The sequence below is a fragment of the Aeromonas enteropelogenes genome, assembly GCF_000819845.1.
Lineage (GTDB): Bacteria > Pseudomonadota > Gammaproteobacteria > Enterobacterales > Aeromonadaceae > Aeromonas > Aeromonas enteropelogenes.
The window spans coordinates 564,060-621,543 of sequence record NZ_CDCG01000037.1 but is presented as its reverse complement, the minus strand read 5'-3'; the positions used below and the strand labels follow the sequence as shown (position 1 = coordinate 621,543).

Sequence of the window (57,484 nt, the reverse complement as noted above, 5' to 3'; positions counted from 1 at the left end):
GCCCCACTTCACCTAACGCGCAAACGATTTTCAGGAGAGAAACGGATGTTGAAACGTGACATGACCATCGCCAATTATGATCCGCAATTGTGGCAGGCCATCACAGACGAGACCCGTCGTCAGGAAGAGCATATCGAGCTGATTGCGTCTGAGAACTACACCAGCCCCCGCGTCATGGAAGCCCAGGGCTCCCAGCTGACCAACAAGTACGCCGAAGGCTACCCGGCCAAGCGCTACTACGGTGGTTGCGAGTATGTGGATGTGGTCGAAACCCTGGCCATCGAGCGCGCCAAAGAGCTGTTCGGTGCCACCTACGCCAACGTGCAGCCGCACTCCGGCTCCCAGGCCAACAGCGCCGTCTACATGGCCCTGCTGCAGCCGGGCGATACAGTGCTGGGCATGAACCTGGCCCACGGCGGTCACCTGACCCACGGCTCCCCGGTCAACTTCTCCGGCAAGCTGTACAACATCATTCCCTACGGCATCGACGAGTCCGGCAAGATCGATTACGACGAGATGGAGCGTCTGGCCGTTGAGCACAAGCCGAAGATGATGATCGGTGGCTTTTCCGCTTACTCCGGCATCGTCGACTGGGCCCGCATGCGCGAGATCGCCGACAAGATCGGTGCCTACCTGTTCGTCGACATGGCTCACGTGGCCGGTCTGATTGCCGCCGGCGTTTACCCGAACCCGGTGCCCCATGCTCACGTGGTCACCTCCACCACCCACAAGACCCTGGCCGGTCCCCGCGGTGGTCTGATCCTCTCCGCCGCTGACGACGAAGATCTGTACAAGAAGCTCAACTCCGCCGTCTTCCCGGGTGGTCAGGGTGGCCCGCTGATGCACGTCATCGCCGGCAAGGCTGTTGCCTTCAAAGAGGCGCTGGAGCCCGAGTTCAAGACCTATCAGGCCCAGGTTGTCAAAAACGCCAAGGCGATGGCGGCTACCTTCATCGAGCGCGGTTACAAGATCGTCTCCGGCGGCACCGACAACCACCTCATGCTGGTTGACTTGATCGGCCGTGAGCTGACCGGTAAGGATGCCGACGCAGCGCTGGGCAAGGCCAACATCACCGTCAACAAGAACTCGGTGCCGAACGATCCGCGTTCCCCGTTCGTCACCTCCGGTGTGCGTATTGGTACCCCGGCCATCACCCGCCGCGGTTTCAAGGAAGCCGAGTCCATCCAGCTGACCAACTGGATCTGCGACGTGCTGGACAACCACGACAACGACGAAGTGCTGGCCAACACCCGCGAGAAGGTGCTGGACATCTGCCGCCGTTTCCCGGTTTATGCATAATCCGCCTGACTTTCAGGTTGAAGAGCAATGCCACCCTCGGGTGGCATTGTTTTTTCTGGGCTTTTACCGGTTTTGGATGGCCGTGTTACACTGAGCGGCCTAGTGCCTGGCCCCGTGGGGCAGGAGCCCGTTTCTGTTAACGCCGGAGGTCCGATGCATTGCCCTTTCTGTAGTGCCGTTGATACCAAGGTGATCGATTCCCGTCTGGTGGCCGAAGGCCATCAGGTGCGCCGCCGTCGTGAGTGTCTGCTCTGCCACGAGCGTTTCACCACCTTCGAGATGGCCGAGCTGGTGATGCCACGGGTCATCAAGAGCAACGGCTCGCGCGAGCCGTTCAACGAGGACAAGCTGCGTGCCGGCATTCTGCGGGCGCTGGAGAAGCGCCCGGTGAGCATGGAGGCCATCGAAAAGGCGGTCAACCATATCAAGTCCCGCCTGCGCGCCACCGGCGAGCGTGAAGTCGCCTCCGAGCTGGTAGGCAATCTGGTGATGGACGAACTCAAGGGGCTCGACAAGGTGGCCTATATCCGTTTCGCCTCCGTCTATCGCAGCTTTGAAGATATTCGCGAGTTTGGCGAAGAGATTGCCAAGCTGGAGAAGTAAGCCTGCGTCAGGCTTTGTATGAATGACCCTCTTTTCTCGCCTGTAACGGGAGCCCAGATGTTTAGTCAAGACGATTACCGATGGATGAGTCGGGCCCTCGAACTGGCCCGTCGTGGCCGCTACACCACGGCGCCCAACCCCTGTGTCGGCGCCGTGCTGGTGAAGGCCGGCGAAGTGGTGGGGGAGGGCTGGCACCAGCGTGCCGGTGAACCCCATGCCGAGGTCTATGCCCTGCACGCCGCGGGTGAAAAGGCCCGCGGCGCCACCGCCTACGTGACCCTGGAACCTTGCTCCCACCATGGTCGTACCCCGCCCTGCGCCGAGGCGCTGATCAAGGCCGGCGTGAGCCGGGTGGTGGCTGCCATGGTGGATCCCAACCCTCAGGTGGCCGGTCGCGGCTTGCGGATGCTCTCCGAGGCGGGGATCAAGGCTGATTTCGGCCTGCTGGCTGCCGAGGCCGAGGCGCTCAACCCGGGCTTTTTCAAGCGGATGCGCACCGCGTTTCCACTGGTGACGGTCAAGCTTGGCGCCAGTCTTGATGGCCGCACCGCCATGGCGAGCGGCGAGAGCCAGTGGATCACCTCCCCCGATGCGCGCCGCGACGTGCAGCGGTTGCGGGCCCGCCACGATGCGGTGCTCTCCAGCGCCGAAACCGTGCTGGCTGATGGCGCCTCCCTGACTGTGCGCTGGGATGAGCTGCCCTCCTCGGTCAAGGCCGCCTATCCCAAGGAGACCCTGCGCCAGCCGCTGCGGGTCATCGTCGATTCACAAAACCGGCTGACCCCCGACCTGCCCCTGTTCCAGAGCGAGAGTCCTGTGCTGCTGGCCCGCCACCAGGCCGGCGGAGAGTGGCCTGCGTGGGTGCAACAACTGGAGCTGCCGCTGCACGAGGGAAGGCTGGACCTTGTCAGCCTCTTCATGCAGTTGGCCAAGCAGAACGTCAATTCGGTACTGGTGGAAGCGGGGCCGCGGCTGTGCGGCGCCCTGCTGGACAAGGGGCTGGTGGATGAGCTGGTGCTCTATCAGGCACCCAAGCTGATGGGTGATGAGGGGCGCGGCCTGTTCCATCTGCCCGGGCTCACCCGTCTGTTCCAGGCGCCCAAGCTCAATATCAAGGATGTACGGCTGGTGGGGCAGGATATTCGCATCACGGCCAGGATTGCCTGACGAGCCGGCTGCTTCCACGGTTAGTCGTGTGAGGGAGCGCAAGCCACTCGTACCATGGCTAAAGATAACCTGAACTTTTCATTTTCAGCGGGGCCGGGCCGGCCCCGTCATCAGCAAGGTGATCTGCATGTTTACCGGAATTATCGAAGCGGTGGGAACCCTGGCCAGCCTGCGCCGCCAGGGCGAAGACATGGCCCTCACCGTACACGCGCCGACCCTGGATTTTGGCGACGTGAAACTGGGGGATTCCATCGCGACCAACGGCGTTTGCCTCACTGTGGTAGCGCTGGGTGACAAGAGCTATACCGCCGACGTATCGCTGGAGACCCTGTCGCGCACCGGCTTTGCCGAGGCGAAGGTGGGCGATAGAGTCAACCTCGAGAAGGCCTTGATGCCTACCTCCCGGTTGGGCGGTCATTTGGTCTCCGGCCATGTAGATGGGGTAGGGGAAGTGAAAAGCGTCTCCAGCAGCGGTCGCGCCATCGAGTACTGGATCAAGGCGCCAGGGTCGCTCTCTCGCTACATCGCCGAGAAGGGATCCATCGCGGTGGACGGCATCAGCCTCACGGTCAATGCGGTGCAGGGGGATCTGTTTCGCCTGACCATAGTGCCCCACACCGCCCAAGAGACCACCATAGCCCAGTGGAAACCGGGCCGGCGCGTTAACCTCGAGGTGGATCAGATTGCCCGCTATCTGGAGCGGCTGATGATGGGCAAGAGCCAGGAGAGCACGGCCTCTAACCTGACGCTGGAGAAGCTGGCCAAGGCTGGTTTTCTCTGAGGCGAAGCAAAACGCCGTTCTGTGATCCCGCTCCGATTGAAATGGGCCAGGGAGCCCCAATCTAGAGCCACATAAACCCAGGTCGAGTTGAGCCCGCAGGCTCAATCCCCACGCACATTGATGGAGTAGCCCATGGCGCTGAGCACAACCCAGGAAATCATTGCCGATATCAAGGCTGGCAAGATGGTGATCCTGATGGACGACGAAGACAGGGAGAACGAAGGGGACCTCATCATGGCCGCCTCCTGTGTCCGCCCGGAAGACATCAACTTCATGGCCCGCTACGGCCGTGGCCTCATCTGCCTGACCCTGACCCGGGATCGCTGCAAGCAGCTGGCGCTGCCGCTGATGGTCGATCGCAACAACGCCCAGTTCTCTACCGCCTTCACCGTGACCATCGAAGCGGCCGAAGGGGTCACTACCGGCATCTCCGCCGCCGATCGCGCCGTGACCGTACAGGCTGCCGTGGCGCCGGACGCCAAAGCCTCCGATCTGGTGCAGCCGGGCCACATCTTCCCGCTGATGGCGCAGGATGGCGGTGTGCTGACCCGCGCCGGCCACACCGAGGCGGGTTGTGACCTGGCTCGTCTGGCCGGTTACGAGGCGGCCTCCGTCATCGTCGAGATCCTCAACGAGGATGGCACCATGGCGCGCCGACCGGACCTCGAGATCTTCGCCGAGCAGCACGGCATCAAGCTTGGCACCATTGCGGATCTTATCGAGTACCGCAATCAGCACGAGACCACGGTCGAGAAGGTGGCCGAGTGCAAGCTGCCCACCGAATATGGCGAGTTCGATCTCCTCACCTTCCGCGACACCATCGACAACCAGGTTCACTTTGCCCTGAAGAAAGGCGAGGTGCAGGCGGATCAGCCGACCCTGGTGCGGGTCCATCTGCACGACGTGCTGAGCGATCTGTTGCTGACCGACCGTCATGCTGCGCGTAGCTGGCCGCTGCCCAAGTCCATGGCCCGCATTGCCGACGAGGGCGGAGTGCTGGTGATCCTGGGGGCGGAAGCCCATGGCGCCGAGCTGCTGGCCCGGGTCAAGGGGTTCGAGGCTGCCGACAAGGGGCTGGCACCGGAAGGGGCCAAGTGGCAAGGCACCTCGCGCCGGGTCGGCGTCGGCTCCCAGATCCTCAAGGCGCTGGGGGTGGGCAAGATGCGCCTGCTGAGTTCACCGAAGAAGTACCATGCCCTCGGCGGCTTTGGTCTGGAAGTGGTGGAATACGTCGGCGAATAAGCGGCTCATTTCGCTTAAATCACTATCATGGCCGCCTGTTGCGGCCATGGTTTTTGTCGTGGGTCTGTTGTGCTAGAATGTGCGCACTTTTGACTCCGGCCCTTTTGATTGCACAGATACAGGATTTCCAATGAAGGTTATCGAAGGAAATATTGCCGCTCCAGCAGCGCGCGTTGCGATTGTCGTTGCCCGCTTCAACAGCTTCATCAACGACAGCCTGGTGAGTGGCGCAGTGGACGTACTGAAGCGTCAAGGCCAGGTACAGGACAGCAACCTGACCCTGGTGAAAGTGCCGGGTGCGGTTGAAATGCCACTGGTCATCAAGAAACTGGCCAAGAGTGGTCAATACGACGCCATCGTGGCGGTCGGCACCGTCATCCGTGGCGGCACCTACCACTTCGATCTGGTCGCCAACGAGAACAGCAAGGGCATGGCCCAGGTAATGATGGAATATGAAATTCCGGTTGCCTTCGGCGTACTGACCACTGAAAACATTGAACAAGCCATCGAGCGTGCAGGTACCAAGGCGGGTAACAAGGGTGCAGAGGCTGCACTGGCAGCGCTCGAAATGATCAACGTCCTGAAAGAACTGGACGTGTAACGAGGAGAAATGCATTGAAACCGTCCGAGCGCCGTAAAGCCCGCCATTGCGCCACCCAGGCCATCTACCAGTGGCAGATGACCAAGGCCAATGTGGGTGACATCGAAGAACAGTTCAAGATCGATCAGGACACCAAGGGTGTGGACCTGAACTATTTCCGCGATCTGCTGTTCGGGGTATCGCTCCACTGCAACGAGCTGGACAAGGTGTTTGCACCTTTCCTCTCCCGTCCGCTGGAAGAAGTGGACATGGTGGACAAGGCGATCCTGCGTCTGGCGACCTATGAGCTGACCCGTCGTGATGATGTGCCGCCGCGCGTGGTGATCAACGAAGCGATCGAGCTGGCCAAAGCCTTTGCTGCCGATGACAGCCACAAGTTTGTCAACGGTGTACTGGACAAGGTGATCAAGTCGCTGAACAAGCGCTGATCCTGACGTTCATCAGCATTCAATGCTGATAGAGGCTCTGTCGCGAGAAGTCGTCAGCAAGGTGAAGAGCAGCGCAGGGGCCGGAATGTATAGAAATACATGAGGAGCCCGGGCAGCGGATGAACCTTGATCACGATTTCGCAGCAAGAGCAGCAACAGCATCTAATAGAGGAGCCAGCTTAACTGCTGGCTTTTTACTGTATGGGTGAATTTGAGCTGATTGATAAGTACTTCAAGGTTCCCCACGCCCGCAAGGACGTGGTGATGGGCCCCGGAGACGACTGTGCCCTGCTGACCCTGCCTCCCGATACCCAACTGGCGGTGAGCACGGATACCCTGGTGAGCGGCGTGCACTTCTTTCCCGACATGGATCCAGTGGATCTCGGCTACAAGGCGCTGGCGGTCAACCTGTCCGACCTCGCCGCCATGGGGGCCGAGCCGCGCTGGGTCTCCCTGGCCCTGACCCTGCCCGCCATCAACGAGTCCTGGGTGGCCGGCTTTGCCGAAGGCTTCCTCGAGCTTGCCGAGTACTATAACGTGGCCCTGGTGGGCGGTGACATGACCCGTGGCCCCCTTTCCATCACCATCTCGGTGAAAGGCTCGGTGCCGGCCGGACGTGCCCTGATGCGCAGCGGCGCCAGGGCCGGCGATGGCATCTATGTCACCGGCACCCTGGGGGACGCCGCCCTGGCGCTCTCCCACCTGCTCGGCAAGCGTACTCTCAACGAGAACCAGCTGGCGGCCGTGCTGCCGAGGCTCGATCACCCCCATCCCCGCATCCTGGCCGGTCAGGCCCTGCGCGGGCTGGCGGGCAGTGCGCTGGATCTCTCCGACGGGCTGGCCTCGGATCTTGGCCACATCCTCAAGGCATCCGGCGTGCGGGCCCAGATCGATCTGGATCTGCTGCCCCTCTCGCCGGTGCTGCAGGATGCGGTGAGCGAGCAGGAGGCGTGGCAACTGGCCCTGGCCGGTGGCGACGACTACGAGCTCTGCTTCACCGTGCCGGAAGAACACCGCGGTGCCCTGGATACGGCGCTGGCTCACAGTGGCGTCAAGTTTACCCGCATTGGTCGCATCGTGGCCGGTGATCCCGGGATCGACTATCTGCGCGGCGAGCAGCCGGTCGAGCTGGCGCTGAAAGGATGGGATCACTTCGCATGAGTTTGTTCAGAATAAAGCCCGAGCTGAAACGGCTGAACCTGAAGAACCCGCTCCATTTTTTGGCGGTGGGCTTTGGCTCCGGTCTCTCCCCCAAGGCGCCGGGCACCATGGGAACCCTGGCCGCAATCCCGCTCTACCTGCTGGTGAGTGGTCTGGCTACCCCCTGGTTTATCGCCCTGTTGCTGGTGGGCTTTGTGGCGGGAATTCGCATCTGCCAGAGCGCCACCGATGCCATCGGCATGCCGGATCATGGCGCCATCGTTTGGGACGAGGTAATAGGCTTTGGTGTCACCATGATAGCGGCGCCGGCTGGTTGGGAATGGGTTGTGGCCGGCTTAGTGCTGTTCCGCCTGTTCGACGTGCTCAAACCCTGGCCCATCTCCTGGTTTGACCGTCGCATCCACGGCGGGCTTGGCATCATGCTCGACGATCTCATCGCCGGATTGTTCGCCCTGTTTTGTATGCAATTGCTGGCCTTCTGGCTCGGCTGAGCAACCCCTTCAGGGGAGGACGGCTCTGCTCCTCCCCGATTTATATCTGCTTAATTTTCATTCGTCGGCATATGCTGCCAGTAAAAATCCATTTCACATAAATATTCACTACTCAATCGAAGCTCGCTACTAATAATGCAATAGTGCTTATTGCCATCTGTTGCGTCATTGTTGAAATTAAAGTATTGATACAGTGTAATTGATGGGTTTATAGGCTGTATTTGTGATGAAAATCATAACTTTCATCTACTGTGTTGCTGGTTATCTGAGCAAAGTATTGCGAAATTGTATAACTCAATCATTTACACCCGTTGGCAAACCGTCTAAGTTACTCGCGGGTTATTCCAAAAAAATGCAAAAAACCCGCCCGGATCGCTGGTTTCACTGCCTCATGGATTGAGCAACTATTGCCCAAGGTAACAACCGGCATCTGCGGCTGATTTACGGACGAATTATTTGGGACGGATGTCCCCCGCAGAGGTAAACATGTCCTTGCTCGAAGTAAAGAACTTGCGGATCGAGTATCCCTCCCGCTATGGGGTGCTGGCCGCAGTCAAAGATCTCTCTTTCTCCATCGAAAAAGGGGAAATCGTCGGCGTCGTGGGTGAGTCAGGTGCCGGCAAGTCCACCATCGGCAATGCCGTCATCGATCTGTTGAGTCCTCCCGGTCGCATCGCCCGCGGCGATATCTATCTCAACGGTGAGCTTATCTCCGGCAAGAGCCAGAACGAGATGCGGGCCATTCGCGGCTCGCGCATCGGGTTCATCTTCCAGGATCCCATGACTTCCCTCAACCCGTTGTTCACCGTGGAGCGGCAGCTGGTGGAGACCATACTTGCCAATACCGATCTGACCCGCCAGCAGGCCTTTGACAAGGCGCTCGAGCTGATGGGAGCGGTGGGGATCCCGAATCCGGATCTGCGCATCAAGCAGTATCCGCACCAGTTCTCCGGTGGCATGCGCCAGCGGGTGGTCATCGCCATCGCCCTGTCGTGCGATCCCGAGCTCATCATCGCCGACGAGCCGACCACGGCGCTGGACGTCTCCATCCAGGATCAGATCCTCCAGCTCATCCGCACCCTGTGCAAGGAGCGTCAGGTGGGCTGCATGCTTGTGACCCACGACATGGGGGTGGTCTCCAACGTCACTGACAAGGTGGCTGTGATGTATCGCGGCGATCTGGTGGAATTCGGCACCACCGAGCAGGTGCTGGGGGCTCCCAACCATCCCTACACCCGCAGTCTCATCTCGGCGGTACCGCGCTCCGACGTCAAGCTGGTGCGCTTCCCGCTGGTCTCCTATATCGAGGATGCCGGCGCTCCGGATACCAGCATCGATCTCAAGACCCACTGGCTTGGCCAGAGCCAGGATGAGCGCTCATACGAAGGAGCCCTGCTACGGGTGGAGAACGTGGATCTCAAGTTCGTCACCAAGGACTCCATCTTCCCGAGCCGCCGTCAGTATGTGCGGGCCTGCAACAACATCAGCTTCGAGATCTTCGAAGGGGAGACCTTCGGTCTGGTGGGAGAGTCGGGTTCCGGCAAATCCACCATCGCCCGTGCCATTACCGGCCTCTATCCGCCTGACACCGGCAAGATCGTGTTCGAGGGGATCGATCTGACTGCGCTCAAGAGCGAGAGCGAGCGTCGCCCATTGCGTCGCCAGATGCAGATGGTGTTTCAGAACCCCTATTCGTCGATGAATCCGCGGATGAAGGTGCGCGACATCATCGCCGAGCCGATCCGCTTCCACAAACTGGCGGACAGCGAGAGCCAGATCGAGGGGATCGTCGGCGATCTACTGGATCACGTGGGGCTCGGCCGCGGTGCCGGGGTCAAGTATCCCCACGAGTTCTCCGGCGGTCAGCGCCAGCGCATCTCCATCGCCCGCGCCCTGGCGACCCGTCCGCGCTTCCTCATCTGCGACGAGCCCACCTCGGCGCTGGATGTCTCGGTGCAGGCCCAGATCCTCAACTTGCTGAAGGATCTGCAGAAGGAGCTCGGCCTCACCATGCTGTTCATCAGCCACGATCTGCCGGTCATCCGCCAGATGTGCGATCGCATCGGGGTGATGCAGCACGGCAACTTGGTGGAGGTGGCCGAGACCGAGAAACTGTTTACCAATGCCGAGCATGAGTACAGCCGCAAGCTGATCTCGCTGATGCCGGAGTTCAAGGGAATGTCCCGCGAGGGGCTGGAAATCGCAAGCTAGGAAAGCACCGGTTCGCCGGTTTGTCTGTCAATAAAAAAGCCAAAAGCATGGAGAAAACAATGAAGAAAGGATTGTCCAAAATTGCCATGGCGCTGTTTGCCGCCGGTTTCGCGTTCAGTGTCTCTGCCGCCGATATCAAGGTAGGCGTCGCTTCCGATGCCACCTCGCTGGATCCCCAGGAGCAGCTCTCCGGCCAGACTCTGGAAATGTCCCACCTGGTGTTCGATCCCCTGATGCGTTACACCCAAGACCTGCAGTTTGAGCCGCGCCTGGCCGAAAAATATGAGCGTATCGACGACAAGACCGTCCGCTTCCACCTGCGCAAGGGCGTCAAGTTCCACTCCGGCAACGACTTCACCGCCGATGACGTGGTGTGGACCGTCAACCGTCTGAAGGCTTCCCCTGACTTCAAGGCGATCTTCGATCCCATCGCCGAAGCCAAGAAGGTGGATGATTTCACCGTGGATCTCGTCACCGCCAAGCCGTTCCCGCTGGTGCTGCAGACCGTAACCTATATCTTCCCGATGGACTCCAAGTTTTATACCGGCAAGACCGAAGCGGGCAAGGACAAGGCCGAGATCGTCAAGAACGGTGACTCCTTCGCCTCGACCAATGTCTCCGGTACCGGTCCGTTCAGCGTCAAGTTCCGCGAGCAGGGCGTGAAGCTGGAATACGTGCGCAATGCCAACTACTGGGACAAGGCTTCCAAGGGCAACGTCGAGAACCTGACCGTGGTGCCCATCAAGGAAGACGCCACCCGTGTGGCCGCCCTGCTGGGTGGTGACGTGGACATGATTTACCCGGTTGCTCCGAACGATCTGGAGCGCGTCAAGAACGGCAAGGATTCCCAGCTGGTCACCCTGTCCGGTACCCGTGCCATCATCATCGAGCTGAACCAGAACACCAACCCGGCGCTGAAAGACAAGCGCGTGCGTCAGGCAATCAACTACGCCATCAACCAGGTGGGTATCGTCGACAAGATAAACAAGGGTTTCGGTACCCCGGCCGGCCAGCTGAGCCCGAAAGGCTATGCAGGCTATAACGAGGCGCTGGTGCCCCAGTATGATCTGGCCAAGGCCAAGGAGCTGATGAAGGAAGCCGGTTACGAGAAGGGCTTCAAGATGAGCTTCATCTCCCCGGCTGCCCGTTACGTCAACGACGTCAAGATCGCCCAGGCTGTCTCCGCCATGCTGGCCAAGATCAACATCAAAGTGGATCTGAAGACCATGCCGGTGGCCCAGTACTGGCCGGAGTTTGACAAGTGCGCCGCCGACATGCAGCTGATTGGCTGGCACTCCGACACCGAAGATACCGCGAACTTCTTCGAGTTCCTGACTTTCACCAAGGACGCCAAGACTGGTATGGGCCAGTACAACTGTGGTGGCTATGCCAACGCCGAAGCGGACAAGATGGTGATGGATGCGAACACCGAGACAGACCCGGCCAAGCGTGCCGCCATCCTGCAGAAGGTGGAAGCCATGCTGATTGAAGATGCCGCCTATGTGCCGCTGCACTGGGAAGATCTGGCTTATGGCGCCAAGAAGAACGTCGACATCAAGCCGGTGGTCAACGTAATGAACTTCCCTTACCTGGGTGACCTGGTGGTCAACAAGTAAGCGCAAGTCGCAAGGAAGGACGGGGTGGCGCGGCCAAGGTCGCGCCACCCACTAACAGAAGCCTGTGCCATGACACAGGCCACGTAGAAGGACAAGCATGTTTACATTCCTGCTGAAACGGTTCTATCAGGCCGTGATAGTGATGTTCGTCATCAGCCTGGTCGCCTTCTCCATCCAGGACAACCTGGGGGATCCGCTGCGCGAGCTGGTGGGACAATCCGTCTCCGAGTCCGTGCGCCAGGAGCTGCGCGACAAGATGGGCCTCAATGATCCCTTTTTGGTCAAATACAGCCGCTTTCTGAAGAATGCGGTGCATGGGGATCTGGGCACCTCCTATTTCTTCAAGCGACCGGCTCTCGAGGTGATCCTCGACAAGCTGGTGGCTACCCTTGAGCTGGTATTTGCCGCCGCGATCATCATCGTCGTGGTCTCCATTCCGCTCGGGGTCTACTCTGCGATCCGCCCGCGCAGTATTCCCACCAAGATCATCATGGCGGGAAGCAGTATCGGCATCTCGATCCCGGTCTTTTTGACCGCCATCATGCTGATGTATCTCTTCTCCATCCAGCTGGGCTGGCTGCCTGCCTACGGCCGTGGTGAGACTTACAACCTGCTGGGCTGGGAGTCCGGCTTCTTCACCTGGGATGGCATCAAGCACCTGATCCTGCCGGCGGTGTCGCTCTCCTCCATCATGCTGCCGCTGTTTATCCGGTTGGTACGTTCCGAGATGCTGGAGCAGCTCTCCTCCGAGTACGTCAAATTTGCTCGCGCCAAGGGGCTGGACAACAACAAGGTCTACTACCAGCACGCCCTGAAGAACACCATGCTGCCGGTCATCACGGTGGGCGGTGTGCAGATCGGTACCATGGTGGCCTACACCATACTGACCGAGAGCGTGTTCCAGTGGCCGGGTACCGGCTTTTTGTTCCTCGAGGCCATTCACCGGGTCGATACCCCGCTCATCACCGCCTACGTCATCTTCGTCGGCCTGATCTTCGTGGTGACCAACACCCTGGTCGACCTGCTCTACGGGTTGATCAACCCGACCGTCAACTTGACCGCTAAGGGGTAAGCACATGAGCAATGCAGTAACTGCGAGCCCGAGCCGCTGGGCGCGCTTCAAGAACTCCGACATCGTCTACTACTTCCTGCGGGACAAGGTAGCCATGTTCAGCTTTGCGGTCTTCGTGGTGTTTGTGCTGGCGGCGCTGCTGGCGCCCTGGATTGCACCGCACAACGTCTATGACCAGACCAGCTTCGATCTGATGGATGCCGAATTGCCGCCCTCCTGGCTGGAAGGGGGCGAAGAGCGCTTCTGGCTCGGTACCGATAACCAGGGCCGCGACATCTGGAGCACCATCCTCTATGGCGCTCGCATCTCGCTGACTATAGGTCTATTCGCGGTAGCGCTGCAGCTGGTGCTTGGTATCGTCATCGGTCTGCTGGCCGGTTACTTCGGTGGTCGCATCGACAACCTGCTGATGCGTTTTGCCGACGTCCAGCTGTCGTTTTCCACCATGATGGTGGCCATTATCATCTCCGCCATCTTCCAGGCGACCTTTGGCTCTGAGTTCTACTCCAAGTTCGCCATCCTGATGCTGGTGGTGATCATCGGCATTGCCGAATGGCCGCAATATGCCCGGACCGTGCGCGCCTCCGTGCTGGCGGAGAAGAAGAAGGAGTATGTGGAAGCGGCCAAGGTGATGGGCTTTCGCGCCCCGCGCATCATGTTCCGTCACATACTGCCGAACTGCCTGTCGCCCATTCTGGTGATCTCCACCGTGCAGGTGGCCAACGCCATCATGAGTGAGGCGGCGCTCTCCTTCCTCGGTCTGGGGATGCCGGTAGACCAGCCGTCCCTGGGGTCGCTGATCAGCGTCGGCTTCAACTACATCTTCTCCGGCTCCTGGTGGATCACCGCCTTCCCGGGCATCTGCCTGGTGGTGCTGGTGCTGGTCATCAACCTCCTGGGTGACTGGCTGCGGGATGTGTTCAACCCGAAGATTTACAAGGGCTGATGGTCTCCTGCTCACCGGGCCGATGCGGCCATGGGGGAACAATCATCAGAGGATGAATGACAAGAAGGGCGCCAATATGGCGCCCTTCTTTATTGCTCGCAATTCTCGGTCTGGCGTGTTGCCGGCCGTGCGTCAGGCTTTTAGCCAGCCTTCGATGCTGGCCAGGATGCCTGCGCCGTCCAGCCCCAGCTGGGCGTAGATCTCTTCCTGGGTACCCTGCTCGATGAAGCGGTCGGGCAGGCCCAGGTTCAGCACCGGCTTGCACTGCTTGTTGCGCATCAGCAGCTCGTTCACTGCGGAGCCGGCCCCGCCCATGATGGCGTTGTCCTCGAGGGTGACGAAGTAATCGTGAGTTGCGGCCAGGGAGAGCACCAGCGCCTCATCCATCGGCTTGACGAAGCGCATGTCCACCAGGGTGGCATCGAGCGCCTCGGCGGCGGCCCTGGCGTGCTGCAGCAGGGTACCAAATGCCAGGATGGCGGTGCCCTTGCCTTCCCGCAACACGCGACCCTTGCCAAGCTCGAGTACCTGCATCTCTTGCGAGACGGGGGTATCGCTCAGGCTGCTGCCTCGGGGATAACGCACTGCCGCTGGCCCCTGATGCAGGTAACCGGTGTAGAGCATCTGGCGGCATTCGTTCTCGTCGGACGGAGTCATGATCACCATGTTGGGCACGGTGCGCAGGAAACTGATATCAAACGCCCCCTGATGGGTCGGGCCATCGGCCCCCACCAGACCGGCCCGGTCGATAGCGAACAGCACCGGAAGATCCTGTAGGGCCACGTCGTGGATCACCTGATCGTAGGCGCGCTGCAGGAAGCTTGAATAGATGGCGACCACCGGCTTCTTGTCGGCGATGGCGAGGCCGGCGGCGAAGGTGACCGCATGCTGTTCGGCGATGGCCACGTCGAAGTAGCGATCCGGGTATTGCTGGCTGAATTTCACCAGTCCGGAGCCCTCGCGCATGGCGGGGGTGATGCCGACCAGCTTCTCGTCTTTCGCCGCCATGTCGCACAGCCACTGGCCGAAGATGGCGGAGAAGGTGGGCTTGCCGCCGCCGCTCTTGGGCAGGGTGCACTCGTCGGGATTGAATTTGGGGACGGCGTGATAACCGATGGGGTCTTTCTCCGCCGGCTCGTAGCCCTTGCCCTTTTTGGTCTTGATGTGGAGCAGCTGGGGCCCCTTGAGATTGCGCATGTTGCGCAGGGTCTCGACCAGAGCGTCGATATCGTGGCCGTCGATGGGGCCGATATAGTTGAAGCCGAACTCCTCGAACAGGGTGCCCGGCACCACCATCCCCTTGAGATGCTCCTCGGCTCGCTTGGCCAGCTCCTTGACCGGCGGCAGACCCGCCAGCACCTTCTTGCCGCCTTCGCGGATAGTGGTGTAGAGCTTGCCAGACATGACCCGGGCCAGGTGATTGTTCAGTGCCCCGACGTTCTCGGAGATGGACATCTCGTTGTCGTTGAGGATCACCAGCATATCCTTGTGAACGTCACCGGCGTGATTGAGTGCCTCGAACGCCATCCCGGCCGTGATGGCACCATCGCCGATCACCGCCACCACCTTGCGCCCCAATCCTTCACTCTCGGCCGCGACCGCCATGCCGAGCGCCGCACCGATGGAAGTGCTGGAGTGGCCAACGCTGAGGACGTCGTATTCGCTCTCGCCCCGCCAGGGGAAGGGGTGCAGACCATCCTTCTGGCGAATGGTGTGGATCTGGTCGCGACGTCCGGTCAGGATCTTGTGGGGATAGGCCTGGTGGCCCACATCCCAGATCAGGCGATCGAACGGGGTGTTGTAGACGTAATGCAGTGCCACCGTCAGCTCGACCGTGCCCAGACCGGAGGCAAAGTGGCCGCTGGAGCGGCTCACCGAGCGCAGCAGATACTCGCGCAGCTCGTTGCACAGTGCAGGCAGCCGATCCTTGGGCAGAGAACGCAGCTCTATCGGGGTATCCGCGAGGGCCAGGTTGGGGAAATTGCTAATATCAACGCTCATATTGTTACTGTTATCCAGCGTTTAGTGGGTTCGCTCGATGATGTAATCGGCAAACGCTTCCAGAATGTCGGTATTGTAGGGTAAAGATTGCAATGCTGTTAAGGCTTTACCATGGAGTTCGCGAGCCAGTTCACGGGCATTGTCGAGTCCGAGCAGCGCAGGATAAGTGCTCTTCTCTTGCGCCAGATCGGAGCCTTGCGGCTTGCCCAGGGTGGCGGTATCGCTGGTAATGTCGAGGATGTCATCCTGCACCTGGAAAGCGAGGCCAATGGCGGCGGCATAGGTCTGCAGCGCGGCCAGGGTCGCTTCATCCACGTCGGCCTTGCACAGGGCCCCCAGCATGACGGCGCACTCGATGAGGGCGCCGGTCTTGTGGCGATGGATCTGCTCCAGTTCGGCCAGGCTAATTTGACGTCCTTCGGCCTGAAGATCGAGGGCTTGACCCCCACACATCCCTAAATATCCCGAGGCGCGGGCGAGGGCGCTCAGCATCCGCACCCGGTTGGCCATCAGTTCGCCGGGCAGGGGGTGATCGGCCAGGATGGAGAAGGCCAGGGTCTGCAGGGCGTCGCCGGCCAGAATGGCGGTGCCTTCATCGAAAGCCTTGTGCACGGTCGGTTGGCCGCGACGCAGATCGTCATTGTCCATGGCAGGCAGGTCATCGTGCAGGAGGGAGTAAGCGTGGATGCACTCGACCGCGGCGGCCGGGCCGTCCAGCAGTGCGCTTTTTACTCCCAGCATTTCGCCAACGGCGTAGACCAGGAAGGGGCGTACCCGCTTGCCACCGAGCAGCAAGCCATACTTCATGGCATCGCGCAGGCGCGGGGCCATGGCGGGCAAGGATTCAAGTTGTGCTGACAAACAGTCGTCGATACGTTGACGATGCAGACGGGAAAATTGGTCCAGCGCCACTCACTCCTCTCCTTGTTCTGGCTGGAAGGGGGCGAGTTGTTCACTGCCATCGGCCTGGCTCAGCAGGATCTGGATCTTCTGTTCGGCCTGTTCCAGCTTCTGCTGACCGGCGCGAACCAGATGAATGCCCTGTTCGAACTGCTTGAGTGCCTCTTCCAGCGGTAAGGAACCTTGTTCCAGCTGATGAACGATGGTTTCCAGCTCTTCCAGAGTGGCATCAAAACTCAGACGGTCGATTTTTTTACTGGCCATGTCCATCCTCGGGGATTGAAAAAAACGGCTTATATTAACATCGACCGCCCCCATGGGGGAGGCAGAAAAACACCCATGGCTCAAACTCTCCGACAATTGGTCGATAATGAGACATCATTCCGAGCGGATGTGTGCTTGCCGCCTGGGGCGCAATAGCAGAAAATTCAACAAACTATAAATAGCAACAAGCACCGGTGACAGGAGTAGGGATTGTGGATCTAGGTAGTCTGATTGGGGTAGTGCTGGGATTCGGGGTGGTCGTATACGGCATGCTGCTGGGTGGTCCGGTCAGCATGTATGTGGATGTCCCCTCTGTCATGATCACCGTCTTGGGCTCCATCTTCATCGCCATGATGAAGTTCAACCTTGGCCAGTTCCTGATGGCTTTCAAGGTGGCGGGCAAAGCCTTCATGTACAAGGGCGACAAGCTGGAAGACCTGATTGCCAAGGCGGTTGAACTGGCCGATGCTGCCCGCAAGGGGGGCTTTCTGGCACTGGAGGCAGCCGAGATCCCCAGTCCCTTCATGAAGAAGGGGATCGACATGCTGGTGGATGGTCACGATGCCGATGTGGTGCGTTCGGTGCTGGAAAAAGACATCGATCTCACGGCGGAGCGCCACTCCAGTGCCATCAAGGTGTTTCGCACCCTGGGGGATCTCGGTCCGGCCATGGGCATGATCGGTACTCTGGTCGGTCTGGTGGCCATGTTGTCGAATATGAGCGACCCCAAATCCATCGGCCCGGCCATGGCGGTCGCCTTGCTGACCACCCTGTACGGGGCCATCGAAGCGAACATGATCGCCATCCCCATCGCTGACAAGCTGGAGCTGCGTAGCGGCGAGGAGAGCTTGAGCCGTGCCTTGATCCTCGACGCCATCATGGGGATCCAGGATGGTCAGAACCCGCGGGTGATCCAGTCCATGCTGCAGAACTACCTGAACCAGTCCAAACGCAATGATGGCACCGAGTAGGGGGCATAATGTCTAAATGCAAATGTCCGCCACCAGGGCTGCCTGGCTACATGGGGACTTTCGCTGACCTGATGTCGCTGTTGATGTGTTTCTTCGTGTTGTTGCTGTCGTTTGCCGAGATGGACGTGCTCAAGTTCAAGCAGATTGCAGGCTCGATGAAGAACGCATTCGGGGTGCAGAACATTCTGGAAGTGAAGGACATACCCAAGGGGACGTCCGTCATCGCCCAGGAGTTCAGACCCGGCCGTCCCGAACCGACCCCGATCGATACCATCATGCAGCAGACCATCGACATGACCCAGACCGAGCTGGAGTTCCTGCCAGGTGAGGCGGAACAGGCGGGTGGTCAGGATAAAAGCGATGGCAAGCAGACCGGGGGAGATACGCCCCAGACGTCGCAAACGGCGCAGCAGGCCCAGCAGCAGTCCAACAATCTGGCCAAAGCACTGGCCGAGCAGCTCAAGGATCAGATCCAGGATGGCGCCATCGAAATTGAGGCTTTGGGGCAGCAGATCATCATCCGGATCCGCGAGAAGGCCTCCTTCCCTGCCGGCTCTGCATTCTTGCAACCGCAGTTCTGGCCGGTTATCCGCAAGGTCGCCGCTCTGCTGAAGGATGTTCCCGGGGAGATCACCATCTCGGGCCATACCGACAATGTGGCGACCGAGAACGAGTTGTTCAGCTCCAACTGGGATTTATCCACCCAGCGTGCGGTGGCGGTAGCCCACCAGATGATCAAGGTGCCCGGTTTCGATCAGAGTCGTTTGGTGGTGCAGGGAATGGCCGATACCCAGCCGCTGGTGCCCAATACGACGGCCGAAAACCGTCGGATGAATCGACGGGTGGAGATCTCCATCATGCAGGGCAAACCGACGATTTCCGAGCCGATATCCGTGCCGAAAGCACAGTGATCGCGGCCATAAACAAGTGTGCAAGTGGGATCTGTGTCGGGGCGCTGACATGGATTTTGTGCCGGCTTCATATTAAGATGCCCCATCCGAACCGATTGCTGCGACCGGCTGATGCTTGGTCGCAGTCTCTTTTTTCAAGCAACCCAGGTTTCGACTATGAATCATACTCCGATGACTGTTCGCGGCGCTGAAAAGCTGCGCGAAGAGCTCGAATATCTCAAGACCGAGCTTCGTCCCCAGATTATCGAAGCGATTGCCGATGCCCGTGAGCACGGCGATCTGAAGGAAAATGCCGAATACCATGCCGCCCGTGAGCAGCAGGGGTTCTGCGAAGGACGTATCCAGGAAATCGAAGGCAAGCTCTCCAATGCCCAGGTGATCGATGTCACCAAGATGACCAACAATGGTCGGGTGATTTTTGGCGCTACTGTTACCCTGCTCAAAAGCGAGACCGAGGAAGAAGTGGTCTACCGCATCGTGGGTGACGATGAGGCTGACATCAAGCAAAACCTCATCTCCGTCAATTCTCCCATTGCCAGAGCCCTGATTGGCAAGGAAGTGGATGATGTCGCCATCGTCAAGACGCCGGCTGGCGATGTGGAATACGAAATCCTGGAAGTCGCCTACATCTAACAGGATGGCAAGGTGCCGAAACAGGGGGGCATAGGCTCCCCTGTTTGTCTTTACCCGGTTCGATAGGCTTCGGTGAAGGCATCCTGGTGGCGCAGGAAAATCCAGTTGCGTAGACGCTCCAGATCAGGTTTGGCCATCTGGAAATGCAGCGCCCAACCCTGAAGGCCGTTTTGCTGGTGAATATGCCTGATCAGCTCGGCGCAAAGGGGGAGTGGGGCCAGTTCGTGAATATAGAGGGTGCCGTTGAGAGTGGAGCCCTTGATCAGGTTTGAGGGCAAGCCTTCCACGACCAGACCGTCCAGTGACAGACTGTGCACCTGATAGTCGGTTCCGGCCACCCTGAAACGGGCTTTCTCATCGAGACGCCAGGTTCGTTGGTGTGGGTAGCCGAGTTCCTTGATGACAGGAGCGGCAATGCGTGGCTCGATAAAGCCGTCATCCCCCTGGGTGAAGCGCAGGGGAAAGCGAAGTTGATGTCCTGCGAAGCGGGCTTCAAGTACGAGCCGATCGGCGCGTTGCAGCAGTCCAACCAGAGGAGTTGCGAGGTAACCGCTCAGAGATTGTCCGGCGGTGTTTTCCTGATCGTTTCCCAGGTCCCGCAACATGGCCAGCTCATCTTCGGTGAGAATCTGGTGGTGCTCCATAGCGGCTCTCTCCACGACTATTCATCGCAGGTTAAGGGCTTGGCGACTACCTTTGCAAGCGACTCGGGAAGGAAATGAAATAAGGAAAGAGCGATGCTCTTTCCTGTTACTTGCGGGGCAGCTGGATTTTGGGTTCGTTGGCTTGACGGTAGATGGTCAGCACATGACCCATGCTCTGCACCTTGATTGCACCGGTTTCACGGACGATAGCATCCATAACCAGTTGTTTCATCTCGCGATCTTCAGAGGCAACCTTAACCTTGATCAGCTCGTGATGGTTCAGTGCCAGATCGATCTCGGCCAGTACACCCTCGGTCAGACCATGTTGACCCAGCAGGACGACAGGCTTGAGGCTGTGGGCAAGGCCCTTGAGGTACTGTTTCTGTTTATTGTTGAGAATCATCGCAATTTCTTCATAAGTCAGGGTTGAAAGGGGCGTATTCTACCCCCACTTAGCCCTTAATACTAATAACCCTTGTGGTTTTTTAAAGTCGATTATCATGACCCAGAAAAAACGTTCCGCCAGTTCAACTCGCTGGTTAAAAGAACATTTCGACGATCAATACGTCAAAAAAGCCCAGAAGATGGGGCTGCGTTCCCGTGCCGTTTTCAAGATTGACGAGATCCAGGGCAAAGACCGTTTGCTCAGGAACGGCATGACAGTGGTGGATTTGGGGGCGGCTCCGGGTGGCTGGTCCCAGTTCGCGGTTGAACAGGTGGGTGAGTCGGGTCGTGTCATCGCCTGTGACATTTTGCCTATGGATCCCATTGCCGGTGTCGATTTCCTGCAAGGGGACTTTCGGGAGGAAACTGTGCTCGGTGCTTTGCTGGAGCGAGTGGGTCCCGACAAGGTAGATGTCGTGATGTCTGATATGGCACCCAATATGAGCGGTACCCAGCAGGTGGATCAGGCCCGGGCCATGTATCTGGTCGAGTTGGCACTGGACATGTGCAACCAGGTATTGCGCAGCGATGGCAGTTTTGTGGTGAAGGTGTTCCAAGGGGAGGGTTTCGACGCCTATCTCAATGAAATACGTCAACTTTTCACAACTGTCAAAATTCGCAAACCAGACTCATCCCGAGCCAGATCACGGGAAGTCTACATTGTGGCTACCGGTTTTAAACTGTAGTACCCTAACCTTCATCGTTAACTGTCAGTCTGCGAGGTTACTGATTTGAGTGACATGGCGAAAAACTTAATCCTGTGGCTGGTCATCGCCGTCGTATTGATGTCGGTGTTCAATAGCTTCAGCCCCAGCGATACCACCAGTCGCCAGCTGGACTATTCCAGCTTCGTTAAAGAGGTGACCCAAGAGCAGATCCGTGAAGTTCGGATGGACGGCAAGGTCATTAACGGCGTCAAACGGACTGGTGAGCGTTTCACCACCATCATTCCTGCGCCGGATCCCCAGCTGCTCAACGACATGCTCAACCATAACGTAAAAGTCATGGGCGAGAAGCCGGAAGAGCCGTCTCTGCTGACCTCCATCTTCATCTCCTGGTTCCCGATGCTGCTGCTGATCGGTGTCTGGGTCTTCTTCATGCGTCAGATGCAGGGCGGCGGTGGCAAAGGTGCCATGTCGTTTGGCAAGAGCAAGGCTCGCCTGATGAGTGAAGATCAGATCAAGACCACTTTCGCCGACGTCGCCGGTTGCGATGAGGCCAAGGAAGAGGTCAAGGAGCTGGTCGACTACCTGCGCGATCCGAGCAAATTCCAAAAACTGGGCGGCAAGATCCCTACTGGTGTACTGCTGGTAGGTCCTCCCGGTACCGGTAAGACTTTGCTGGCCAAGGCCATTGCCGGTGAAGCCAAGGTGCCGTTCTTTACCATTTCCGGTTCCGATTTCGTCGAAATGTTCGTGGGTGTGGGCGCCTCTCGGGTGCGTGACATGTTCGAGCAGGCCAAGAAATCCTCTCCCTGCATCATCTTTATCGATGAGATCGATGCTGTCGGCCGCCAGCGTGGCGCCGGTCTGGGTGGTGGTCACGACGAACGTGAGCAGACCCTGAACCAGATGCTGGTCGAAATGGATGGTTTCGAAGGCAATGAAGGCATCATCGTTATCGCTGCCACCAACCGTCCTGACGTGCTGGATCCTGCCTTGTTGCGTCCTGGTCGTTTCGATCGCCAGGTGGTGGTCGGTCTGCCGGATGTCCGTGGTCGTGAACAGATCTTGAAAGTACACATGCGCAAGGTGCCGTTGGCCGATGACGTCAACGCAGCCCTGATTGCCCGTGGTACGCCCGGTTTCTCCGGCGCCGATCTCGCCAACCTGGTCAACGAAGCGGCCCTGTTCTCAGCTCGCGAGAGCCGCCGTGTGGTCTCCATGGCCGAGTTCGAGAAGGCGAAGGACAAGATCATGATGGGGGCGGAACGTCGTTCCATGGTGATGAAAGAGTCCGAGAAGGAGATGACCGCCTATCACGAAGCGGGTCACGCCATCATCGGTCGTCTGGTCCCGGATCATGACCCGGTTTACAAGGTCTCCATTATTCCCCGTGGTCGTGCGCTGGGTGTGACCATGTATCTGCCGGAGCAGGATCGCTGGAGCCACTCCAAGCAGCATCTGGAGTCCATGATCTCCAGTTTGTACGGTGGTCGTCTGGCAGAAGAACTGATTTACGGTGCAGAGAAGGTATCGACTGGTGCCTCCAACGACATCGAGCGAGCCACCGATATCGCCCGCAAGATGGTGACCCAGTGGGGGATGTCCGAGCGTCTCGGTCCCATGCTCTATGCGGAAGAGGATGGTGAAGTATTCCTCGGTCGCAGCATGGCCAAGGCCAAGCATATGTCCGACGATACTGCTCGTATCATCGATGCCGAAGTAAAGCAGGTCATCGATCGCAACTACGACCGCGCCAAGCAGATCCTGCTGGATAACATGGACGTGTTGCACAGCATGAAAGATGCGCTGATGAAGTACGAAACCATCGACGCCAAGCAGATCGACGATCTGATGGCCCGTCGCGAAGTCCGTGCCCCCAGCAACTGGCATGATGAGCACGGTGATACACCGCAAGGTGGTTCTACCGTTGCTGCCGAGCCCAAACCGGCTGCAGCCGCAACGGAACCGGTGGCGGATGTCGATATCGACAAGGCCAACGATCTCCCGGCTAAATAATCGTGACTCTCCAAACCCCGGGCTTGCCCGGGGTTTTTCTTTATCCAGACGGAAATGAAGATGCAGTTAATCAGCAAGGGGCTCAGCCTCTCCCTCGATCGTCCTCATGTCATGGGGATCCTAAATGTGACGCCGGATTCCTTCTCCGATGGTGGCAATTTCAACCAGCTTGAGCGCGCGATGACCCATGCGCGCCAGATGGTGGCCGACGGCGCGACCCTGATCGATATCGGTGGTGAGTCGACCCGACCCGGCGCTCCTGATGTAAGCGAACAGGAAGAGCTGGATAGGGTCCTCCCCATCGTCGAGCGATTGGTACGCGAGTGCAATGTGATGATCTCGCTTGATACCTCCAAGGCCACCGTGATGCGCGAAGGCTGCAAGGCTGGCGCCCATCTCATCAATGACGTTCGTGCGCTGCAAGAGCCGGGGGCGCTGCTTGTCGCCGCAGAAGCTGACGTGCCTGTGTGCCTGATGCACATGCAGGGGCAGCCGAGAACCATGCAGGTCGAGCCTCATTACGATGATCTGCTGGAGGAGGTTAAAGCCTTCTTTGACGAGCGGATCGCCGTCTGCGAGGCTGCCGGGATTGGGCGCGAGAAGCTGCTGCTGGATCCGGGTTACGGCTTTGGCAAGACGCTGGCGCATAACTATCAGCTACTGGCGGCGCAAAAGGAGTTGCTCTGCTATGGTTTGCCACTCTTGGTGGGCATGTCTCGAAAGTCTATGATAGGCAACCTGCTCGCCCGTCCGGTGGATGAGCGCCTTGCGGGCAGCCTTGCCTGCGCTTTGATCGGCATGCAGCAAGGAGCAAGGATCATTCGGGTGCACGATGTGCGGGAAACCATGGATGCATTGCGGGTCGGCTGGCAGGCAATGACGGGACAAGATTTTATTTCCAAATAATAAAGAGAACAGACAATGGCAAGAAAGTATTTCGGTACCGACGGTGTACGCGGCAAGGTGGGTGAGTACCCGATCACTCCGGATTTCGTAATGAAGCTGGGTTGGGCCGCGGGCAAGGTGCTCTCCAAGAAGGGTACCCGCAAGGTGCTGATCGGCAAGGATACCCGCATCTCCGGCTACATGCTGGAGTCGGCTCTGGAGGCAGGCCTCTCCGCCGCAGGCCTCAAGGCCATTTTGATGGGCCCCATGCCCACGCCGGCTGTGGCCTATCTGACCCGAACCTTCCGCGCTGAAGCCGGTATCGTCATCAGTGCCTCACACAATCCCTTCTATGACAATGGCATCAAGTTCTTCTCTGCCGATGGCACCAAGTTGCCCGACGAGGTCGAGATGGCCATCGAGGCCGAGCTGGATCATGAGCTCAAGTGCGTTGACTCTGCCGAGCTGGGCAAGGCCGTCCGTATCGATGATGCCGCTGGCCGTTATATCGAGTTTTGCAAGAGCACCTTCCCCTCTCATATGAACCTGGAAGGGCTGAAAATGGTGGTTGATTGCGGCCACGGTGCCACCTACCACATCGCACCCTCCGTGTTCCGCGAGCTGGGGGCCGATGTGATCACCATGGGGTGTGCACCGGATGGCCTCAATATTAACGACGGTGTCGGTTCTACCGCCCCTGAGGCGCTGGTCGCCAAGGTGCTGGAGTCCAAGGCCGATCTCGGGGTGGCATTTGATGGGGATGGCGACCGTCTGATCATGGTTGACCATACCGGCTATCTCATCGACGGTGATGAAATTCTCTATATCATCGCGCGTGATGCACTGCGCAACGGTCGACTCAAGGGCGGTGTCGTCGGAACCCTGATGGCCAACATGGGGCTGGAGCTGGCGTTGCAGACGCTTGGCATCCCGTTTGCCCGTGCCAAGGTGGGTGACCGTTACGTTCTCGAGATGATGGAAGAAAAGGGCTGGCGGATCGGTGGTGAAAATTCCGGTCACATCATCTGCCTGGATCAGACCACCACCGGGGATGGCATTGTCGCCGCCCTGCAGGTGCTGACCGCCATGCGCAGCGCCGAGATGCCGTTGGCCAAGTTGCGCTCAGGGATGAACAAGTTCCCGCAGGTGCTGGTGAATGTTCGCTTTGCCGAGGGCAAGGATCCGCTCTCTGCCGATGCGGTCAAGCAGGAGGTGGCAAAGGTGGAGCAGGAGCTGGCCGGTCGTGGCCGCGTACTGCTGCGCAAATCCGGTACCGAACCCCTGATCCGGGTGATGGTGGAAGGTGAGCATGAACAGCAGGTTCATGACATGGCACAGCGTATTGCCAAGCAAGTTGAATCGGCGCTTTAATGAGCATTCAGGGCGGCTTTTTAGTCGCCCTGGTTGTATCTTGTTCAATCGATTCAAAAAATTGAAAATAGCACTTGTCAGCTGACAATCCTCTGGATATTATCAGCCCCGCTTTCGCAAGGGAGTTGCCGATGGGACATCGCAAGCCGTTTGTAGCAGCCAACTGGAAGTTGCACGGTAGTAGGTCGCAGTTAGAGCAGTTTACGAGTCAATGCCTGCAGGGCGTTGGTGATGATGTAGATGTTGTTTTCTGTCCGTCCCATGTGCATCTCGACTTTGCTGCATCATTGCTCGGTGAGCAGATGGCGATAAAGTTGGGGGCTCAGAATGTGAGTCAGCACACAGCAGGCGCTTACACGGGAGAAGTTTCGTGTCAGATGCTGGTTGAGGCAGGTTGTCGCTACGTACTGGTAGGGCACTCCGAGCGCAGGCGTCTCTTTGGAGAAACCAGTTTTATCGTCGCAGAGAAATTTGCGGCTGCCAGAGCGGCAGGGCTTATTCCAATCCTCTGTTTGGGTGAGTCGGGTGCAGCAAGGCAAGCGAGAAGAACCTTTGAGGTCATCGCAGAAGAGCTGGACATCGTCATAGAGAAAAATGGCGCGATGGCTTTCGATAATGCTATCATCGCCTACGAGCCGATTTGGGCTGTAGGTACAGGTAAATGCGCCACACCCGAGCAGGCACAAGAGGTTCATTCCTTTATACGTGGTCGCTTGGCGGAGGATACTCCGGTAATAGGTGAGAAAGTTAGAATCATCTATGGTGGGAGCGTGACGCCAGCCAATGCGAGAGATTTGTTTGCCCAGCACGATGTAGACGGTGGTCTTATTGGTGGTGCAAGTCTCGATAGCGATGCGTTTTTAGGAATTGTTGAAGCGGCAAAGGGTGCAAGTTAAATGTACGAGATTCTTTTGGTCGTTTATCTGCTGGTGTCACTGGCTTTGATTGGTCTGGTGATGATTCAGCAAGGTAAAGGGGCTGACATGGGCGCCTCCTTCGGCGCAGGGGCATCAAACACAGTGTTTGGCTCCAGTGGTTCAGGCAACTTCCTGACCCGAACAACAGCGATTTTGGCTACTCTGTTCTTCGTAATTAGCCTGGTGCTTGGATCCATGTCCACTCACAAGGTAAAACAGGGTAGTGAATGGGAAAATCTGCAACAGACCCAACAGGTTGAGCAGAATAAAGCGCCAGTGAAGAAAGATACTGACGTTCCCGAGTAAGAGTTTTGCCGTGGTGGTGGAATTGGTAGACACGCTATCTTGAGGGGGTAGTGCTCTAGGGTGTGCGGGTTCGAGTCCCGCCCACGGCACCAATTAAGCAGTAAGCCCGGGTGACCGGGTGTGTTATAGCCAGTCAGTCTTGTTTCATCGGAGTGATATGGCTATAATCTCGCACGATTTCGGACGCGGGGTGGAGCAGCATGGTAGCTCGTCGGGCTCATAACCCGAAGGTCGTCGGTTCAAATCCGGCCCCCGCAACCAAATTTCACGCATTTCCTACGCTCAGGAAGGCGGTCGCTGCGAGGCGACAATCAGGGTAAAGCGCCAAGCCCCGATTTGATATCGGGGCTTTTTGTTATGTGCAATTTACTCTGAATGGATCTCTATCTGGGCTTTATGCCCTTTTTTTGTTTTTCGGAGGGTGACTTTGGCTACGTTGGAACAACGTTTGACCGATATGCTCGAGGCGCCGGTCGTTGCCTTGGGCTTTGAACTTTGGGGTATCGAGTTTATCCGTGCGGGTAAACACTCCACCTTGCGCGTCTACATTGATGGCGAGCAGGGCGTGACCGTCGAGAACTGTGCTGAGGTCAGCCATCAGGTTGGCGCCATCATGGATGTCGAAGATCCCATCACCGAGGAGTATTACCTCGAGGTATCTTCCCCGGGTCTGGATCGCCCGCTGTTCAAGGTTGCCCAGTTCGAAAAATACGTTGGCCAAGAGGCGGCGGTAACGCTTCGGATGGCAACAAACAACCGCCGCAAGTTCAAAGGCGTAATCAAAGCCGTACAGGGCGACATGATCACCCTGATGGTAGATGGTAAGGACGAAGTGTTGGCTTTCACCAATATCCAAAAAGCGAACATAGTGCCGAACTTTGGTTAACGAGGCTATCGGATATGAATAAAGAGATTTTGCTGGTCGTTGACGCAGTATCCAACGAGAAAGCGGTACCCCGCGAGAAGATCTTCCAGGCGTTGGAAACAGCCTTGGCGACTGCGACCAAGAAAAAATATGAAGGCGAGATTGAGGTTCGTGTCGAGATCGATCGCAAGACCGGCGATTACGATACCTTCCGCCGCTGGGTAGTCATCGCGGATCAGGCCGCCATGGAAAACCCCTACGCCGAAATCACTCTGGAAGCGGCGCAGATCGAGCAGCCGGACATCCAGATCGGTGAATATGTTGAAGATCAGATCGACTCCGTGACCTTCGACCGCATCACCACCCAGACTGCCAAGCAGGTCATCGTGCAGAAAGTGCGCGAAGCCGAGCGTTCACAAGTCGTTGACCAGTTCAAGGACAAAGAAGGCACCATCATCAGCGGCGTGGTCAAGAAGAGCAACCGCGACAACGTGATCCTGGATCTGGGCAGCAATGCAGAAGCCGTGATCTTCCGCGACGACATGCTGCCGCGCGAAACTTTCCGTCCTGGTGACCGCGTCCGTGGTCTGCTCTACGCAGTGCGTCCGGAAGCCCGTGGCTCCCAGCTGTTTGTCAGCCGCTCCAGCCCGGACTTCCTGAAAGAGCTGTTCCGCATCGAAGTGCCGGAGATCGGTGAAGAGATGATCGAAATCATGGGCGCCGCCCGTGATCCGGGTTCCCGTGCCAAGATCGCGGTGAAGACCAACGATCGTCGCATCGACCCGATCGGTGCCTGCATCGGCATGCGCGGTGCCCGCGTTCAGGCCGTCTCCGCCGAGCTGAGCGGTGAGCGCGCCGACATCGTGCTGTACGATGACAACCCGGCCCAGTACGTGATCAATGCCATGGCGCCCGCCGATGTGGCCTCCATCATCGTCGATGAAGACAACCACACCATGGATATCGCAGTGGAAGCGGCCAACCTGGCCCAGGCCATCGGCCGTAACGGTCAGAACGTGCGTCTGGCATCCCAGCTGACCGGTTGGGAGCTGAATGTGATGACCGTTGAGGACATGCGTGCCAAGCACCAGGCCGAGAACGATCGCATCATGAACCTGTTCACCAGCACCCTGGACATCGATGACGATTTCGCCAGCCTGCTGATGGAAGAGGGCTTCTCCACTCTGGAAGAGATCGCCTTCGTACCGGTCAACGAGCTGCTGGCCATCGACGGTCTGGATGAAGACATGGTCGAAGAGCTGCGCAAGCGCGCCAAGGATGCCCTGACTACCAAGGCCCTGGCCAAAGAAGAATCTTTCGATGGTGTTGAGCCGTCAGAAGAGCTGCTCAATCTGAACGGTCTGAGCCGTGAAATGGCTTACGCACTGGCGGGCCGTGGCATCGGTACCCTGGAAGATTTGGCAGAGCAAGGCATCGATGACCTTGCCGATATCGAAGGGCTGACTGCCGAGAAGGCCGGTGAGCTCATTATGGCTGCTCGCAACATCTGTTGGTTCGGGGAAGAGCAGTCCGAGTAAGATCAAACGGAGGAAAATGAATGGCAGAAGTATCAGTCAAACAACTTGCCACTGACATCGACACACCGGTTGATCGTCTTCTCCAGCAGTTTGTCGATGCCGGTATCAGCAAGAGCAAGGCCGACGACATGGTTAGCGAGTCTGAGAAGCAGACCCTGCTGGCACACCTGAAGAAACAGCATGGAGGTGACGAGGTCACTGCTCCTGCCCGCATGACCTTGCAGCGCAAGACCAAGAGCACCATCAGTGTTCAGGGGACTGGCGGCAAGAACAAGGAAGTGCAGGTAGAAGTACGCAAGTCTCGCACCTATGTAAGACGCTCGGCGCTGGAAGATGAACAGCGTCAGGCGGAAGCCGAGGAAAAAGCGCGTTTGGAAGCAGAAGAAAAAGCTCGTCGCGAAGCCGAAGAGAAGGCTCGTCTCGACGCTGAAGAGAAGGCTCGCCGTGAGGCTGAGCAGGCTCGTCGTGAAGCTGAGGAAAAGGCGCGGATCGAGGCACAACAAAAGGCTCGACAGGCTCAACAGCCCGCCAAAGCAGCCAGTAGCACAGCTCAGCAAGAGGCAGAAAAGATGGCCAAGCGCGAAGCAGAAGAACTGAAGCGCCAACAGGAACAAACAGCTTTGCAAAAAGCTGAAGAACTCGCCGCGAAGAAAGCCGAAGAGGCTCGTCTCATGGCAGAACAGAATGCAGCCCGCTGGGCTGAAGAAGACGCCGCCCGCGCCAAAGAGAGCAGCGATTATCACGTGACCACCTCCAAGCATGCCCAGGCTGCCGAAGATGAGCTGGATCGCAAGGAAGAGACCAGCCGCCGTACCGCCGCTGCCGCCAAGGGGCCGAAGAAGGCCGGTCGCCGCGACGACGATCGCAATGACCGTAACTCCCGCGATCCGCGCGCTCGTAAAGGCAAGCGTGGCAAGGTTGCTACCCCGAATGCCATGAAGCACGGCTTCAACAAGCCGGCTGCCGCGGTTAACCGCGACGTGGTGATTGGCGAGACCATCACAGTGGCCGAGCTGGCCAACAAGATGGCGGTCAAGGGTGTCGAAGTCATCAAGGTGATGATGAAGATGGGCGCCATGGCTACCATCAACCAGGTTATCGACCAGGAGACCGCTCAGCTGGTCGCCGAGGAGATGGGCCACAAGGTGGTGCTGCGCCGCGAGAACGAGCTGGAAGAGGCTGTACTGTCCGATCGTGACGAGACCTCCGAAGCCAAGCCGCGCGCGCCGGTCGTGACCATCATGGGTCACGTTGACCACGGCAAGACCTCGCTGCTGGACTACATCCGTAAGGCCAAGGTTGCCGCAGGCGAAGCCGGTGGTATTACCCAGCACATCGGTGCTTACCACGTTAAGACCGAAAGCGGCATGATCACCTTCCTGGATACTCCGGGTCACGCAGCGTTTACCTCCATGCGTGCTCGTGGTGCCAAGGCGACTGACATCGTGGTGCTGGTTGTTGCTGCCGATGACGGCGTGATGCCGCAAACTATCGAAGCTATCCAGCACGCCAAGGCGGCCGGTGTGCCGCTGGTTGTTGCGGTCAACAAGATTGACAAGCCGGAAGCGGATCCGGATCGCGTCAAGACCGAGCTGGCCCGTTACGACGTCATGTCCGAAGACTGGGGTGGCGATTGCCAGTTCGTGCACGTCTCCGCCAAGTCCGGCGAAGGCATCGACGATCTGCTGGAAGCCATCCTGATCCAGGCCGAAGTACTGGAGCTGAAAGCCGTGGTTGACGGTATGGCCAACGGTGTAGTCATCGAATCCTTCCTCGACAAGGGTCGTGGTCCGGTTGCTACCGTACTGGTACAAGAAGGTACCCTGCGCCAGGGTGACATCGTACTGTGCGGTCTCGAATACGGTCGTGTGCGCGCCATGCGTGACGAACTGGGTCGCGAGATCAAAGAGGCCGGTCCGTCCCTGCCAGTGGAAATCCTCGGTCTGTCCGGTGTTCCCTCTGCCGGTGATGAAGCGACCGTGGTGCGTGACGAGAAGAAGGCCCGTGAAGTGGCTCTCTACCGTCAGGGCAAGTTCCGCGAAGTCAAGCTGGCTCGCCAGCAGAAGGCCAAGCTGGAGAACATGTTCGCCAACATGACCGAGGGCGAAGTGTCCGAAGTGAACGTGGTGATCAAGGCCGACGTACAGGGTTCCGTGGAAGCGATCTGCGACGCTCTGGTCAAGCTCTCCACCGACGAAGTGAAGGTGAAGATCGTGGGTTCCGGTGTGGGTGGTATCACCGAGACCGACGCGACCCTGGCTGCCGCTTCCAGCGCCATCCTGGTGGGCTTCAACGTCCGTGCCGACGCCTCTGCGCGCAAGGTCATCGAGGCCGAGAGCCTGGATCTGCGCTACTACTCCGTCATCTATGACCTGATCGACGAAGTGAAGCAGGCCATGAGCGGCATGCTGGCGCCGGAGTACAAGCAGGAGATCATCGGTCTGGCCGAAGTGCGCAGCGTCTTCCGCTCACCGAAGTTTGGCGCCGTTGCCGGCTGTATGGTCACCGAAGGTGTGGTCAAGCGCTCCAACCGTATCCGTGTTCTGCGTGACAACGTGGTTATCTATGAAGGCGAGCTGGAATCCCTGCGTCGCTTCAAGGATGACGTCAACGAGGTTCGCAACGGCTACGAGTGTGGTATCGCGGTCAAGAACTACAACGACGTACGCGAAGGCGACCAGATCGAAGTTTACGAGACCGTTGAAATTCAGCGTACTCTGTAAGCCGAGAGTCAGACAAAATAGGGGGCCGCGGCCCCCTTTTATCGCAGGATAGATTATGGCCAGAGAATTCAGCCGGACCCGTCGGGTCGGGCAGCAGATCCAGCGTGAAATCGCGCTGATCCTGCAGCGCGAGGTGAAAGACCCGCGCATCGGCATGGTGACTGTTTCCGACGTGGAAGTGTCCCGTGACCTAAACTACGCCAAGGTTTATGTCACCTTCTTGCAGCTGGAGAATGACGCCGAGCGCATCAAGGAAGGGCTCAAGGCGCTGACTGAAGCGGCCGGTTACATCCGCAGCCTGCTGGGCAGCGCCATGCGCCTGCGTGTGGTGCCCGAGCTGCGTTTCTTCTACGACCAGACCCTGGTCGAGGGGATGCGTCTCTCCAACCTGGTGACCAATACCATCCGTGAAGACAAGCGTCGCATGGCCGAGTCAGGTCGTGAGGATGACGTGGCCGCTCCGGATGACACGACTGAGGATAAAGCCTGAGATGACCCGAAGACGTCGTTTCAAGGGCCGTGATGTGCACGGCATTCTGTTGCTGGACAAGCCGACCGGCCTGACCTCCAACGATGTGTTGCAGAAGGTAAAGCGGATCTACAACGCCGCCAAGGCCGGCCACACCGGCGCCCTGGATCCCCTAGCGACCGGCATGTTGCCGATTTGCCTGGGCGAGGCCACCAAGTTCTCCCAGTATCTGTTGGATGCGGACAAGCGCTATGAGGTGACTGCCAAGCTGGGCGAGCGCACCAACACCAGCGACTCCGATGGCGAGGTGGTTGCCACCCGTCCGGTGAACGTGGCCGTGGGTACCCTGATTGAGGCGCTGGACCAGTTCCGCGGCCCCATCATGCAGGTGCCGTCCATGTACTCCGCCCTCAAGCATAATGGCCGTCCGCTCTACGAGTATGCCCGCGAGGGGATCGAAATTGAGCGGGAAGCCCGCCCCATCACGATTTTCGAGCTCAAGCTCATCAGCTTCGAAGGGGACGAGGTCAAGCTGGAAGTGCACTGCAGCAAGGGCACCTACATCCGCTCTCTGGTCGATGATCTGGGGGAAGTGCTGGGTTGTGGCGCTCATGTCACCCAGCTGCGCCGCACCCAGGTGGCCAGCTATCCGTACGATCGGATGCTGACCCTGGAGCAGCTTGAATGCATCTTCGAGCAGGCCAAGGCCGAGAGCATTCCGCCGCGCGAGCAGCTGGATCCCCTGTTGCTGCCGATGGACACCGCCGTGGCGTCTCTGCCCGAGGTGAACATGTTGGCCGTAGTGGCGGCCTATGTGAACCAGGGTCAGGCAGTTCAGGTGCCAGGTGCCCCAACCAGCGGTCAGGTTCGCATGACGGTCGGCCCCGAGCGAGAGTTCATCGGTGTCGGCGAAATTGATGATGATGGTCGGGTTGCCCCCAAGCGCCTGGTCCGTTATCACGACGAGGAGTGATCCTCAGGCGGTATCCGTGCTCTTGCCCGTTGCGCGTCTTTATCATTGCGAAAAGGGGCGGGGGCGATTATGATACCGCCCTCATTTCACGGCTGAATTAGAGATTGGCTGTGAACCTTTAAACACTCTACTGGAGTAATACCATGTCTCTAAATGCTGAGATCAAAGCTCAAATCGTTGCCGAGCACGCTCGTGGCGCCAACGACACCGGTTCCCCCGAAGTGCAAGTTGCCCTGCTGACTGCCCAGATCAACCATCTGCAAGGTCACTTCAAGGAGCACTCCAAGGATCACCACGGTCGTCGCGGTCTGCTGCGCATGGTTTCCCAGCGTCGTAAGCTGCTGGACTACCTGAAGCGTAAAGACGTTCAGCGTTACGCTGCTCTGATCGCCAAGCTGGGTCTGCGTCGTTAATCGACCATCAGATTTCGCGAAAAAGGGGAACCGTCAGGTTCCCCTTTTTTTATTCCCTATCAGCGCGTTGCCTGCCTCACAGAATTTGTGTCACCGCTTACCTTTTGCATCGAATCAAGTATACTTGTGCGCGAATTTAAAGAGCCAAATTGTAAAAAGGAAATTCACGTGAATCCTATTGTAAAGTCATTCCAGTACGGTCAACACACCGTCACACTGGAAACCGGTGTGATGGCCCGTCAAGCCACTGCGGCCGTGATGGTCAGCATGGACGATACCTGCGTATTTGTGACCGTCGTTGGCAAGAAAGAGGCCGATCACGGCCGTGATTTCTTCCCGCTGACCGTCAACTACCAGGAGCGTACCTATGCTGCTGGTCGTATCCCGGGTGGTTTCTTCCGTCGTGAAGGTCGCCCGAGCGAAGGCGAGACCCTGATCTCCCGTCTGATCGACCGTCCTATTCGTCCGCTGTTCCCGGAAGGCTTCCTCAATGAGGTTCAGGTGGTTGCCACCGTCATGTCCGTGAACCCGGCAGTTTCTCCCGACATCGTTGCCATGATCGGCGCCTCCGCGGCACTGGCCATCTCCGGCATCCCGTTTGGCGGCCCGATCGGTGCAGCCCGCGTGGGTTACATGAACGGCCAATACGTGCTGAACCCGACCACCACCGAACTGCCGCAGAGCGATCTGGACCTGGTGGTTGCCGGTACCGCCAACGCCGTGCTGATGGTGGAATCCGAAGCGGCCATCCTCTCCGAAGAGGTGATGCTGGGCGCCGTGGTATACGGTCATGAGCAGATGCAGGCTGTGATCAACGCCATCAACGAATTTGCTGCCGACGTCGGCACCAAGCCGTGGGACTGGACACCGCCCGCCGTCAACGAAGCGCTGAAAGCCAAGGTTGCCGAGCTGGCCACTGCCGAACTGGGTGAAGCCTACCGCATCACCGAGAAGGCCGTGCGTTACGAAACCATCGCCGCCATCAAGGGCCGCGTGGTTGAGCAGGTGATCGCTTCCGGCGTGGAAGAAGATGCCAAGAAGATCGGCGAAGAGTTCCACAGCCTGGAAAGCCGCATCGTGCGTGGTCGCGTTGTTCGCGGCGAGCCGCGCATCGATGGTCGCGATCCGGAGATGATCCGCGCCCTGTCCGTGGCTACCGGCGTACTGCCGCGTGCCCACGGCTCCGCCCTGTTCACCCGTGGTGAAACCCAGGCCATGGTCGTTGCGACCCTGGGTACCGAGCGTGACGCCCAGAACATCGACGAGCTGACCGGCAACCGCGCCGATCGCTTCATGCTGCACTACAACTTCCCGCCATACTGCGTCGGTGAGACCGGCATGATGGGTAGCCCCAAGCGTCGTGAAATCGGTCACGGTCGTCTGGCCAAGCGCGGCGTTGCTGCCGTGATGCCGAGCGCCGACGAGTTCCCGTACGTGGTGCGCGTGGTTTCTGAAATCACCGAATCCAACGGCTCCTCCTCCATGGCCTCCGTCTGTGGTTCCTCCCTGGCGCTGATGGACGCCGGTGTGCCGATCAAGGCCTCCGTCGCCGGTATCGCCATGGGTCTGGTGAAGGAAGAAGAAGGTTTCGTCGTGCTGTCCGACATCCTGGGTGACGAAGACCACCTGGGCGACATGGACTTCAAGGTTGCCGGTACCACCGAAGGTGTGACCGCCCTGCAGATGGACATCAAGATCGAAGGCATCACCAAAGAGATCATGGAGATTGCCCTGAAGCAAGCTCGTGGTGCTCGCCTGCACATCCTGAAAGTGATGGACGAAGCCATCCAGGCTCCGCGTGCCGAGATCTCCGATTTCGCCCCGCGCATCCACACCATCAAGATCAACCCGGAGAAGATCAAGGACGTCATCGGCAAGGGTGGTTCCGTGATCCGCGCCCTGACCGAAGAGACCGGCACCAACATCGAGCTGGATGATGACGGTACCGTCCGCATCGCCGCCGTTGACGGTGACGCCGCCAAGGAAGCGATCCGCCGCATCGAGGCCATCACCGCCGAGATCGAAGTGAACCGCATCTACGAAGGCAAGGTTGTCCGTCTGGCCGACTTCGGCGCCTTCGTCAACATCCTGCCGGGCAAAGACGGTCTGGTACACATCTCCCAGATCACCGATGCACGCGTGCAGAACGTGGCCGACTACCTGAAGATCGGTGACGTGGTGAAGGTGAAGGTACTGGAAGTGGACCGTCAGGGCCGCGTACGCCTCTCCATCAAGGAAGCAAACGCGCCGACTGAAGCCGCTGCTCCGGCTGCCGATGCCGCTCCGGTCGCTGCCGAAGCGCCTGCTGCAGATTAAGACGCAGTGCTGACCGGGCTTGCTCGGTCTGGCTGACCAATCCGGCTCCCCCAGGGGAGCCGGATTTTTTTATGGCCAGCCAGCAGAGTGGCTATCTGCCGAGAATGGCGTGATGCATCTCGTCGAGCGGGAGTATGTGGCGTGCGGCACCGAGCTTGATCGCCTCCTTTGGCATACCAAACACCACGCAGGAGGCCTCATCCTGGGCATATGTATTGGCGCCTGCATCCAGCATCTCCCTGAGCCCTCTGGCGCCATCATCTCCCATGCCGGTCATGATGATGCCGGTCGCATTTTTGCCCGCGTATTTGGCCACGGAGCGAAACAGCACATCCACCGAAGGGCGATGTCGATTGATCAGGGGACCGTCGACCACCTCCACATGGTAGTAGGCACCGCTTCGCTTGAGCAGCATGTGCTTGCCGCCGGGAGCGATCAGCGCGAGCCCTGGGATGACCCTGTCATTGTTTTTCGCCTCCCGCACCTCGATTTGGCATAACCCGTTAAGGCGAGCGGCAAACGATGCCGTAAATTTCTCCGGCATATGCTGCACGATGACGATCCCTGGGCTAACCCGGGGGAGGGCCGTCAACACAGCCTCCAGCGCCTGGGTACCTCCGGTGGAGGTGCCGATGGCGATGAGTCGCTCCGTGGTCTGCGCCATGGCATCTCGCGCCGGCGCCAGTATGGCGTCGGCATGGATTTTGGTGGCAACCTGCAAGGGGGCCGGCTTGCCGAGTCGCTTGAGGTTGGCTTGGGAGGCAGCCCGTACTGCCATAGCCAGATCGTGGGCTGACTCCTGCAGAAAGCTTTTGATGCCCATGGTCGGTTTGGTGATGATGTCTGCAGCGCCGGCTGCCATGGCCTGAAGGGTGGTTTCGGCACCCTTCTCGGTCAGAGAGGAGCAGATGACCACCGGGGTGGGGTGCTCGGCCATTATTTTGGTGAGAAAAGTGATGCCATCCATCCGTGGCATCTCCACATCCAGCACGATGACATCCGGCCACTCCTTCTTCAGTTTCTCCAGTGCAAACAACGGATCGGAGGCGGTCGCGATCACCTTGATGTCGGGTTCCTGTTCCAGCACCCCTTGCAACACCTGTCTAACCACGGCGGAATCATCCACCAGCATGACTCTTATCTGTTTCATTCCCCCGTCCCTCGATGATGTGGCAGACGATGATGACGCACCCAAACATGGCCATTGTTGAGCTCGAAGATGAGGCTTCGGTGGCCAGAGAGGCCCAGATGATGCGCTTTTATGGTGAGGCCCAGATGCCGGGTCAACTGCCATGCGGCCTGGATATTTTGGTCGGCCACATTGGGGTAGTCTCCGGCAGGGGTCGTTATGTCAAACATGTGTCCGCCACCAAAAAGCTTTACTTCATACTCCTGGATCGGAGACGGATATTGCCGGATAGCCTCGAGAAACAAGGTGATCGCTTCGTCGCCATAACGGCCATCCAGGGTAGTGGTTTTGACTCCCCGGGTCGGCAGCATGTAGTGACACATCCCCCCGATTTATGTTGTGGGTGCCACATGGTGATGGCGACACAGGACCCCAGATGGGTTTTGATCACGGCGTCCTCCTGGCCGAAGAAAAACTCTCCGGGGTGCAGCATGATCTCTCGTTGCATCATCATCACCGCTTTTGGTAGATGGAAGGGGAAACCAGATGCAGACCATGAGGTAATCCGTTGAGGCTTTCGGCATGGCTGACAAGCAGGTAACCCCCGGTCCTGAGTCTGGGTACCAGCCGCTGCACGACCTCGGCCTTGGTCTCCTTGTTGAAGTAAATCATTACGTTGCGGATGAAGATGACATCGAACATGCCGATGTCGGGCAGCTCCTGGATGAGGTTGATGTGCAAAAATCTCACCCGCTCCTGCAGCTTGCGGTCGATGATGAAACTGCCTTCCTGTTGCCCTATGCCCTTCAGGCAGTATTTCATCAGGTATGACATGGGGATATTGTGCGCCCGCTCTATGGGGTAGCGTCCCAACCTGGCCTGTTCCAGCATGCGTGACGAGATGTCCGAGGCCATGATTTCCCAGTTGAAGCCGCCGTGTTTTTCCGCCAGGGTCATCGCCAGACTGTAAGGTTCCTCTCCGGATGAACTGGCTGCACACCATATCCGCAATGTCCGCTCCTTTGGCACGAGCGGCAGCACTGTATTGCAGAGAAAGTCAAAGTGTTTGGACTCCCTGAAGAAGTAGGTTTCATTGGTTGTCAGCAGATCCAGCGCCAGTTGCAACTCCTGATGATGGTCGCTCATGATCAGGCGAAAATAGTCACCATAACTGTCCAGCTCGTAATGGTGCAGGCGTTTGGAAAGCCGGCTGGCCACCAGTGCTTTCTTGGCCGGTGACAGGTCGATACCTGCGGCCTGATGTAACCAGCGCTGGAACTGGCCAAATTCGTCGTCATGAAGTTGAGTCTGGTACAAGGCTATGCTCCCGGCTCGGCAAAGCGGCCTGGTTGCCCAGGCCCCGTCACACTAGAAACGGACAAAGTCTCCCTCGTTGAATGGTCGTGGCGGAAGACCGGGCTGCTCACGGCCATTCCCCTCCAGAACAAAGCGCCCCTTGGTACTATTCTGGGGTTGTGCGACGTTGTGACCATTGCTCCTGTGGCTCTGTTCGAGAGTGAAGAATTCCATGACAAGCTGCAGTTGCTCTGCCTGGCTGCTCATCTCTTCTGCCGTGGCGGCCAGCTCTTCGCTACAGGAGGCATTTTGCTGGGTGACCTGGCTGAGCTGGCTCATTGCCTGGTTGATCTGGCTGACACCGGTTGATTGCTCGGCAGAGGCTGCACTGATCTCCTGCACCAGATCGGATGTCTTGTTGATAGAGGGAACCATCTGATCGAGTAGCCGGCCGGCCTTTTCCGCCATTTCCACGCTGCTGGAGGCCAACTCGCCTATCTCCTGCGCCGCTACCTGGCTGCGCTCCGCCAGTTTGCGCACCTCGGCTGCGACGACAGCAAACCCCTTGCCATGATCCCCCGCTCGCGCCGCTTCGATAGCCGCATTGAGGGCCAGCAGATTGGTCTGGTAGGCGATGTCGTCGATGATGCCAATCCGTTTGGCGATCTGTTTCATGGCATCGACGGTCAGTTGGACGGCCTCACCGCCTTCGACAGCTTCCTTGGCTGCCTTACTGGCCATGCCGTCTGTCACTTGGGCGTTATCGGTATTCTGGTTGATGCTGGCGCTCATCTGTTCGATGGATGCGCTGGTCTCTTCCATGCTGGAAGCCTGTTCACTGCTGGACTGGCTGATGGACTGGGCGGTGGCACTCACCTGCTCGGCGGCACTCGACAGATTGTCGGAAGCGCCGCGGACCTCGGTCACTATATTGGTCAGGGAATCGATGGTCTTGTTGAGGGCATCCTTGGTAGTACCAAAGACCCCCGGGTAGTCTGTCTCTATCTTCTGGGTCAGGTCTCCCTTGGCCAGACACTGGACGATCCGGATCACGTCATTGAGGCTGGTATCGATCACATTGGCAATCTGGTTGATGCCTTCGCCCAGATTATGGAAGAAGCCGGATTTGCCGGCGAGATCCATGCGGCGGTGCAACTCGCCATTGATCACGGATTGTACTATTTCCGACATTTCGTGCTCGATGGCAACCTCTTTGGTGCGATCTGCCCACTCGACCACCGACCCCAGGCGTTCGCCACTGTCACTGAATACCGGGTTGGCGATCAGCGCAAAGGTACGTCCACCAAGCTGTATTTGGGTGCGGTAGGTACTGTTGAGCTTGGCCAGCATGGTCCGCTGGTGCCCCGGATTCTTATGGAAGCTGTCAATATTGGCCCCCATCAGATTCGCAGTATTGAAGTTGTTGAGATCTTTCTTGATGTCCGGCTCGGCCAGCTTGAGCATCTCGGTGACGGAGTCGTTCATATAGATGATGTCGAGGTTGGTATCGGCGATCATGACGTTGGTGCTGGCACAATCGAGTGCTCTCTTGACCCTGAGGCTTTCATTAGCCGCGATTTTGGCGGCTTCATTGGCGGCCTTGACATCATTTTCGATGGCGATCTCTTTGGTGCGATCAGCCCATTCCACGACTGACCCTAGCCGCTCGCCATTGTCACCAAATACGGGGTTGGCAATCAGCGAAAAGGTTCTGCCGCCAATGGTTATCTGGGTGCGATAGGTTGTATCGAGCTTTTGCAGCATGGCCCGCTGATGGCTCGGATTCTTGTGGAAGTTGTCGATGTTCTTGCCCATCAAGTTTTTAACGTCCAGATTGGGCAGTTCCTTGCGAATATCTTGCTCCGCCTGGCCGAGCATGGTGGTGACCGCCTCGTTCATATAGATGATGTTGAGGTCGGTGTCGGCAATCATCACGTTGGTCGATGCGCCGTCCAGCGCCTTGCGCACCCGCAGATTCTCCCGGTACTGGGTCTGGTTGCTCTCGATAGTGTCCAATGCATTCCGCAAGCGGGTTTGCAGCAGGTTGAGGGTTTCATTGAACTCGTGGCAGAGGCCCCGTAGCGGGCCGGTGAGGGTAGACAGATCTATCTGGCCAGCTGTTTGCTCGAGGGTGATGGCGTGATGGATGCGCCGAGTTTCCTCAGCAAGCCTGGTTAGCTGCTCTTGCTGCTGGTTGTAGCTGGAACCATTGCCGAAGAGCTTTTCAAACAGTGATTGAGTCATGAGCCTTATCCTTGTGCGACATGCCAATGCGTATTGAGCGTGAGTAATCAGGATGCCTGTATGTATTCCGGTAATTTTTCCGGTTGCTGCGCCAGTTCACTGAGCTGTGCCATCTCCTCAAGTGACAGGACTTTTTCCGTATCAATGAGGATGACGAATTTGCCGTTGACCTTACCCATGCCGCTGATGAAGTCAGCCCTGATCCGGGCACCAAAGCTGGGGGGCGGTTCGATTTCACTGGGTGAAATGCTGAGGACTTCGGAGACGGAATCCACGACCACACCGATATCCTGGCTACCTTGTGTATCGTCATGATGGTGTAGGCCTTCAATGATGACGATACAGGTACGCCGGGTGATGTTGGAGGGCGTGTTGCCAAAGCGGGCATTGAGATCAACGACAGAAACCACGGCGCCGCGTAGATTGATCACACCGCGAATGAAGCCTGGCATCATGGGGATGGGGGTGATGTTCCCGTATTCGATGATCTCTTTGACTCCCAGGATATTGATGGCAAACATCTCTCCGTTGATGAGAAAAGTCAGGTACTGGGTGTCACTGTGGGATGTGGCGGGGGGGGCAACCACGGCCACTTCGGTCGATGGGGTCATATCAGCCTCCGGTTGAAAAAAGATGAGGAATGCTTCGGCGGTGTGCTGCAGGTGGCATCTGACTGCACCCCCTGGCGTGGTTGGCTGGCTTGTGGCCAGGCCTCCTGTGCCAATATGTGCCGAAGGACATGGGCGATGACGCTATCAACCTGCATACAAGCCGTGTATTGAACGGGAGGAATAGTGAGGATGTTGAAAGTGTGCTTCACAGTGTTTTCCTCAATTGATGCGCGGTTGATGTTGCAGCCGTGTCAGGGTCTGCCTGTTGATAAGGCCAGACTCCTGATGGATGGCGTGCTGGATCAACGAGGGAATATCAAGGATGAGGGCGACTTCGCCCCCTCCCAGAATGGTGGAACCGCTGATCCCTTGCAGACGCTGGAATAATTTGCCAAGGGGTTTGATAACGGTCTGGAATTCACCCAGCAGCTCGTCGACGACCAGTCCCGATTTTTTGCCGCCGTGGCTGACAACCACGATATTCTCACGGCGCCCCTTGCTGCCCCGGGTGTCGAAATAGTGTTGCAGACGGATAAAGGGGAGGACTTCTCCTCGCAAGTTGATGAAATTTCGCCCCTGGGTATCGGCCAAGGCACTGGCGGTCAGTTCTACGCACTCGATCACCATATCCAGAGGGATGACGTAATAGGTATCACACACCTTGACCAGAAAGCCGTCGATGATGGCGAGCGTGAGGGGCAGTCTTATCTGTACCCGGGTGCCCTGGCCCGGAATGCTGTCCAAATCCACGGTTCCGCGCAGGGCTGTGATGTTGCTTTTGACCACATCCATGCCGACGCCACGCCCGGAGAGGTTGGTGATGGCTTCTGCTGTGGAAAATCCAGGCTCAAAGATGAGGTTGTAGATCTCCTGATCGGTGAGCGTGGTGCCAGCGCCAATCAAGCCTCGTTCCTGCGCTTTTTGCAGGATCCTGGTCTTGTTTAGGCCGGCTCCGTCATCCTTGATTTCAATCACTATGCTACTGGAGTCATGGTAGGCGTTGAGAGTCAGGGTTCCTTTTGCCGGTTTGCCGGCAAGCTGCCTTTGCTCTGCAGGTTCGATGCCATGATCCATCGAGTTTCTGACCAGATGCATCAGTGGATCGCCAATTTTCTCCACCACCGACTTGTCCAGTTCGGTATCGGCACCCGAGATCACCAGGGCGATATCCTTGTTGAGCTCCTGGCTGACATCACGCACCACCCGCTGAAAGCGGTTGAAGGTATCGCCGATGGGCACCATTCGAAGGCGCAAGGCATTGTCCCTTATCTCTTCCACCAGGTTGGCGATGACGGACGTCGCTTCCTGTAGCTGGCTCTCTCTACTGCGCTGGGCCAGCATATTGGCGCCCGAGCTGGCTACCACCAGTTCACCTACCAGATTGATCAGGTCATCCAGCTTGTCGGCATGGACTCTGACATAGCGTCCTTCCTTGCTTTTATTCTCCTTAGTCTGGTGCTGCTTTTTCAGGGCTGCATCGACCACGACTTCATCGACGGAGCCCTGAGAGATGAGGATCTCTCCCAGTTTTGAGGCAGGGTGCTCTGTGGCCGAATGTTGTAGCTGGAGTCCGTGGCGCAGTTCTTCTGCGGTTAGCGCGCCGGTCTTGACCAGGAGTTGCCCCAGCATTTCACTATCTTCCGGCAGGGCATTGATAAGGTCTATGTATTCGCTGATCTTGCTGTGAGGCGGCAAGATGGCGATCTGGCAATCATCTCTGACGAATTCAAAGACATCGCTGATCGCAGCCTTGTCTGCCTGGGAATCGAAATCGACCTCGAAGCCGAGGTAGCAGCTTTCCGGATCGAACTCCTCCCAATCCGGTATGGCCTGATGGATGGTTTCCAGCGAGCGTATGGTACCCAATGTGCCGAGATAGCGCAGAAATGCGGCGGGATCCATGCCGTTGCGCAGCACATCAGGCCCAAAACGCAGAGATATATGCCAAAGGGAACCGCTGGACAGCGGCACTTCCTCTTTTTCGATGGGAGGGGGCGAAGGCATTATCGTGTCGGGCAACTGGGCTTCCTGGGCATTCTGGTGCCGAATAAGGGCCAGGCGCAGCTTGTCATCCCGAGCGAGGGCGTCGGCGGTCAGGCTATCTCCCTGCTCAGCCACCACTTCTATCAGCAATTGAATGTGGTCGCAGCTCTCCAGCAGATCCTTGATAAGCGCTGAGGTCACCGATAATTGCTGGTTGCGGATCTGATCCAGCAGATCCTCGACAATATGGGTAAACCCCACGATCGGAAGCAGACCAAACAGGCCCGCGGAGCCCTTGATGGTGTGAGCCGCCCGGAATATGGCCCCGATGAGTTCGTTGTCGTCAGGATTTTCCTCCAGCAAGAGCAGAGAGGACTCCATTTCTTCAAGCAATTCGCGAGCCTCGGCAATATAGGTCTGCAGGGCCTGGTCAAGATTGATGCTCACGGGTGACTCCTCGGCATGGCGATTCAGGGGTGCTCAGCATGGGGAAACAGGGTGGGATCCCCAAAAAATCCCGACAATTGACACAGTTCCAGCAGTTCGAGCACCGCATGGCTGTGCCAGACCAGGTGCAGCGGATAGCCATTGGCCAAGGCAGTCTTTTTGGCTGCCAGCAATAGCTGTAGCCCGGCACTGTCGATTTCAGTCACATTGGCCAGATTGAGTTCCAGCTCTTGTCCCTGGTGCAACAGAGGAGAGAGCGCCTCTTTCAGTTCGGCTACCGTGTAGATGGTGACGTCGTCAGGCAGGGTGAGCACAGTCTTGTCACCTTGCAGTTCGCGCTGCAATTCCATGGCTGACTCCAGATTACGGCATGATGAGCTTGGCGACGGCGGCAAGCATCTGTTCCGGCTGGAAAGGCTTGACGACCCATGCCTTGGCGCCGGCGGCCTGTCCCTCCTGCTTCTTGCTGTCCTGTGATTCGGTGGTCAGCATGATGACGGGGGTGAACTTGTAGCTGGAGAGTTTCTTGGCCTCTTTGACGAAACTGATGCCATCCATATTGGGCATGTTGACGTCGCTGATGATGAGATTGATCTTCTTGCCGTCGAGTTTGTTGAGGGCATCCTTGCCATCTTGCGCTTCGAGTACGTCGTAGCCTGCGGTTTTCAGCGTCATGCCAACCACCTGGCGAATAGTGGCTGAGTCATCCACGATCAGGATCGTTTTACCCATGTTTCTCTCCTAGAAAAAAGTAATGTCTGCACTGCTGGCGGTAGGCTTGGTCGTTCGACCATGATGAATGTCCCTCTGCTCATCCGTGGCATAGGTGAGCTCCATGTCGGCCAGCCAGCTATCGGCATCGATCATGAGCGGGCCGGAAGTGCGTACCTGTTGTTCCGGGTCGTTCAGATGGTTTGAAAGATGCTCCATGTTGTTGCGTACCTGGTTGAGGATCTGACTTACCCTGTCCTGAAACTGCAGCGAAATGATGACATTGGAAATTTCGTGATGAATGTCGGTGCTTTCGCTTTGCAGCAGGGAAGCCGATTCGGCAAGGCTGTCGGTCGCCTGACGAAACCGGGTCAGCACCTGTTCGATAGCCTGCTCCGAGTTGGCGACCGAAACGTGATCCCGGGCGGCGGAGCTTTCGGCAATTTCTGAGACGCGGCCAATCCCGGCGTTGATGGTATCGACCTTGTCGCTCATCTTCTGGGCGGTTTCACTGGAGAGGCGGGAGAGGTTGCGCACCTCATCGGCGACTACGGCAAATCCTCGTCCTGCTTCACCTGCCCGCGCCGCTTCAATCGCAGCATTGAGGGCCAGCAGGTTGGTCTGGGAGGCAATCTTGGCGACATCCAGCGCCATGGTGTTGAGCTCCAGGGTATAGGCGGTCAGGCTCTTTATTTCTGCCAACATGGCATCACGGTTTTCCTGAGCCGAATGCATCAGGCTGAGTACCTCATTGAGCTGGATCTGACTCTCGCTCAACACGGCGGCCATCCCTTTTGATTCGGTGCCACCCAGATCGCCTGCAGCCTGATGGGAGGCGCTGACCGCTTCTTCCAGCTTGTTGGCGAGCCCGCTGAAGCGTTGGGTCAGATCGATCATCGCCTCTTCAGTTTGCTGCCGGGAGCTCTCTATCTGTTGTGACCATATGGGGACCGCCTTTTGGCAGACCTCTTCCAGCCCGATGATGGCATTGGCGAAGGAAGCTGGGGTGGCATCCTGCTCGTCGGTTGAGGCGTGAGTGTGGCGGGCCTGATTGACGCGATGGGAAGTCCAGAGTGCGGCGCCAATGGCCAAGGCGCCGTTCAACAACAGGTAAAGCGGAGAAGAAGATCCGGACAGAAGCAGCAGGCAGCCGAGCAATCCCAGCCCGATGCAGTTCAGCCAGCAAACCGGATCCCATAGCGGGTTGATCACGCCACTTTTGTGTTGTGCCATACGCAACTTATCCCTGTGCTAGTCATCAGCTTGGCCGTCGGGTTGTGCCATCCAGATTGGCAACCCAGGGCCTGGTTATATTTACTATTGGCTCAGTAAGGGTAGCGTAAAAAAAATAGTTGGTTGCAAGTCAGTATTGCTTGCCGAAAAAGAGGTAGGGCATTGATAAGGGGAGTGGATGCTGAGCGTTATTTCCGCCGATATCAGCGAGATAGCGAAATCTGGGGTAGTGAAGGAGAGAAAGACAAATAAGGAGCCTGCCATGGCAGGCTCCTTGAACCATGTCAGGCTTTGCTGGCATGAGCCTGCTGGCAGCCTTCGACGGCATGGGCGATCAGCTCCAGCGCGCTCTGCTCGCACGCAGGCAGCTCTTCATCGCACTGACTGATGGGGGTGACGCGATCGCCCCACTTGATGATGGCTGCACCCCAGGTGAGGCCGGCGCCAAAGGCTGCGGTCAGCAGATAGGAGTTCGGCTTGACGCGGCCTTGTTCCAGCGCTTCGCACAGTGCGATGGGCACGGTGGCGGCGGAGGTGTTGCCGTAGTTTTCGATGTTCACCATCACCTTTTCCATGGGCGCGTTCATGCGCTTGGCCAGGGTTTCGATGATGCGGATATTGGCCTGGTGCGGCACGATGAGATCGATCTGCTCGGGAGCAATGCCGGCCTGTTCCAGTACAGTGCCGGTTGCCTCACCCATGCCACGGACGGCGCGCTTGAAAATCTCGGGGCCTTCGAAATTGAAGGTGAACAGGCCGTCAATGTCGGCAAAACGCACGCGATCTGTGCCGAAATTCGGTACATGCAGGATCTCCCGCGCTTCGCTGTCGCAGCCGAGCTTGTTGGCGATGAGGCCGCTTTCCTGCTCGCTCGCTTCGATGATCACGGCACCTGCGCCATCGCCAAACAGTACGGCGGTATCGCGGCGGGCCCAGTCCAGCAGATAGGTCAGACGCTCGGCACCGATCACCAGCACCTTCTTCATCATGCCGGTCTGCACCAGCGAGGTGGCGACGGAGAGGGCGTAGACGAAACCGGTACAGGCGGCGTTGAGGTCAAACACGGCGGCATTGGTGGCGCCGAGCTTCTTCTGCACCGCAGAGGCTGCGCTCGGCAGCAAATTGTCCGGGGTGGCGGTAGCCAGGATGATGCCATCGAGATCGCTGGCCTCGAGACCGGCGCAGGCGAGAGCGCGGCGACCTGCCAGGGTGGCGAGATCCGAGGTGCTGACGTGGGAGATCCGGCGGGCCTTGATGCCGGTACGCGGATAGATCCACTCATCCGACGTATCCATGATGGTGCTGAGGTCATCGTTGGTCAGCACTGAGGGAGGCAAGCATTTGCCCCAACCGGTGATATTGGCGTATTTCATCTTGTTACCGCTTCTCAATGTGGATCGCCCGCGGGCGGAAAATCGCGCAATTATGCCGCACGAGACAACTACTGTCATCTTGTGGTCATGGTTATCTGGCAGGGAGGATGTGGCAATGGGCCACAAAACAAGGGAAATTTCGCTTAAAGGGAAGGACTCGCCTGCCCTAAGATAGGGTTTTCTCTCTCGACGAGGCGACACCTTGCTCAAAGCCAATCTCAACCTGTTGCCTACCCTCAAGGTGCTACTGGAGACTCGCAACATCAGTCGGGCGGCGGAGCTGCTGCACCTGAGCCAGCCGTCTATCAGCAAGCAACTCGCCTTGCTGCGTAGCGAGTTTGGCGACGAGCTGCTGGTGCGGGAGGGACAACGCTGGCTGCTGACGCCGCGGGCCGAAAGCCTGGCCGCCCAGTTGGCGGACTCCCTCGGAGCACTGGAGCGGCTCTATGAGCCACCCGGGTTCGAGCCCAGCCGCTGTGAACGGGTATTCCGGCTCGCCTCGTCCGATTACGTGGCCCAGCATATCCTGCCCGATATTTGCGCAGCGCTTGCCAAAGAGGCGCCGTTGGCGGCGCTTGAGTACAGCTTGTGGGACAAGCGCCAACTGCCACAGTTGTGGCAATCACAGCTTGACCTGGTCTCCACCATCACAGAGCAGGTGCCGGATCAGATCCGCGGCCTGCATCAGGGGGAGGACCGGTTGGTGGTGTTGATGGGCCGCCGGCATCCGCTGGCGGACCGTCGCCTGACACTCGATGATTACCTCGCCTGGCCACATCTGCAGGTGAGCGGAGGCGGTGACAAGGATAGCCCGGTGGAGCAGGTGCTGGCGCCACAGTGCCTCTCCCGGCGCTGGTTTGCCCGGGTGCCTTTCTTTCAGGCGGCGGTGGAGGTATTGCTGCGCACCGACTGCCTGATGACCACACCCGCTCATATCGCCTGGCAACTCTCATGCAATAACGAGCTCGCTTTTGTGGATCTCCCCTTTTCGACCCGCACCCAGCACTATCATCTGCTGTGGCATCAGCGCCACCATCAGGACCCGGCCCATCGCTGGTTTCGCGAGCTGGCCTATCCCTTCCTGCGGGACCACTTGCAAGGCACCGTGGTCGAGAGTCGCAAGGTGCTGGCTCAGACCCAGACCCGTTAGTGCCAGTCGGTTATGCCACAGCATAGCCAATGGTTATGGGATCTATTCATAACTTTCATTTCTGGCATAGCCATGCGCCCCTTACCCTGAATTCAGGAACAACATATTCAGGCTGAGGGTAAGCACAAAATGGAACTGACGAGTTGGCTGGCATTGGCCGCAATTTGCGTGATGGGGGCCATCAGCCCGGGGCCGAGTCTGGCGCTCATCATTCGCAATACTGTGCAGGGAGGGCAGGGCCACGGGGTGGCGACCGCGTTGGGCCACGGTCTCGGGGTGGGTATCTACGCGCTTATCACCGCGCTTGGTCTGTCGCTGCTGATCACCCAGACCCCCTTGCTGTTTGATCTCATCCGCTACGGTGGCGCCGCGTTTCTCGCCTGGCTCGGGGTCAAGGCGCTGTTGGCCAAACCCGCCAGTGGCGAGTTGCGTGAAGAGGAGATGCACCAGCTGCGTGGTCGTCAGGGGGCTTTCGAGGGCTTTATGGTGGCCTTTCTGAACCCCCAGCTCGCCATCTTCTTTATCGCCCTGTTCAGCCAGTTTGTGCATGCCGATACCGGCTGGTATGAGGGGAGCATCATGATGCTCACCGCTGGCGGTATCGACGCGCTCTGGTATGTGCTGGTGGCGTTGGTACTCTCCCGTGGCCCCGTGCTGGCCTGGCTCAAAGCCAAATCCTTCGTCATCGACAAGATTAGTGGTCTGGTGCTGCTGGGGTTGGCGCTCAAGGTGGTGATTTAGCATCAATATCAGGTGACGATCCTTCTCCTTGGCTGGGGGGGGAGGTTTATAAGCGCAGCCTGCCGTAAAGGAGGAGAGGGAATTTCCCTTGCCAAGGGAGAAGGGCCACGTGCGGCAGCTCTAATCCTGTATTTCGCAGTGATCTTAAGCGGGATCAAGGTAATCAGGGTGGCAATGGCCTAGAGTGGCTGCCATTTGCTGTCCGCCCTGATCCCGAGACCATGCACCAGAACAAGCACTCCTTAAGCCACCACAACCGGTTGGAGCTACTGGCTCCAGCCAAGAACCTTGCTTATGGCATTGAAGCCATCAATCACGGCGCTGATGCCGTCTACATGGGCGGACCCGCCTTTGGCGCCCGCAGCGCGGCGGGCAACAGCATAGAGGATATCGAAGCGCTGGCGCGTCATTCCCATCGTTTCGGAGCCCAGGTTTTCGTTGCCTTCAATACCTTGCTGCATGACAGCGAGCTGGAGCAGGCCCGGCGGCTGACCCACCAGATCTATGAAGCGGGAGCCGATGCGCTTATCGTGCAGGATATGGGGCTGCTGGCGCTCGATCTACCACCCATCGCGCTCCATGCCAGTACCCAAACCGACAATCGCACCCCGGAGAAGGTGAAGTTCTTGCAGGATGTGGGCTTCTCCCAGGTGGTGCTGGCGCGTGAGCTGTCGCTTGCGCAGATCCGCGAGATCAGTGCGGCCACCAATGTGCAGCTGGAGTTTTTTATCCACGGGGCGCTCTGCGTTTCCTACAGCGGCCAGTGCAACATCAGCCACGCCCGGACCGGCCGCAGCGCCAACCGTGGCGAATGTGCCCAGCTCTGTCGCCTGCCCTGCTCGCTGCAAAAGCCGGATGGCGAGGTGCTGGTGGCCGACAGTCACTTGCTGTCTCTCAAGGACATGGATCAGACCGACAACCTGGAGGCGCTGATAGAGGCGGGGATCCGCTCCTTCAAGATTGAGGGGCGTCTCAAGGGGCTCGATTACGTCAAGAACGTCACCGCCTGGTATCGGCAGAAGCTCGATGCCATTTTGGATAGCCGCAGCGATCTGGTGGCCTCCTCGGCCGGCCGTTGCAGCTACAGCTTCACGCCTGATCCCAAAAAGAGCTTCAACCGCGGTAGCACCGATTACTTCCTTCATGGTCGCAAGCCCGGGATCGACTCCACCAAGAGCCCGAAATACGTGGGCGAGCCGCTGGGCCGGGTCACCAGCGTCACCAGAGAGGGCATCGAGATCGACGGCAAGCCCGTGACCCTCAACAACGGCGACGGTCTTGGCTTCTTCAAGCCGAACAACGAGTTGGTGGGGATGCGCCTGAACAAAGTAGAAGGTAAGCAGTTACTCCTGTCAGAGCGCATGCCTGGCTTGAAGGTGGGCACGGAAATCTACCGCAACCACGATCAGGCATTCAGCAAGGTGCTGGAGAAGGCGAGCGCCGATCGCCGCATCCGGGTCGATATGGTGCTTGCAGAGTGTGATGAGGGCTTGCGCCTCACGCTCACCGATGAACAGGGCATCAGCGCCGCCGTCACGCTCCCCTGTGACAAACAGCCGGCCGACAACCCGGAACGGGCACTGCAACAGGCGCGCGATCAGCTCGCTAAACTCGGCAATACCCTGTTTGTGGCGCGCAAGGTTGAGTTGGCGTTTACTCACCCGCTATTCATTGCCGCATCCATGCTCAACTGTTTGCGCCGGGATGGCATCGCCGCGCTGGAGGCTGCCCGTCTGGCCGGCTACCAGCGCCCCGAGCGGCGCATCGCGCTGCGGGATATCCACTATCCTCAGCACCGTCTCTCCTACCTTGGCAACGTGCTGAACAGCGCGGCCGAGCAGTTCTTCCGCGAGCACGGGGTGGAGCGCATCGCACCGGCCTATGAGGCGAACAAGGAAGAAGGGGAAGTGGTGCTGATGATCACCAAGCACTGCATTCGCTACAGCCAGAATCTTTGCCCGAAAGAGGTGCCCGGCCTCAAGGCCGAACCACTGGCGCTAAAGATGGGCAAGGATACCTTCCGCCTGCGCTTTGACTGCCGGCGCTGCGAAATGCATGTAATGGGAAGTCTGAAGCGTTGAAGATGTCCCCCCTTTTTCTTAATGGAAAGGGGGGCTCTATCTTGGAAAATTTCTGCATTTGTTAACATTATTTAGTTATATATGAGGCGAGTTTTTATGTTATTTACGAATTTAAATATCGTTAATGGTTAAAAAACGATGTAGGTGATTTGCATTTAAAATTCCAACTGTGATTCTTAATTATTGGAATTTACTCAGAAACTCCTCCAATGCTTCTCCTGGATTTTCTTTCCCGGAGGAAATCATGCTGATGCCCCACTGCTCAAGCACAGCTTCTTGTACCGGGTTCGGTTTCGCTGAGAAAATATAAGATTTGGGTTGTGCATCGCCTGCTTGATTGGCTTTCCATAACTTGGATAGCTTATAAAATAAAAGTCGCAGGTTGATATCTGCCAAACTATATCCAATAAAGAGCACAGATTTACCTAAAACATCTGAACGAAGTTTTATATCAAGCGGTGTTTCAAATTCGAGACGTTCAAAGTAGCTCGTTTCATCAATAACAATCGACTTATCATCATCGAAATCACCATGAAACTTTACCACCTGTATATTGCCGCTTTTGATTCTTGTAAAGTCTGATACCGAGGCTATTTTGGTAAATGGCTTGTTATAATAGGCAAGGGCATTCTCAATCCATCTATCATAGTTGGTTGTGTATATTATGGGAAAATTGGCTTTGGCAATATATTCGTGCACTTTTGAGTCTGAAATATCGATCTCAGAGGAATGCCAAATTCTATCCATCCAGCTTCTCAAAGGGCCAATACTTCCTTTCTTTAAACGATAGTACTCTGCCAATGCATAATGATCGCCAAAAGATCTATATATTTCTGGTTCATAATCCAGATCCTTGGCTATCTTGTCGATCAGAGTGGACCATGATGGAAGACCAAGGTTCATAGATACACCTGCTCCAACAAAAAGAATCACATTTCCCTGTCTGTAGGCAGATAATAGTTGTTCCATATTTAATATCTCCTCAATAAATATGGATCTACAACTATACCTATTTCAGGGACTTGCATGAAGTCGTAAATGTAAAGTGGATATCTATTTATGATAGACAGAGTCTATGGTTAGCTAGATATCAGGCTATTTAACCTTAATATTTTCCAGTTGCAGCAAGGCTTTTTTAATCTCCAATCCTCCCGCATAGCCGGTCAGGCTGCCATTCTGGCCGATCACCCGATGGCAGGGGACGATAATCGAGAGCGGATTGCGACCGTTGGCGGCGCCCACTGCCCGCATCGCATTTGGTTTGCCAATGGCGCGCGCGATATCGCCGTAACTGCGGGTCTCGCCATAGGGGATATCACACAACGCTTGCCATACAGCCTGCTGAAAGGCGGTACCGCTGGCGGCGAGCGGCAGGGTAAAGCGCTGCAGGCGATCGGTAAAATAGGCCTCGAATTCGGCAAGATAGGGAGCGAGCGCCTCGCCATCTTGTTGCCAGCCGCTCATATCGGGCAGCGCTCGCAGGCCTGCCACAAAGTCCACATGCACCAGGCCGCGCTCGTTGATGGCGATCAACAGATCGCCGCAGTGGGTTGGCAGAATATCGTAGCGGATCATGGGGTTATCTCCTTGTGTTCGTTGTTTCCAGAGTTTTCGCCTGGGTGGGCTGGGTCAATCAGCTGCGTCGGCGCTTCACTCATGGCGTGCCATAGCCAGCTGGCGGCGTACGCTCGCCACGGTTGCCACCCTTCGCTTTGCGCCACGACCTCTTTCACCGGCAGCTTGATGCCGCCTCCCAGTGCTTTTTGCAGCACCAGATCGGAGGCAGGGAAGGCGTCCGTGTCCAGCCCGCAGCGCAGCCGCCAGTAGGCGACCGTCCAGGGGCCTATGCCAGGCAGCGCCAGCAGTTGCTCGTCGCTGGCACTGACGAGGGAGAGTTCGCCACTCGCGATGGCGGTGGCCAGTCCCTGCAGCGTGCGAATGCGGCTGCCGGGCATGCCGATGCCATCGAGATCAAGCTCGCACAACTGGGCTGGCGTGGGCAGCCGAGCCACTCCGAATTGCGCCCCGGTACGCGCCACCAACCGTCCCAGTATGGTGATGGCGCCTTTGACCGATACCTGCTGGCCGACGATAGCGCGCAGCATCACCTCGTACTCATCCCAGCCGCCTGGCAGCCTCACACCGGGCCAGCGTGCCTGCAGGCGCGCCAGCAGCGGATCTTGTCCGAGTTGCTCGCCGATACGCTGCATGTCGGCGTCGAGATCCCACATCCGGTGCACGCGATACAGGAGATCAGGCAGCGCCGCGGGTGGCAGATCCTGCACGGTGAGCGTCAGGCTGTGCCCCTTGCCTTGTGTGATGCGCACCAGACCACTCTGATCGCCGACACTGTGGCGGCGCTCATACACCTCACCATCCACCCGCTCCAGCCCGGGGATCGCCCGCAGCCGGTAGAAAGCGAGCATGGCCGCCACATCAAACGGGGGCCGATACGGCAGCTGCAACGTCAGCGTTGCACCGCGATCATCCGGCAGTTTGTTGTTAGCCTGCTCACCCTGGCCCTCTTGCTGGCGCAGGGTGCGCGGCGCCAGGCCATACGCCTGCAGCCAGGCGTCGTTGAAGCGGCGAATGCTCGAAAAGCCCGCGGCAAATGCGATGTCCGTGATGGAGAGTTGCGTCTCTGTCAGCAGCCGTTTTGCGAGCAGCAGGCGACGCGTCTGCTCCACCTGTTTCGGCGAGGCGCCGAGGTGCTGCCTGAATTCGCGGCGCAGCGTGCGCTCACTGATGCCGGCTTGTTCGGCAAGAGCGGCGAGCGAGCCATCCGCCAGCTCACCGCGCTCGATGCGCGCCAACAAGCGGGCGAGCGCATGGGGCAGATCGCCGCGGGCTGCGGGGGCGAGCTCGGGGCGACAGCGCAGGCACGGGCGCAAGCCATATTGTTCGGCGGCAGCGGCACTTGGGAAGTAGCGCACATTGTGTTCGTGCGGCGGCCTGGCCGGACAGACGGGGCGGCAGTAGATGCCGGTGGAGATGACACCGGTAAAGAAGCGGCCATCGAAGCGTGCATCGCGGGCAAGTCGCGCGGCGTGGCATTGCTCTCGGCTGAGGCCGTGGAGCGTCTCTTCCTGCAGATGGTCGTGGCTGGGTGACTGGGTCATGACATGGCGGCTCGGTACGGGAGACATGATGAGAGAGTAAGGGGGCGAGGGGGCAGTGACTAGCCAGAAACGGACAGGGATAGCAAAAAAGCACGCATGAGCCCCTCGACATGAGTGGCACGTACAATCGGATTCATTTGCGTAAAAATTAATAACCGATCACATATTCATCAAATAGTCATTGCCTGGTGGGACTCGATACTGTCCAATCTGAATAGTTTTTTCTCTTTGATTATTAAGTATTGCCAATGCGCAGCTAACTTACTGATATAAAACAATAACCACTTGCCAAGGACGATAAGTGAAATATCTTTCTGAAGGGGCCCGTGTCCGGGGCTTCAGCTTGACCGAACTGCTGATCACCATGACGGTAGTCAGCATCCTCGCCGCCATCGCGCTGCCCACCTATCGCAACTATCTGGAGAAAGGGCGGCGCTATGAAGCGCAGCAATTGATGATGGAGCAGGCGCTTGCACTCGAGCGCATCTTCACTGAGCAGGGCCGCTATCCCGTGCAATTCACGCTCCCTGCGAACTCCGATTTTTATCAGTTCAGCTACAGCCAGCTGGCGCAGTACACCTATCTGCTCAAGGCGACACCGACTCGTCTGCAAAAGGATAGTTGCGGCACCTTGACGCTGGATCACACCGGATATCGCGCCGCTGCGCGCAGCGATTGCTGGGGGTCATGAGATGAAGATACGAGGCTTTACCCTGATCGAGTTGATGGTGGCAGTGGTGATCGCGGCCATCCTGCTGATGGTCGGTATTCCCTCCCTGAGCGAACGACTCGCCGCCGAGCGGCTGGAGCGCTCCACCGGGGAGCTCGCCTCCGCCTATCGTTTCGCACGCAGTGAAGCGGTGAAGCTGACGCTGCCTGTGGTGCTGCAAGGCACGCAGAACGGGGGCTGGGAGGTAACGGCAGACAGCAAGCTGCTCAGGCAGGCTGCCGCCCCCGGCGGTGGCGTGAGCATCTCGCCGTTTGCTCCCATCACCATAGCGCCGACCGGCAGCAGCGCGCAGGCCGAGATCACCCTGGCCAATCGCCTCGGCGAGCAGCGCGTGCTCTGCATCGCCCCGAGCGGCCAGCTGCTGCACGGGAGCTGTTCATGAGTGGCGGCCAACCGGGTTCCATGGGGCGTCAGCAGGGGTTCAATCTGGTGGAGATCATGATCTCTATGGTGCTCGCGGTGATGGTATTTCTCGGGCTGGCCAAGGGACAGGTGGTGTCGCTCAAACAGGCGCACTACAGCCTGCAGACGACTCTGGCCACCATAGCGGCGAGCAATGGCGTGGAGCAGATTTGGGGCACTCTGTGCGAAGTGCAGCGCACGCCCGAGCGTTTCTCCGATGCTGACTATCTCGCCCGTTTCGCCCTGCAGCCGGGGCAGCGCCTGCTGTTGCCTGCACGTTACAGCGACAACCTCGTGGTGACCATAGAGTGGCGTGATGGACGGGTCTCCGGTGCCAGGCAGGTGGCGTTGAATGCCGGATTTCCACCCCTATGTTGAACACCATGCACAGACAGCGCGGGGTCAGCCTGGTGGAGCTGATGATCGCCATGGTACTCGGCCTGCTGCTGATGCTGGCGGTCTTTGCCGGCTATGCCCCCATCAAACGCACCGTGGCCCAGAGCAAGGCGCTGGAGCAGGCGAGCGAGGTGCTGCGTTTTGCCACCCTCACCTTCACCAGCAGCATCAAGCAGGCGGATCGACTGATCGCCGTCACCCCGGATCGGCTGACGCTGGGATTCAGGGTGGCAGGGGGCACCGAGGTGCTCTCCTGCCTTGGCAATCGCAAGACCACCGACTTTACCGAGCAGTACCGATTCACGCCGCCCGTGCTCAGTTGTGACGACGGTGAAGGGGCTCGTCTGCTGGTGACCGGGCTCAAGGAGCTGGAATTTGGCGAGCAAGGGTCGCTGGTCACCATCCGCATCCTGCCGGAAGGCTTGCCAGCCTATCTGGCCCCCGGGGTGACGGTACAGGTGGCGCGACGCAAGGCCATCTGGGATGCCGCACTGGCTGGTCAGGCCGCAGGAGGAGCGGGATGAACAAGGGATTGCAACGACAGCGGGGGGTCGTGTTGCTGGTAGTGCTGGTGCTCAGCCTGCTCTCGAGCCTGCTGGTGCTGACCAGCATCCAGGACAACCAGATACAGACCCGGCTCAGCGGCAATTTTCACAAGAAGATTAATGCCCAGCTCAGTGCCGAACAGGGGATGAACGAGAGTTACCGAGCCTTGCGGACCACCCTTGAGGAGACGCCACGCAGCGAGTGGGCCGCGCTGATCCGGGCCATACCCGATCGGGGTAACGGGGTACAGGATGGCAGCCACTATCAAATCGACAAACCGGCGCAGGCGATGGCTGACACCCTGGCGCTCTATAGCAGTGGCCATTTTCTGGAGGGGAGCGCCGGTCTCAATGCCCTGTTTTCCCTCAGGCGCCAGCCCGGCAACCTGATCTTCCAGGATTCGGTGGTCGCCTGCGAGGGGCTCAGCCTCTCCGGCAGTGGGCTTATCGACAGTTATGATTCGCGCAAGGGCAGCTATGGTGGCAGCAATGTCAACCAGAATGCCAGCGTGGCGACGGTCAGCGACCAGGCCAATGTGGTGCTCGATGGCCACTCGCCCATCTGGGGCGATGTGCGGGCGACCGGCTCGGTTACCCTCAATGGCTCATCCCCCGTCTCCGGCAGCCTGGCCGCGGGGAGCGATATCACCATCTCCCCGTCCTCCGACAAGATAGTACGGGTGGATGGCAACCTGCAGGGGGGCGGCAACCTCACCCTGCAGGGAGGACGGATAACCGGCTCGGTGGCGATGAACGGCAATGTGGCCATGGGCTGGGGCACCAGCATCGACAGCGGCCAGCTCAACTATGGCGGGATGGGCAGCTTCAACGATGCAGAAAACCAGAAGTATCTGGAGCCCCAATATCGCCAGCATCCCAAGCTGCCGCCAGTGGCGGGTCAGGTGTGTGATCCCCTCAACGTGACGGCGCTCGCCGGCTCTCCTCAGTTCGCCAACCTGCCCATCAATGGTGCCCTGACGCTGGGGTCGACCCAGCAGATGGTGCTGACCGAGAGTCCCGCCACCGGCTCTGTCACCAGCACCAACCAGCACAAGCCGGCGCTGCCCTTTCCGGGCAAAGGGGAGGTATTTGGCAAGGAGCAGACCCTCTACCGGCTGGATAGCCTCAACATGGGAGCCGATGCGGCGCTGACTATCCAGGGGGACGTGGTACTGGTAATTGACCGGGATTTCACCATGAGCGGCAGCAATAAGTTGACGGTGGCCGAGGGTAGCAGCCTGACCCTGATCGTCGGCGGCAAGGTCGAGTTGGGGGCGGGGGCCGAGGTGAGCGCAGCCAAACAGGGACTCACCGCAGAGGGCACCCCGGCCATCTCCCTCTATTCGGCCTACAGCGGTAAGGACGGGGTCAAACTGTCGGGCAACACGCCGCTCTATGCCGCTCTCTATGCTCCTCTGACCGAGATGAGCATCAGCGGCAGTGGCGGGCT

At 58.3% G+C, this 57,484-nt stretch carries 55 protein-coding genes and 2 tRNA genes; 39 read left to right on the top strand and 18 right to left on the bottom strand.

The annotated features are described in order from the left end of the window. Positions 1-45: 45 nt before the first annotated feature. The 13 genes from glyA to BN1123_RS15600 all read left to right on the top strand — a co-directional run bounded on the left by glyA (position 46) and on the right by BN1123_RS15600 (position 13,618). Entirely contained in the window at positions 46-1,299 is a 1,254-nt protein-coding gene (gene glyA, locus BN1123_RS15660; RefSeq protein ID WP_042028125.1) for a serine hydroxymethyltransferase, read from the top strand. Between the two features lie 153 nt (positions 1,300-1,452). Beyond that, complete coding sequence (gene nrdR / locus BN1123_RS15655; protein ID WP_005298086.1) at positions 1,453-1,902, top strand: transcriptional regulator NrdR; 450 nt, start codon at positions 1,453-1,455, stop codon at positions 1,900-1,902. 57 nt (positions 1,903-1,959) lie between these two features. Then, positions 1,960-3,069 (top strand): bifunctional diaminohydroxyphosphoribosylaminopyrimidine deaminase/5-amino-6-(5-phosphoribosylamino)uracil reductase RibD, encoded by a 1,110-nt coding sequence (ribD, locus tag BN1123_RS15650; protein ID WP_042028123.1) that lies wholly within the window; start codon positions 1,960-1,962, stop codon positions 3,067-3,069. Between the two features lie 127 nt (positions 3,070-3,196). After that, entirely contained in the window at positions 3,197-3,850 is a 654-nt protein-coding gene (locus BN1123_RS15645; RefSeq protein ID WP_042028121.1) for a riboflavin synthase, read from the top strand. A gap of 132 nt (positions 3,851-3,982) precedes the next feature. Next, positions 3,983-5,092 (top strand): bifunctional 3,4-dihydroxy-2-butanone-4-phosphate synthase/GTP cyclohydrolase II, encoded by a 1,110-nt coding sequence (gene ribBA / locus BN1123_RS15640; RefSeq protein WP_042028120.1) that lies wholly within the window; start codon positions 3,983-3,985, stop codon positions 5,090-5,092. A gap of 130 nt (positions 5,093-5,222) precedes the next feature. Beyond that, positions 5,223-5,693: a 6,7-dimethyl-8-ribityllumazine synthase gene (ribH, locus tag BN1123_RS15635; protein ID WP_026456817.1), complete on the top strand. Its 471-nt coding sequence runs from the start codon at positions 5,223-5,225 to the stop codon at positions 5,691-5,693. A gap of 14 nt (positions 5,694-5,707) precedes the next feature. Further along, entirely contained in the window at positions 5,708-6,121 is a 414-nt protein-coding gene (nusB, locus tag BN1123_RS15630) for a transcription antitermination factor NusB (RefSeq protein ID WP_026456816.1), read from the top strand. A 201-nt stretch (positions 6,122-6,322) separates the two neighbouring features. Then, positions 6,323-7,282, top strand: a complete 960-nt coding sequence (gene thiL / locus BN1123_RS15625; protein WP_042028119.1) for a thiamine-phosphate kinase — start codon at positions 6,323-6,325, stop codon at positions 7,280-7,282. After that, entirely contained in the window at positions 7,279-7,773 is a 495-nt protein-coding gene (locus tag BN1123_RS15620; RefSeq protein ID WP_042028118.1) for a phosphatidylglycerophosphatase A family protein, read from the top strand. The genes thiL and BN1123_RS15620 overlap by 4 nt, the downstream gene beginning before the upstream one ends. A gap of 486 nt (positions 7,774-8,259) precedes the next feature. Next, positions 8,260-9,984 carry a dipeptide ABC transporter ATP-binding protein gene (locus BN1123_RS15615; RefSeq protein WP_042028117.1) on the top strand — a complete coding sequence of 575 codons (1,725 nt, stop codon included), beginning with the start codon at positions 8,260-8,262 and terminating at the stop codon, positions 9,982-9,984. 59 nt (positions 9,985-10,043) lie between these two features. After that, positions 10,044-11,600 carry an ABC transporter substrate-binding protein gene (locus BN1123_RS15610; protein WP_042028116.1) on the top strand — a complete coding sequence of 519 codons (1,557 nt, stop codon included), beginning with the start codon at positions 10,044-10,046 and terminating at the stop codon, positions 11,598-11,600. A 97-nt stretch (positions 11,601-11,697) separates the two neighbouring features. Continuing rightward, positions 11,698-12,672, top strand: coding sequence for an ABC transporter permease (locus BN1123_RS15605; protein WP_026456637.1), 975 nt, complete (start codon positions 11,698-11,700; stop codon positions 12,670-12,672). Between the two features lie 4 nt (positions 12,673-12,676). Continuing rightward, positions 12,677-13,618, top strand: coding sequence for an ABC transporter permease (locus BN1123_RS15600; protein ID WP_042028115.1), 942 nt, complete (start codon positions 12,677-12,679; stop codon positions 13,616-13,618). Between the two features lie 132 nt (positions 13,619-13,750). Here BN1123_RS15600 and dxs read toward each other — a convergent pair whose 3' ends face one another. From dxs to xseB, 3 genes are read right to left on the bottom strand one after another with little or no spacing between them, the layout of a single operon-like run. Next, positions 13,751-15,619, bottom strand: a complete 1,869-nt coding sequence (gene dxs / locus BN1123_RS15595) for a 1-deoxy-D-xylulose-5-phosphate synthase (RefSeq protein ID WP_042028113.1) — start codon at positions 15,617-15,619, stop codon at positions 13,751-13,753. 21 nt (positions 15,620-15,640) lie between these two features. Continuing rightward, positions 15,641-16,531, bottom strand: a complete 891-nt coding sequence (ispA, locus tag BN1123_RS15590; RefSeq protein ID WP_042028112.1) for a (2E,6E)-farnesyl diphosphate synthase — start codon at positions 16,529-16,531, stop codon at positions 15,641-15,643. Further along, positions 16,532-16,783 (bottom strand): exodeoxyribonuclease VII small subunit, encoded by a 252-nt coding sequence (gene xseB / locus BN1123_RS15585; protein ID WP_042028110.1) that lies wholly within the window; start codon positions 16,781-16,783, stop codon positions 16,532-16,534. Between the two features lie 212 nt (positions 16,784-16,995). On the opposite strand from xseB, the gene pomA reads away from it, so the two are divergent. The 3 genes from pomA (at position 16,996) to greA (ending at position 19,298) form a co-directional block, all read left to right on the top strand. After that, positions 16,996-17,754: a flagellar motor protein PomA gene (gene pomA / locus BN1123_RS15580; RefSeq protein WP_026455722.1), complete on the top strand. Its 759-nt coding sequence runs from the start codon at positions 16,996-16,998 to the stop codon at positions 17,752-17,754. A gap of 8 nt (positions 17,755-17,762) precedes the next feature. Continuing rightward, entirely contained in the window at positions 17,763-18,665 is a 903-nt protein-coding gene (locus BN1123_RS15575; protein WP_026455723.1) for a flagellar motor protein MotB, read from the top strand. A 156-nt stretch (positions 18,666-18,821) separates the two neighbouring features. After that, a complete protein-coding gene (gene greA, locus BN1123_RS15570; RefSeq protein ID WP_042028108.1) occupies positions 18,822-19,298 on the top strand; it encodes a transcription elongation factor GreA in 477 nt (158 codons plus the stop codon). 50 nt (positions 19,299-19,348) lie between these two features. Here the strand turns inward: greA and BN1123_RS15565 are convergent, their stop codons facing one another. Together BN1123_RS15565 and yhbY are read right to left on the bottom strand one after the other, a co-directional pair. After that, entirely contained in the window at positions 19,349-19,942 is a 594-nt protein-coding gene (locus tag BN1123_RS15565) for a hypothetical protein (RefSeq protein ID WP_042028107.1), read from the bottom strand. A gap of 106 nt (positions 19,943-20,048) precedes the next feature. Beyond that, a complete protein-coding gene (gene yhbY, locus BN1123_RS15560; protein WP_026455726.1) occupies positions 20,049-20,345 on the bottom strand; it encodes a ribosome assembly RNA-binding protein YhbY in 297 nt (98 codons plus the stop codon). Between the two features lie 97 nt (positions 20,346-20,442). On the opposite strand from yhbY, the gene rlmE reads away from it, so the two are divergent. From rlmE to pnp, 15 genes are all read left to right on the top strand, one after another. Further along, complete coding sequence (gene rlmE, locus BN1123_RS15555; RefSeq protein WP_026455727.1) at positions 20,443-21,072, top strand: 23S rRNA (uridine(2552)-2'-O)-methyltransferase RlmE; 630 nt, start codon at positions 20,443-20,445, stop codon at positions 21,070-21,072. 45 nt (positions 21,073-21,117) lie between these two features. Beyond that, complete coding sequence (gene ftsH / locus BN1123_RS15550; protein WP_026455728.1) at positions 21,118-23,067, top strand: ATP-dependent zinc metalloprotease FtsH; 1,950 nt, start codon at positions 21,118-21,120, stop codon at positions 23,065-23,067. Positions 23,068-23,127: 60 nt separating this feature from the next. Then, complete coding sequence (folP, locus tag BN1123_RS15545) at positions 23,128-23,973, top strand: dihydropteroate synthase (protein WP_042028106.1); 846 nt, start codon at positions 23,128-23,130, stop codon at positions 23,971-23,973. Between the two features lie 15 nt (positions 23,974-23,988). Next, positions 23,989-25,323: a phosphoglucosamine mutase gene (gene glmM, locus BN1123_RS15540; RefSeq protein ID WP_042028105.1), complete on the top strand. Its 1,335-nt coding sequence runs from the start codon at positions 23,989-23,991 to the stop codon at positions 25,321-25,323. A 131-nt stretch (positions 25,324-25,454) separates the two neighbouring features. Next, positions 25,455-26,219, top strand: coding sequence for a triose-phosphate isomerase (gene tpiA / locus BN1123_RS15535; protein ID WP_042028104.1), 765 nt, complete (start codon positions 25,455-25,457; stop codon positions 26,217-26,219). Continuing rightward, entirely contained in the window at positions 26,220-26,546 is a 327-nt protein-coding gene (gene secG, locus BN1123_RS15530; protein WP_026455732.1) for a preprotein translocase subunit SecG, read from the top strand. 7 nt (positions 26,547-26,553) lie between these two features. Next, positions 26,554-26,638, top strand: a tRNA-Leu gene (locus tag BN1123_RS15525). Between the two features lie 92 nt (positions 26,639-26,730). Continuing rightward, positions 26,731-26,807 (top strand) — tRNA-Met (locus BN1123_RS15520). 166 nt (positions 26,808-26,973) lie between these two features. Next, a complete protein-coding gene (gene rimP / locus BN1123_RS15515) occupies positions 26,974-27,432 on the top strand; it encodes a ribosome maturation factor RimP (protein WP_042028103.1) in 459 nt (152 codons plus the stop codon). A gap of 14 nt (positions 27,433-27,446) precedes the next feature. After that, positions 27,447-28,949, top strand: a complete 1,503-nt coding sequence (gene nusA, locus BN1123_RS15510) for a transcription termination factor NusA (protein ID WP_026455734.1) — start codon at positions 27,447-27,449, stop codon at positions 28,947-28,949. A 20-nt stretch (positions 28,950-28,969) separates the two neighbouring features. Then, positions 28,970-31,672, top strand: a complete 2,703-nt coding sequence (infB, locus tag BN1123_RS15505; protein WP_042028101.1) for a translation initiation factor IF-2 — start codon at positions 28,970-28,972, stop codon at positions 31,670-31,672. 55 nt (positions 31,673-31,727) lie between these two features. Beyond that, complete coding sequence (gene rbfA / locus BN1123_RS15500) at positions 31,728-32,162, top strand: 30S ribosome-binding factor RbfA (protein ID WP_042028100.1); 435 nt, start codon at positions 31,728-31,730, stop codon at positions 32,160-32,162. 1 nt (position 32,163) lies between these two features. After that, positions 32,164-33,114, top strand: a complete 951-nt coding sequence (gene truB, locus BN1123_RS15495; protein WP_026455737.1) for a tRNA pseudouridine(55) synthase TruB — start codon at positions 32,164-32,166, stop codon at positions 33,112-33,114. A 143-nt stretch (positions 33,115-33,257) separates the two neighbouring features. Then, positions 33,258-33,527 carry a 30S ribosomal protein S15 gene (gene rpsO, locus BN1123_RS15490; protein WP_026455738.1) on the top strand — a complete coding sequence of 90 codons (270 nt, stop codon included), beginning with the start codon at positions 33,258-33,260 and terminating at the stop codon, positions 33,525-33,527. A gap of 168 nt (positions 33,528-33,695) precedes the next feature. Then, positions 33,696-35,843 (top strand): polyribonucleotide nucleotidyltransferase, encoded by a 2,148-nt coding sequence (gene pnp / locus BN1123_RS15485; RefSeq protein ID WP_042028099.1) that lies wholly within the window; start codon positions 33,696-33,698, stop codon positions 35,841-35,843. A gap of 91 nt (positions 35,844-35,934) precedes the next feature. Here pnp and BN1123_RS15480 read toward each other — a convergent pair whose 3' ends face one another. From BN1123_RS15480 to BN1123_RS15435, 10 genes are all read right to left on the bottom strand, one after another. Continuing rightward, complete coding sequence (locus BN1123_RS15480; protein ID WP_042028097.1) at positions 35,935-36,993, bottom strand: protein-glutamate methylesterase/protein-glutamine glutaminase; 1,059 nt, start codon at positions 36,991-36,993, stop codon at positions 35,935-35,937. Then, a complete protein-coding gene (locus tag BN1123_RS15475; RefSeq protein ID WP_224212342.1) occupies positions 36,990-37,343 on the bottom strand; it encodes a chemotaxis protein CheD in 354 nt (117 codons plus the stop codon). Before BN1123_RS15475 ends, BN1123_RS15480 begins: the two co-directional genes overlap by 4 nt. A 142-nt stretch (positions 37,344-37,485) precedes the next feature. Continuing rightward, entirely contained in the window at positions 37,486-38,289 is an 804-nt protein-coding gene (locus tag BN1123_RS15470) for a CheR family methyltransferase (protein WP_042028095.1), read from the bottom strand. Positions 38,290-38,340: 51 nt separating this feature from the next. After that, positions 38,341-40,512, bottom strand: a complete 2,172-nt coding sequence (locus BN1123_RS15465; protein WP_042028094.1) for a methyl-accepting chemotaxis protein — start codon at positions 40,510-40,512, stop codon at positions 38,341-38,343. A 47-nt stretch (positions 40,513-40,559) separates the two neighbouring features. Then, positions 40,560-41,123, bottom strand: coding sequence for a chemotaxis protein CheW (locus BN1123_RS15460; RefSeq protein ID WP_042028093.1), 564 nt, complete (start codon positions 41,121-41,123; stop codon positions 40,560-40,562). 219 nt (positions 41,124-41,342) lie between these two features. After that, positions 41,343-43,553: a chemotaxis protein CheA gene (locus BN1123_RS15455; protein WP_042028092.1), complete on the bottom strand. Its 2,211-nt coding sequence runs from the start codon at positions 43,551-43,553 to the stop codon at positions 41,343-41,345. 23 nt (positions 43,554-43,576) lie between these two features. Beyond that, positions 43,577-43,903 (bottom strand): STAS domain-containing protein, encoded by a 327-nt coding sequence (locus BN1123_RS15450; RefSeq protein ID WP_042028090.1) that lies wholly within the window; start codon positions 43,901-43,903, stop codon positions 43,577-43,579. A 13-nt stretch (positions 43,904-43,916) separates the two neighbouring features. Further along, a complete protein-coding gene (locus tag BN1123_RS15445) occupies positions 43,917-44,285 on the bottom strand; it encodes a response regulator (protein ID WP_026455745.1) in 369 nt (122 codons plus the stop codon). Positions 44,286-44,294: 9 nt separating this feature from the next. Continuing rightward, on the bottom strand, positions 44,295-45,497 hold the full coding sequence (locus tag BN1123_RS15440) for a methyl-accepting chemotaxis protein (protein ID WP_042028089.1): 1,203 nt from the start codon (positions 45,495-45,497) through the stop codon (positions 44,295-44,297). A gap of 284 nt (positions 45,498-45,781) precedes the next feature. Next, a complete protein-coding gene (locus BN1123_RS15435) occupies positions 45,782-46,870 on the bottom strand; it encodes a ketoacyl-ACP synthase III (protein WP_042028088.1) in 1,089 nt (362 codons plus the stop codon). Positions 46,871-47,072: 202 nt separating this feature from the next. Between BN1123_RS15435 and BN1123_RS15430 the strand changes: the two genes are divergently transcribed. The 3 genes from BN1123_RS15430 (at position 47,073) to BN1123_RS15420 (ending at position 50,842) form a co-directional block, all read left to right on the top strand. After that, on the top strand, positions 47,073-48,020 hold the full coding sequence (locus BN1123_RS15430) for a LysR family transcriptional regulator (protein ID WP_042028087.1): 948 nt from the start codon (positions 47,073-47,075) through the stop codon (positions 48,018-48,020). Positions 48,021-48,149: 129 nt separating this feature from the next. Then, complete coding sequence (locus BN1123_RS15425; RefSeq protein WP_042028086.1) at positions 48,150-48,761, top strand: LysE family translocator; 612 nt, start codon at positions 48,150-48,152, stop codon at positions 48,759-48,761. 221 nt (positions 48,762-48,982) lie between these two features. Then, entirely contained in the window at positions 48,983-50,842 is a 1,860-nt protein-coding gene (locus BN1123_RS15420) for a peptidase U32 family protein (RefSeq protein WP_042028085.1), read from the top strand. Positions 50,843-51,022: 180 nt separating this feature from the next. On the opposite strand, the gene BN1123_RS15415 is transcribed toward BN1123_RS15420, so the two are convergent. The 3 genes from BN1123_RS15415 to BN1123_RS15405 all read right to left on the bottom strand — a co-directional run bounded on the left by BN1123_RS15415 (position 51,023) and on the right by BN1123_RS15405 (position 53,961). Further along, positions 51,023-51,811 (bottom strand): SIR2 family NAD-dependent protein deacylase, encoded by a 789-nt coding sequence (locus BN1123_RS15415; protein WP_042028084.1) that lies wholly within the window; start codon positions 51,809-51,811, stop codon positions 51,023-51,025. 126 nt (positions 51,812-51,937) lie between these two features. Continuing rightward, positions 51,938-52,417, bottom strand: coding sequence for a methylated-DNA--[protein]-cysteine S-methyltransferase (locus BN1123_RS21490; RefSeq protein WP_042028221.1), 480 nt, complete (start codon positions 52,415-52,417; stop codon positions 51,938-51,940). Then, positions 52,414-53,961: an AlkA N-terminal domain-containing protein gene (locus tag BN1123_RS15405; protein WP_412149725.1), complete on the bottom strand. Its 1,548-nt coding sequence runs from the start codon at positions 53,959-53,961 to the stop codon at positions 52,414-52,416. The genes BN1123_RS21490 and BN1123_RS15405 overlap by 4 nt, the downstream gene beginning before the upstream one ends. A gap of 301 nt (positions 53,962-54,262) precedes the next feature. Here BN1123_RS15405 and BN1123_RS15400 point away from each other — a divergent pair, with 301 nt between their 5' ends. From BN1123_RS15400 to BN1123_RS15380, 5 genes are all read left to right on the top strand, one after another. Beyond that, positions 54,263-54,652 carry a type IV pilin protein gene (locus tag BN1123_RS15400; protein WP_052449271.1) on the top strand — a complete coding sequence of 130 codons (390 nt, stop codon included), beginning with the start codon at positions 54,263-54,265 and terminating at the stop codon, positions 54,650-54,652. 1 nt (position 54,653) lies between these two features. Continuing rightward, positions 54,654-55,073, top strand: a complete 420-nt coding sequence (locus BN1123_RS15395) for a GspH/FimT family pseudopilin (protein WP_042028083.1) — start codon at positions 54,654-54,656, stop codon at positions 55,071-55,073. After that, positions 55,070-55,471, top strand: coding sequence for a type IV pilus modification PilV family protein (locus BN1123_RS15390; RefSeq protein ID WP_042028082.1), 402 nt, complete (start codon positions 55,070-55,072; stop codon positions 55,469-55,471). The genes BN1123_RS15395 and BN1123_RS15390 overlap by 4 nt, the downstream gene beginning before the upstream one ends. Continuing rightward, positions 55,465-56,013: a PilW family protein gene (locus BN1123_RS15385; protein WP_042028081.1), complete on the top strand. Its 549-nt coding sequence runs from the start codon at positions 55,465-55,467 to the stop codon at positions 56,011-56,013. Before BN1123_RS15390 ends, BN1123_RS15385 begins: the two co-directional genes overlap by 7 nt. Then, positions 56,010-57,484: DUF7305 domain-containing protein (locus BN1123_RS15380; RefSeq protein WP_052449274.1), on the top strand; the 1,475-nt coding region annotated here is incomplete at its 3' end. The genes BN1123_RS15385 and BN1123_RS15380, both read left to right, overlap by 4 nt.

Coding starts and splice junctions, on each gene's coding strand:
- xseB (WP_042028110.1), bottom strand. CDS start 16,783: ATGGCCAGTAAAAAAATCGACCGTCTGAGTTTTGATGCCACTCTGGAA.
- BN1123_RS15565 (WP_042028107.1), bottom strand. CDS start 19,942: ATGGAGCACCACCAGATTCTCACCGAAGATGAGCTGGCCATGTTGCGG.
- BN1123_RS15605 (WP_026456637.1), top strand. CDS start 11,698: ATGTTTACATTCCTGCTGAAACGGTTCTATCAGGCCGTGATAGTGATG.
- nusA (WP_026455734.1), top strand. CDS start 27,447: ATGAATAAAGAGATTTTGCTGGTCGTTGACGCAGTATCCAACGAGAAA.
- BN1123_RS15615 (WP_042028117.1), top strand. CDS start 8,260: ATGTCCTTGCTCGAAGTAAAGAACTTGCGGATCGAGTATCCCTCCCGC.
- BN1123_RS15480 (WP_042028097.1), bottom strand. CDS start 36,993: ATGAAACAGATAAGAGTCATGCTGGTGGATGATTCCGCCGTGGTTAGA.
- rlmE (WP_026455727.1), top strand. CDS start 20,443: ATGACCCAGAAAAAACGTTCCGCCAGTTCAACTCGCTGGTTAAAAGAA.
- BN1123_RS15440 (WP_042028089.1), bottom strand. CDS start 45,497: ATGGCACAACACAAAAGTGGCGTGATCAACCCGCTATGGGATCCGGTT.
- glmM (WP_042028105.1), top strand. CDS start 23,989: ATGGCAAGAAAGTATTTCGGTACCGACGGTGTACGCGGCAAGGTGGGT.
- thiL (WP_042028119.1), top strand. CDS start 6,323: ATGGGTGAATTTGAGCTGATTGATAAGTACTTCAAGGTTCCCCACGCC.
- nrdR (WP_005298086.1), top strand. CDS start 1,453: ATGCATTGCCCTTTCTGTAGTGCCGTTGATACCAAGGTGATCGATTCC.
- dxs (WP_042028113.1), bottom strand. CDS start 15,619: ATGAGCGTTGATATTAGCAATTTCCCCAACCTGGCCCTCGCGGATACC.
- greA (WP_042028108.1), top strand. CDS start 18,822: ATGAATCATACTCCGATGACTGTTCGCGGCGCTGAAAAGCTGCGCGAA.
- ribBA (WP_042028120.1), top strand. CDS start 3,983: ATGGCGCTGAGCACAACCCAGGAAATCATTGCCGATATCAAGGCTGGC.
- rbfA (WP_042028100.1), top strand. CDS start 31,728: ATGGCCAGAGAATTCAGCCGGACCCGTCGGGTCGGGCAGCAGATCCAG.
- BN1123_RS15450 (WP_042028090.1), bottom strand. CDS start 43,903: ATGGAATTGCAGCGCGAACTGCAAGGTGACAAGACTGTGCTCACCCTG.
- BN1123_RS15575 (WP_026455723.1), top strand. CDS start 17,763: ATGTCTAAATGCAAATGTCCGCCACCAGGGCTGCCTGGCTACATGGGG.
- rpsO (WP_026455738.1), top strand. CDS start 33,258: ATGTCTCTAAATGCTGAGATCAAAGCTCAAATCGTTGCCGAGCACGCT.
- BN1123_RS15460 (WP_042028093.1), bottom strand. CDS start 41,123: ATGACCCCATCGACCGAAGTGGCCGTGGTTGCCCCCCCCGCCACATCC.
- BN1123_RS15620 (WP_042028118.1), top strand. CDS start 7,279: ATGAGTTTGTTCAGAATAAAGCCCGAGCTGAAACGGCTGAACCTGAAG.
- tpiA (WP_042028104.1), top strand. CDS start 25,455: ATGGGACATCGCAAGCCGTTTGTAGCAGCCAACTGGAAGTTGCACGGT.
- folP (WP_042028106.1), top strand. CDS start 23,128: ATGCAGTTAATCAGCAAGGGGCTCAGCCTCTCCCTCGATCGTCCTCAT.
- BN1123_RS15475 (WP_224212342.1), bottom strand. CDS start 37,343: ATGCTGCCGACCCGGGGAGTCAAAACCACTACCCTGGATGGCCGTTAT.
- BN1123_RS15390 (WP_042028082.1), top strand. CDS start 55,070: ATGAGTGGCGGCCAACCGGGTTCCATGGGGCGTCAGCAGGGGTTCAAT.
- infB (WP_042028101.1), top strand. CDS start 28,970: ATGGCAGAAGTATCAGTCAAACAACTTGCCACTGACATCGACACACCG.
- BN1123_RS15385 (WP_042028081.1), top strand. CDS start 55,465: ATGTTGAACACCATGCACAGACAGCGCGGGGTCAGCCTGGTGGAGCTG.
- yhbY (WP_026455726.1), bottom strand. CDS start 20,345: ATGATTCTCAACAATAAACAGAAACAGTACCTCAAGGGCCTTGCCCAC.
- BN1123_RS15645 (WP_042028121.1), top strand. CDS start 3,197: ATGTTTACCGGAATTATCGAAGCGGTGGGAACCCTGGCCAGCCTGCGC.
- BN1123_RS15435 (WP_042028088.1), bottom strand. CDS start 46,870: ATGAAATACGCCAATATCACCGGTTGGGGCAAATGCTTGCCTCCCTCA.
- BN1123_RS15600 (WP_042028115.1), top strand. CDS start 12,677: ATGAGCAATGCAGTAACTGCGAGCCCGAGCCGCTGGGCGCGCTTCAAG.
- BN1123_RS15415 (WP_042028084.1), bottom strand. CDS start 51,811: ATGGAACAACTATTATCTGCCTACAGACAGGGAAATGTGATTCTTTTT.
- BN1123_RS15610 (WP_042028116.1), top strand. CDS start 10,044: ATGAAGAAAGGATTGTCCAAAATTGCCATGGCGCTGTTTGCCGCCGGT.
- BN1123_RS15465 (WP_042028094.1), bottom strand. CDS start 40,512: ATGACTCAATCACTGTTTGAAAAGCTCTTCGGCAATGGTTCCAGCTAC.
- ribH (WP_026456817.1), top strand. CDS start 5,223: ATGAAGGTTATCGAAGGAAATATTGCCGCTCCAGCAGCGCGCGTTGCG.
- BN1123_RS15395 (WP_042028083.1), top strand. CDS start 54,654: ATGAAGATACGAGGCTTTACCCTGATCGAGTTGATGGTGGCAGTGGTG.
- BN1123_RS21490 (WP_042028221.1), bottom strand. CDS start 52,417: ATGATCCGCTACGATATTCTGCCAACCCACTGCGGCGATCTGTTGATC.
- BN1123_RS15420 (WP_042028085.1), top strand. CDS start 48,983: ATGCACCAGAACAAGCACTCCTTAAGCCACCACAACCGGTTGGAGCTA.
- BN1123_RS15445 (WP_026455745.1), bottom strand. CDS start 44,285: ATGGGTAAAACGATCCTGATCGTGGATGACTCAGCCACTATTCGCCAG.
- secG (WP_026455732.1), top strand. CDS start 26,220: ATGTACGAGATTCTTTTGGTCGTTTATCTGCTGGTGTCACTGGCTTTG.
- truB (WP_026455737.1), top strand. CDS start 32,164: ATGACCCGAAGACGTCGTTTCAAGGGCCGTGATGTGCACGGCATTCTG.
- BN1123_RS15405 (WP_412149725.1), bottom strand. CDS start 53,961: ATGACCCAGTCACCCAGCCACGACCATCTGCAGGAAGAGACGCTCCAC.
- ribD (WP_042028123.1), top strand. CDS start 1,960: ATGTTTAGTCAAGACGATTACCGATGGATGAGTCGGGCCCTCGAACTG.
- BN1123_RS15425 (WP_042028086.1), top strand. CDS start 48,150: ATGGAACTGACGAGTTGGCTGGCATTGGCCGCAATTTGCGTGATGGGG.
- glyA (WP_042028125.1), top strand. CDS start 46: ATGTTGAAACGTGACATGACCATCGCCAATTATGATCCGCAATTGTGG.